At 68.4% G+C, this 56808-nt stretch carries 54 protein-coding genes and 1 pseudogene (1 of these 55 only partly in view); 32 read left to right on the forward strand and 23 right to left on the reverse strand.

Translation table 11 applies throughout. The annotated features are described in order from the left end of the window. Positions 1 to 825: pseudogene (locus ACAM49_RS02280) on the forward strand (hypothetical protein); the annotation flags it as partial. 37 nt (positions 826 to 862) lie between these two features. On the opposite strand, the gene ACAM49_RS02285 reads toward ACAM49_RS02280, so the two are convergent. After that, positions 863 to 1921: an NAD-dependent epimerase/dehydratase family protein gene (locus tag ACAM49_RS02285; RefSeq protein WP_369633770.1), complete on the reverse strand. Its 1059-nt coding sequence runs from the start codon at positions 1919 to 1921 to the stop codon at positions 863 to 865. Positions 1922 to 2100: 179 nt separating this feature from the next. On the opposite strand from ACAM49_RS02285, the gene ACAM49_RS02290 reads away from it, so the two are divergent. From ACAM49_RS02290 to ACAM49_RS02300, 3 genes are read left to right on the forward strand one after another with little or no spacing between them, the layout of a single operon-like run. Then, entirely contained in the window at positions 2101 to 2835 is a 735-nt protein-coding gene (locus ACAM49_RS02290) for an ABC transporter ATP-binding protein (RefSeq protein WP_369633771.1), read from the forward strand. 44 nt (positions 2836 to 2879) lie between these two features. After that, positions 2880 to 3629, forward strand: a complete 750-nt coding sequence (locus ACAM49_RS02295) for an ABC transporter permease (protein WP_369633851.1) — start codon at positions 2880 to 2882, stop codon at positions 3627 to 3629. Further along, positions 3626 to 4234: a TetR family transcriptional regulator gene (locus ACAM49_RS02300; protein WP_369633772.1), complete on the forward strand. Its 609-nt coding sequence runs from the start codon at positions 3626 to 3628 to the stop codon at positions 4232 to 4234. Before ACAM49_RS02295 ends, ACAM49_RS02300 begins: the two co-directional genes overlap by 4 nt. Before the next feature lie 219 nt (positions 4235 to 4453). Here the strand turns inward: ACAM49_RS02300 and ACAM49_RS02305 are convergent, their stop codons facing one another. The 3 genes from ACAM49_RS02305 to ACAM49_RS02315 are packed head-to-tail and all read right to left on the reverse strand — an operon-like array spanning position 4454 to position 7423. Then, positions 4454 to 4675 (reverse strand): Trm112 family protein, encoded by a 222-nt coding sequence (locus ACAM49_RS02305; RefSeq protein WP_369633773.1) that lies wholly within the window; start codon positions 4673 to 4675, stop codon positions 4454 to 4456. Positions 4676 to 4685: 10 nt separating this feature from the next. Continuing rightward, positions 4686 to 5189: a GtrA family protein gene (locus tag ACAM49_RS02310; protein ID WP_369633774.1), complete on the reverse strand. Its 504-nt coding sequence runs from the start codon at positions 5187 to 5189 to the stop codon at positions 4686 to 4688. Beyond that, complete coding sequence (locus tag ACAM49_RS02315; RefSeq protein ID WP_369633852.1) at positions 5186 to 7423, reverse strand: hypothetical protein; 2238 nt, start codon at positions 7421 to 7423, stop codon at positions 5186 to 5188. The genes ACAM49_RS02310 and ACAM49_RS02315 overlap by 4 nt, the downstream gene beginning before the upstream one ends. A 426-nt stretch (positions 7424 to 7849) precedes the next feature. Between ACAM49_RS02315 and ACAM49_RS02320 the strand changes: the two genes are divergently transcribed. Continuing rightward, the gene (locus ACAM49_RS02320) at positions 7850 to 8896 is read left to right on the forward strand and encodes a glycosyltransferase family 2 protein (RefSeq protein WP_369633853.1); all 1047 of its coding nucleotides are present in this window, start codon (positions 7850 to 7852) and stop codon (positions 8894 to 8896) included. Beyond that, positions 8886 to 10025: a dTDP-4-amino-4,6-dideoxygalactose transaminase gene (gene rffA / locus ACAM49_RS02325; protein ID WP_369633775.1), complete on the forward strand. Its 1140-nt coding sequence runs from the start codon at positions 8886 to 8888 to the stop codon at positions 10023 to 10025. The genes ACAM49_RS02320 and rffA overlap by 11 nt, the downstream gene beginning before the upstream one ends. 49 nt (positions 10026 to 10074) lie before the next feature. On the opposite strand, the gene ACAM49_RS02330 is transcribed toward rffA, so the two are convergent. Together ACAM49_RS02330 and ACAM49_RS02335 are read right to left on the reverse strand one after the other, a co-directional pair. Continuing rightward, positions 10075 to 10356 carry a hypothetical protein gene (locus ACAM49_RS02330; protein WP_369633776.1) on the reverse strand — a complete coding sequence of 94 codons (282 nt, stop codon included), beginning with the start codon at positions 10354 to 10356 and terminating at the stop codon, positions 10075 to 10077. 133 nt (positions 10357 to 10489) lie between these two features. Beyond that, on the reverse strand, positions 10490 to 13435 hold the full coding sequence (locus tag ACAM49_RS02335) for an AMP-binding protein (RefSeq protein ID WP_369633777.1): 2946 nt from the start codon (positions 13433 to 13435) through the stop codon (positions 10490 to 10492). A 384-nt stretch (positions 13436 to 13819) separates the two neighbouring features. On the opposite strand from ACAM49_RS02335, the gene ACAM49_RS02340 reads away from it, so the two are divergent. From ACAM49_RS02340 to idi, 4 genes are all read left to right on the forward strand, one after another. After that, the gene (locus tag ACAM49_RS02340; protein WP_369633778.1) at positions 13820 to 15226 is read left to right on the forward strand and encodes a family 2B encapsulin nanocompartment shell protein; all 1407 of its coding nucleotides are present in this window, start codon (positions 13820 to 13822) and stop codon (positions 15224 to 15226) included. A gap of 15 nt (positions 15227 to 15241) precedes the next feature. Beyond that, positions 15242 to 16795 carry a family 2 encapsulin nanocompartment cargo protein terpene cyclase gene (locus ACAM49_RS02345; protein WP_369633779.1) on the forward strand — a complete coding sequence of 518 codons (1554 nt, stop codon included), beginning with the start codon at positions 15242 to 15244 and terminating at the stop codon, positions 16793 to 16795. Between the two features lie 65 nt (positions 16796 to 16860). Continuing rightward, a complete protein-coding gene (locus ACAM49_RS02350; RefSeq protein WP_369633780.1) occupies positions 16861 to 17733 on the forward strand; it encodes a geranyl diphosphate 2-C-methyltransferase in 873 nt (290 codons plus the stop codon). After that, a complete protein-coding gene (idi, locus tag ACAM49_RS02355) occupies positions 17730 to 18293 on the forward strand; it encodes an isopentenyl-diphosphate Delta-isomerase (protein WP_369633781.1) in 564 nt (187 codons plus the stop codon). The genes ACAM49_RS02350 and idi overlap by 4 nt, the downstream gene beginning before the upstream one ends. Before the next feature lie 57 nt (positions 18294 to 18350). Here idi and ACAM49_RS02360 read toward each other — a convergent pair whose 3' ends face one another. The 7 genes from ACAM49_RS02360 to ACAM49_RS02390 all read right to left on the reverse strand — a co-directional run bounded on the left by ACAM49_RS02360 (position 18351) and on the right by ACAM49_RS02390 (position 24463). After that, the gene (locus ACAM49_RS02360; RefSeq protein WP_369633782.1) at positions 18351 to 19550 is read right to left on the reverse strand and encodes an RNA polymerase sigma factor; all 1200 of its coding nucleotides are present in this window, start codon (positions 19548 to 19550) and stop codon (positions 18351 to 18353) included. Continuing rightward, positions 19550 to 19888 (reverse strand): YciI family protein, encoded by a 339-nt coding sequence (locus ACAM49_RS02365; RefSeq protein WP_040807659.1) that lies wholly within the window; start codon positions 19886 to 19888, stop codon positions 19550 to 19552. The genes ACAM49_RS02360 and ACAM49_RS02365 overlap by 1 nt, the downstream gene beginning before the upstream one ends. Before the next feature lie 29 nt (positions 19889 to 19917). Continuing rightward, a complete protein-coding gene (locus ACAM49_RS02370) occupies positions 19918 to 20316 on the reverse strand; it encodes a VOC family protein (RefSeq protein WP_369633783.1) in 399 nt (132 codons plus the stop codon). Between the two features lie 123 nt (positions 20317 to 20439). Continuing rightward, positions 20440 to 21687 (reverse strand): globin domain-containing protein, encoded by a 1248-nt coding sequence (locus ACAM49_RS02375; protein WP_369633784.1) that lies wholly within the window; start codon positions 21685 to 21687, stop codon positions 20440 to 20442. A gap of 8 nt (positions 21688 to 21695) precedes the next feature. Further along, a complete protein-coding gene (locus ACAM49_RS02380) occupies positions 21696 to 22154 on the reverse strand; it encodes an Rrf2 family transcriptional regulator (RefSeq protein ID WP_369633785.1) in 459 nt (152 codons plus the stop codon). 167 nt (positions 22155 to 22321) lie between these two features. Beyond that, positions 22322 to 23830 (reverse strand): NCS1 family nucleobase:cation symporter-1, encoded by a 1509-nt coding sequence (locus ACAM49_RS02385; RefSeq protein ID WP_369633786.1) that lies wholly within the window; start codon positions 23828 to 23830, stop codon positions 22322 to 22324. Positions 23831 to 23944: 114 nt separating this feature from the next. Further along, complete coding sequence (locus ACAM49_RS02390) at positions 23945 to 24463, reverse strand: hypothetical protein (protein WP_369633787.1); 519 nt, start codon at positions 24461 to 24463, stop codon at positions 23945 to 23947. A gap of 102 nt (positions 24464 to 24565) precedes the next feature. On the opposite strand from ACAM49_RS02390, the gene ilvA reads away from it, so the two are divergent. Further along, complete coding sequence (gene ilvA / locus ACAM49_RS02395) at positions 24566 to 25789, forward strand: threonine ammonia-lyase (protein WP_369633788.1); 1224 nt, start codon at positions 24566 to 24568, stop codon at positions 25787 to 25789. Between the two features lie 4 nt (positions 25790 to 25793). On the opposite strand, the gene ACAM49_RS02400 is transcribed toward ilvA, so the two are convergent. Continuing rightward, complete coding sequence (locus ACAM49_RS02400; protein WP_040807647.1) at positions 25794 to 26117, reverse strand: multidrug efflux SMR transporter; 324 nt, start codon at positions 26115 to 26117, stop codon at positions 25794 to 25796. A gap of 136 nt (positions 26118 to 26253) precedes the next feature. On the opposite strand from ACAM49_RS02400, the gene ACAM49_RS02405 reads away from it, so the two are divergent. After that, positions 26254 to 26649 (forward strand): peptidase inhibitor family I36 protein, encoded by a 396-nt coding sequence (locus tag ACAM49_RS02405; RefSeq protein ID WP_369633789.1) that lies wholly within the window; start codon positions 26254 to 26256, stop codon positions 26647 to 26649. 75 nt (positions 26650 to 26724) lie between these two features. Next, on the forward strand, positions 26725 to 27498 hold the full coding sequence (locus tag ACAM49_RS02410; RefSeq protein WP_369633790.1) for an alpha/beta fold hydrolase: 774 nt from the start codon (positions 26725 to 26727) through the stop codon (positions 27496 to 27498). Positions 27499 to 27511: 13 nt separating this feature from the next. On the opposite strand, the gene ACAM49_RS02415 is transcribed toward ACAM49_RS02410, so the two are convergent. Together ACAM49_RS02415 and ACAM49_RS02420 are read right to left on the reverse strand one after the other, a co-directional pair. Next, positions 27512 to 28288 (reverse strand): HAD hydrolase family protein, encoded by a 777-nt coding sequence (locus ACAM49_RS02415; RefSeq protein WP_369633791.1) that lies wholly within the window; start codon positions 28286 to 28288, stop codon positions 27512 to 27514. Between the two features lie 52 nt (positions 28289 to 28340). Beyond that, positions 28341 to 31145 carry a LuxR C-terminal-related transcriptional regulator gene (locus ACAM49_RS02420; RefSeq protein WP_369633792.1) on the reverse strand — a complete coding sequence of 935 codons (2805 nt, stop codon included), beginning with the start codon at positions 31143 to 31145 and terminating at the stop codon, positions 28341 to 28343. A gap of 190 nt (positions 31146 to 31335) precedes the next feature. On the opposite strand from ACAM49_RS02420, the gene ACAM49_RS02425 reads away from it, so the two are divergent. The 6 genes from ACAM49_RS02425 to ACAM49_RS02450 all read left to right on the forward strand — a co-directional run bounded on the left by ACAM49_RS02425 (position 31336) and on the right by ACAM49_RS02450 (position 35791). Continuing rightward, a complete protein-coding gene (locus ACAM49_RS02425; protein WP_369633793.1) occupies positions 31336 to 31683 on the forward strand; it encodes a VOC family protein in 348 nt (115 codons plus the stop codon). A gap of 47 nt (positions 31684 to 31730) precedes the next feature. Further along, positions 31731 to 32186, forward strand: a complete 456-nt coding sequence (locus tag ACAM49_RS02430) for an iron chaperone (RefSeq protein ID WP_369633794.1) — start codon at positions 31731 to 31733, stop codon at positions 32184 to 32186. Positions 32187 to 32486: 300 nt separating this feature from the next. Then, the gene (locus tag ACAM49_RS02435; protein ID WP_369633795.1) at positions 32487 to 32936 is read left to right on the forward strand and encodes a nuclear transport factor 2 family protein; all 450 of its coding nucleotides are present in this window, start codon (positions 32487 to 32489) and stop codon (positions 32934 to 32936) included. A gap of 46 nt (positions 32937 to 32982) precedes the next feature. Beyond that, positions 32983 to 33582, forward strand: a complete 600-nt coding sequence (locus tag ACAM49_RS02440) for an RNA polymerase sigma factor (RefSeq protein WP_369633796.1) — start codon at positions 32983 to 32985, stop codon at positions 33580 to 33582. Positions 33583 to 33658: 76 nt separating this feature from the next. Further along, positions 33659 to 34108: a peroxiredoxin family protein gene (locus ACAM49_RS02445; RefSeq protein ID WP_369633797.1), complete on the forward strand. Its 450-nt coding sequence runs from the start codon at positions 33659 to 33661 to the stop codon at positions 34106 to 34108. Positions 34109 to 34534: 426 nt separating this feature from the next. After that, the gene (locus ACAM49_RS02450; RefSeq protein WP_369633798.1) at positions 34535 to 35791 is read left to right on the forward strand and encodes a hypothetical protein; all 1257 of its coding nucleotides are present in this window, start codon (positions 34535 to 34537) and stop codon (positions 35789 to 35791) included. Between the two features lie 418 nt (positions 35792 to 36209). Here the strand turns inward: ACAM49_RS02450 and argH are convergent, their stop codons facing one another. The 3 genes from argH to ACAM49_RS02465 are packed head-to-tail and all read right to left on the reverse strand — an operon-like array spanning position 36210 to position 39784. Further along, complete coding sequence (argH, locus tag ACAM49_RS02455) at positions 36210 to 37631, reverse strand: argininosuccinate lyase (RefSeq protein WP_369633799.1); 1422 nt, start codon at positions 37629 to 37631, stop codon at positions 36210 to 36212. Beyond that, a complete protein-coding gene (locus ACAM49_RS02460) occupies positions 37628 to 38539 on the reverse strand; it encodes an SAM-dependent methyltransferase (RefSeq protein WP_369633800.1) in 912 nt (303 codons plus the stop codon). The genes argH and ACAM49_RS02460 overlap by 4 nt, the downstream gene beginning before the upstream one ends. Before the next feature lie 42 nt (positions 38540 to 38581). Beyond that, positions 38582 to 39784 carry an argininosuccinate synthase gene (locus ACAM49_RS02465; protein WP_040807618.1) on the reverse strand — a complete coding sequence of 401 codons (1203 nt, stop codon included), beginning with the start codon at positions 39782 to 39784 and terminating at the stop codon, positions 38582 to 38584. A gap of 242 nt (positions 39785 to 40026) precedes the next feature. Between ACAM49_RS02465 and ACAM49_RS02470 the strand changes: the two genes are divergently transcribed. Next, positions 40027 to 40806, forward strand: a complete 780-nt coding sequence (locus tag ACAM49_RS02470) for a trans-aconitate 2-methyltransferase (protein WP_369633801.1) — start codon at positions 40027 to 40029, stop codon at positions 40804 to 40806. 23 nt (positions 40807 to 40829) lie between these two features. On the opposite strand, the gene ACAM49_RS02475 is transcribed toward ACAM49_RS02470, so the two are convergent. Beyond that, the gene (locus ACAM49_RS02475) at positions 40830 to 41582 is read right to left on the reverse strand and encodes a hypothetical protein (protein WP_369633802.1); all 753 of its coding nucleotides are present in this window, start codon (positions 41580 to 41582) and stop codon (positions 40830 to 40832) included. Between the two features lie 329 nt (positions 41583 to 41911). Here ACAM49_RS02475 and ACAM49_RS02480 point away from each other — a divergent pair, with 329 nt between their 5' ends. The 12 genes from ACAM49_RS02480 to ACAM49_RS02535 all read left to right on the forward strand — a co-directional run bounded on the left by ACAM49_RS02480 (position 41912) and on the right by ACAM49_RS02535 (position 54716). After that, positions 41912 to 42073 carry a hypothetical protein gene (locus ACAM49_RS02480; protein ID WP_369633803.1) on the forward strand — a complete coding sequence of 54 codons (162 nt, stop codon included), beginning with the start codon at positions 41912 to 41914 and terminating at the stop codon, positions 42071 to 42073. 397 nt (positions 42074 to 42470) lie between these two features. Continuing rightward, positions 42471 to 44756 (forward strand): nitrate- and nitrite sensing domain-containing protein, encoded by a 2286-nt coding sequence (locus ACAM49_RS02485; RefSeq protein WP_369633804.1) that lies wholly within the window; start codon positions 42471 to 42473, stop codon positions 44754 to 44756. A gap of 19 nt (positions 44757 to 44775) precedes the next feature. Beyond that, positions 44776 to 45204 carry a roadblock/LC7 domain-containing protein gene (locus tag ACAM49_RS02490; protein WP_369633805.1) on the forward strand — a complete coding sequence of 143 codons (429 nt, stop codon included), beginning with the start codon at positions 44776 to 44778 and terminating at the stop codon, positions 45202 to 45204. Next, positions 45201 to 45554, forward strand: coding sequence for a DUF742 domain-containing protein (locus ACAM49_RS02495; RefSeq protein WP_369633806.1), 354 nt, complete (start codon positions 45201 to 45203; stop codon positions 45552 to 45554). Before ACAM49_RS02490 ends, ACAM49_RS02495 begins: the two co-directional genes overlap by 4 nt. Beyond that, positions 45538 to 46122, forward strand: coding sequence for an ATP/GTP-binding protein (locus ACAM49_RS02500; protein ID WP_369633807.1), 585 nt, complete (start codon positions 45538 to 45540; stop codon positions 46120 to 46122). Before ACAM49_RS02495 ends, ACAM49_RS02500 begins: the two co-directional genes overlap by 17 nt. A gap of 11 nt (positions 46123 to 46133) precedes the next feature. After that, positions 46134 to 47915, forward strand: coding sequence for a gamma-glutamyltransferase family protein (locus tag ACAM49_RS02505; protein WP_369633808.1), 1782 nt, complete (start codon positions 46134 to 46136; stop codon positions 47913 to 47915). A gap of 78 nt (positions 47916 to 47993) precedes the next feature. Continuing rightward, the gene (locus tag ACAM49_RS02510; protein WP_369633809.1) at positions 47994 to 49511 is read left to right on the forward strand and encodes an ABC transporter substrate-binding protein; all 1518 of its coding nucleotides are present in this window, start codon (positions 47994 to 47996) and stop codon (positions 49509 to 49511) included. After that, positions 49465 to 49614 carry a hypothetical protein gene (locus ACAM49_RS02515; protein WP_369633810.1) on the forward strand — a complete coding sequence of 50 codons (150 nt, stop codon included), beginning with the start codon at positions 49465 to 49467 and terminating at the stop codon, positions 49612 to 49614. The genes ACAM49_RS02510 and ACAM49_RS02515 overlap by 47 nt, the downstream gene beginning before the upstream one ends. Further along, positions 49611 to 51248: an ABC transporter substrate-binding protein gene (locus ACAM49_RS02520; protein ID WP_369633811.1), complete on the forward strand. Its 1638-nt coding sequence runs from the start codon at positions 49611 to 49613 to the stop codon at positions 51246 to 51248. Before ACAM49_RS02515 ends, ACAM49_RS02520 begins: the two co-directional genes overlap by 4 nt. A gap of 6 nt (positions 51249 to 51254) precedes the next feature. Then, entirely contained in the window at positions 51255 to 52211 is a 957-nt protein-coding gene (locus ACAM49_RS02525; RefSeq protein ID WP_369633812.1) for an ABC transporter permease, read from the forward strand. Positions 52212 to 52273: 62 nt separating this feature from the next. Next, positions 52274 to 53083, forward strand: coding sequence for an ABC transporter permease (locus ACAM49_RS02530; protein ID WP_369633813.1), 810 nt, complete (start codon positions 52274 to 52276; stop codon positions 53081 to 53083). Between the two features lie 10 nt (positions 53084 to 53093). Further along, on the forward strand, positions 53094 to 54716 hold the full coding sequence (locus tag ACAM49_RS02535) for a dipeptide ABC transporter ATP-binding protein (RefSeq protein WP_369633814.1): 1623 nt from the start codon (positions 53094 to 53096) through the stop codon (positions 54714 to 54716). Here the strand turns inward: ACAM49_RS02535 and ACAM49_RS02540 are convergent. The 3 genes from ACAM49_RS02540 to argF form a co-directional block, all read right to left on the reverse strand. Continuing rightward, positions 54641 to 55327 carry a hypothetical protein gene (locus ACAM49_RS02540; RefSeq protein ID WP_369633815.1) on the reverse strand — a complete coding sequence of 229 codons (687 nt, stop codon included), beginning with the start codon at positions 55325 to 55327 and terminating at the stop codon, positions 54641 to 54643. The two genes, ACAM49_RS02535 and ACAM49_RS02540, sit on opposite strands and share 76 nt — an antisense overlap. A 90-nt stretch (positions 55328 to 55417) precedes the next feature. Further along, on the reverse strand, positions 55418 to 55915 hold the full coding sequence (locus tag ACAM49_RS02545) for an arginine repressor (protein WP_040807674.1): 498 nt from the start codon (positions 55913 to 55915) through the stop codon (positions 55418 to 55420). 26 nt (positions 55916 to 55941) lie between these two features. Continuing rightward, positions 55942 to 56808, reverse strand: the 3' portion of a protein-coding gene (argF, locus tag ACAM49_RS02550) for an ornithine carbamoyltransferase (protein WP_369633816.1). 78 nt of this gene lie beyond the right edge of the window; the window shows 867 of its 945 coding nt (coding positions 79-945); its start codon lies beyond the right edge, outside the window; the stop codon is at positions 55942 to 55944.

Consider the following 56808-nt stretch of genomic DNA (forward strand, 5'->3'; position numbering starts at 1 on the left):
CTGTGCCTGCTGGTGGGGACCAGCGCCGCGGCGGCGGTGCCGTTCGCGATCCGGGCGCTCGGGTCGGAGTATCGGGCCCGGGCCGCAACGCCTTTCCTGGCATTGATGCCCGCGGTCGTCTGGATCGCGGTGTCGGCCGACGGGTTGTTCGCGGGTGTGGGTGCGTGGGCGGTGGCGCTGCTGGCGCTGGCCACGCGGTTGGGCCGGGGCTGGATTCTCATCGCCGTCGCGTCCGGGCTGCTGTTCGGGTTCACGCTGTTCCTGAGTTACGGCCTTGTGCTGCTGGCGGTTCCGGCCGCCGCCGTCCTGCTGGCGCGCTCGTTCCGGCCCGCTCTGCCCGCGCTCGCCGGGGCGCTGGTCGTGGTGGCGGTCTTCGCCGCGGCGGGGTTCTGGTGGCTCACCGGCTATCACCTGGTGGTGGAGCGTTATTACCAGGGCATCGCCAGTACGCGGCCCTACTCGTATTGGGTGTGGGGCAATCTCGCCGCGACGGTGTGCGCGGTGGGGCTGGCGACCGCGGCGGCGAGCTGCCGGGTGGTGGTCGAGCTGGAGTTGCTGCCGTCGACTCCGGTGCGAGAGTGGTTGTCGCGCTGGCGATCCCATGTCGATCCGGCGGCACTGGTGGCGGCGGCCGGGATCGTCGCCATCGTGATCGCGGATATCAGCGGGCTCAGCAAGGCCGAAACCGAGCGCATCTGGCTGCCGTTCGACGTGTGGGTGCTGACCGCCACCGCGCTGCTCCCCCGCCACAGCGCACGGTTCTGGCTGGTCGTGCAGGCGGCGGGGGCGCTGCTGATCAATCACCTGATCCTGACGAACTGGTAGCCGTCACGGGACGAACCAGCGACCGCCACAGGCGGATTCACCGCCAGGTGGGCGCTCCCGACGCGGTGGCGGCGCGCAGCGGGGCGGTGGCGAACTCCGCCAGGCCGTTGCCGGGAGTGGTCTCGGCGATGAAACCCAGTGTGCGGCGGGCGCGTTCGGGGCTGGCCACGATGTGGCGGACGTCGCCGGAGCGGTAGTCGCCGGTGACGACGGGCTGCTTGCCGCCGCACGCCTTGGCCAGGATCGCGGCCACCTCGCCGATCGTGATGGGATTGCCCGAGGCGATGTTCAGCGGCGTGAACGCGCCCAGCGGATGTTCGAGGGCGGCCACATTGGCGGCGGCGATATCGCGGACGTGGATGAAGTCCCTGGCCTGGGTGCCGTCCTCGAAGACGCGCGGGGACTCACCCGCCTCGAGGGCGGAGCGGAAGATGGCCGCGACGCCGGAATACGGTGTGTCCCTGGGCATATCGGGCCCGTACACATTGTGGTAGCGCAGCGCGGTGACCGTGCCTCCCGTGGCCGAGGCCCACGCCAGCGCGTAATGCTCCTGCGCCACTTTGGATGCCGCGTACAGGCTGCGCGGGCGCAGCGGCGCGTCCTCGTCGACGGGCGCCCAGCTCAGCGGGCGGCCGTCGGGGCCGCGGTGGTCGAAGCGCCCGTTGTCGAGGTCGTTGCGGGTGCGCGGGGCCGGAACCGCCGGTGCGCCGGAGGAATCCACGTAGCGGCCCTCGCCGTAGACGACCATCGACGAGGCCAGCACCAGGTGTCGGCAGTGCGCCCGCTCCATGGCCGCGAGCAGGACCGCGGTGCCGAGGTCGTTGTGGCTGGCGTAGGCGGGGGCGTCCTGGGCGCTCACGCCCGCGCCGACTACGGCCGCCTGATGGCAGACCACGTCGATGCCGTGCAGCAGCTCGTCGAGCCGATCGGGATCGCGGACGTCGACGCGGGCGATGCCGGGCGGCGGGACGGCGGCGGAGCCGTGGGCGGCGGTGAGCATGAGGTCGGCGGCCACGACCTCATGCCCGGCCGCGAGTGCGGCCCGGTGGATGTGCGAGCCGATGAATCCGGCCGCGCCGGTCAGGAGTACACGCATGGCCAGATTCTGGGTCGCCCGGCGCGGAAATGCGCCCGGACCGGCCGAGCTCGCGTGCTTTGTCATGGTTTGTTCAGACCCACCGAGTCGCGACACGCGCCGGGGTCTTGCCACGGGCGGGTCCCTGACGCACAATTCATCACGTAGTGAATTCAACACTCGATGAATTGAGGGTGACCGTGACGGCACCAGCGACAACATCCGATGCCATCGCCATCGAGCACCTCGAGGTGCGGCGCGGCGGGCATCAGGTTCTGCAGGACATCACGCTGACCGTGCCCCGGGGTAGCATCACCGGACTGCTCGGTCCGTCGGGGTGCGGGAAGACGACGCTCATGCGCAGCATCGTCGGGACGCAGATCATCGAATCGGGCACGGTCAGCGTGCTCGGCGAGGCGGCCGGGTCGCGGGGGCTGCGGCGGCGCGTCGGGTATGTGACGCAGGCCCCGAGCATCTACGACGATCTGACCGTGGCCGAGAATGTGGCGTATTTCGGTGCGCTGTACGGGGCTTCGGCCGACGGGGTCGAAACCGCCTTGGCGGCGGTTGGTCTGACCAGTCATATCGATCATCGGGGCAATGAGTTGTCCGGTGGTCAGAGGACCCGGGTCTCGCTGGCGTGCGCGCTGGTCGCCGATCCGGAACTGCTGGTGCTGGACGAGCCGACCGTCGGTCTCGATCCGGTGCTGCGCGCGGATCTGTGGGAGCAGTTCCACGCGCTCGCGAAACAGGGCCGGACGCTGCTGGTTTCGAGTCACGTCATGGACGAGGCCGAGCATTGCGACAAGCTGCTGCTCATGCGCGAGGGCCGTCTCCTCGCCCAGCTCTCCCCCACCGAGCTGCGGTCCGACACCGGCGAATCCAGTCTGGAGAACGCCTTCCTCAAGCTGATCCGGATGGGAGAAGAGCTGTGACCGCGACCTTTTCGGTGAAAGACCGCCCCGCCGGTCCGCGACCGCTGCAGTGCTACACCGCCACCACCGTGCGAATCCTGCGGCAGCTGAAGGCCGATCGCCGCACGGTCGCCATGATCGTGCTGGTGCCTGCCCTGCTCATGACGCTCCTGTACTTCGTGTACAAGAACTATCCGACGATGCCGCATCAGCCGCGTCTCTTCGACCGGATCGGCATCACCATGCTCGGCATCCTGCCGTTCGTGGTCATGTTCCTCATCACCGCCATCGCCATGCAGCGGGAACGGGTTTCGGGCACGCTCGAGCGGCTGATGACCACGCCGCTGGCCAAGCTGGACCTGCTGGCCGGGTACGGGACCGCGTTCTCGATCGCCGCGATGGTGCAGGCCGGGCTGGCGTGCCTGGTGGCGTTCTGGCTGCTCGGGTTGAAGGCATCCGGCAGCCCAGGGCTGGTCGTCTTGATCGCGGTGGTGGATGCCGTCCTCGGTGTCGCCCTGGGTCTGCTCGCCAGCGCGTTCGCGCGCACCGAGTTCCAGGCCGTACAGTTCATGCCCGTGATCGTGCTGCCGCAATTCTTCCTGTGCGGCCTGCTGGTTCCGCGCGGGCAACTGCCCGGCTGGCTGGAGGCGATCAGCAATGTGCTGCCGCTCAGCTACGCCGTCGACGCCCTGCAGCAGGTCTCCGTCCATACCGGGGCCACCGGGCAGATGTGGCGGGATGTCCTGATCGTGGCCGTATTCGCCGCCGTCGCACTGGGTTTGGGCGCGGCCACCCTACGCCGGCGCACGGCGTGACAGCAGGCAATGGCCGCAGCGGGCGGCGTCCAGGCAACTCCGGCACCAAGGAGGCGATCCTGGACGCCGCCCGCACGCGCTTCGCCGCGGTCGGGTTCGACAAGGCGTCGATCCGCTCCATCGCGTCGGCGGCGGGCGTGGATCCCGCCCTGGTGCACCACTATTTCGGCACCAAACACGAATTGTTCGCCGCCGCACTGAAACTCCCCGTCGACCCCACCGACATCCTGGCCCGCTTCCGCGAGGTCCCCGTAGATCAGCTGGGCGAGACCATAATCCGCACGGTGGTCACCATCTGGGACTCCGAAATCGGCGTCCCCACCATCGCCGCCTTCCGCAGCCTCCTGGCCAGCGACGACCCCGCCCTGGCCCGAACCTTCCTCCTCGACATAGTCCTCAAAGAACTCCGCCCCCGAGTCGACTCACCCCCCGGCACCGGCGCCAAACGCGCAGCCCTCGCCGCCTCCCAACTAGGCGGCCTCCTCCTCACCCGAAAGATCCTCCGCCTCGACCCGATCGCTTCGATGTCGGTCGAAGAACTGGCCACCACCATCGGCCCCACCCTCCAGCGCTACTTCACCGGCGACCTCCCGCTCGAAGACTGACCGCAGCACGGGAAAACCCACCCCAATCGACTTCGCCGCTACCGTCCCTGCGGCGGCTGCCTCGAACCCTGGTGTAGCCGAGCCCAACCATGCGGCTGCTGCCCTCCCTGCGGGCGCGCCGAATTCTGTTGCGACAGAGACCAACCCCGCGGTGTAGGCGAGGTCCGGTCACGAGGCCCCGCGCGGAGCTGGGTGAACGGCCGCGCGGGGGAAGGCAGATCAGTCCTGGGTGAGGAAGAAGGTGTGGTCTTCGTCGGAGACGTCTACGGCCTCGTCGACGAGGAGGACGGGGATGCCGTTGTCTACGGGGTAGGCGCGGTGGAGGCGGGGGTTGTAGAGCACGGTGTCACCGGTGGCGGTGTGGGCGAGTTGCAAAGGGCCCTTGTCCTGGGGGCAGGCGAGCAGGCTCAGCAGGGTGGCGTCCAGGGTTTCCTCCGACATGTCCGACAACCTACCGGGCCGGATCGGCGGGCGGGGAATCGGTGGTGCGGCGGAAGCTGATGTGGCGGTGACCGAAGAAGCTGGCCACCGCTACCAGGCCCATGACCACGACCGCGGCGGGCTTGGCGGGGGCGTGCAGCAGGGAGACCGCGAGCTGCAGCAGGACCATGTTCAGCACCATGCCGACGGCGTTCACGCCGCAGAAGGCGATGAAATCGCGCAGCACGTGGCCGCGGACCCGGAACACCAGGGTGCGGTGCAGCACGAACGCAATCACCATGCCGACGGCGTAGGCCAGCGCCACCGACAGCGCGGCGGCGACGTCTTTGCTCACCGAGTCCCCGAGCACGGTGAGCCAGAAGATGGTCAGCACCATCCCCATGAGCGTGTTGAAGCCGCCGACCAGCGCGAACGCGATCTCCTGACGCCGCACCAGCCGCAGCAGCGGTCCTGCGGGCGCGTTCTCCGGATTCATCGGCGGGACCTCGGTCAGCGGGGTGTGCGCGTCGGTCACTTGGCCGTGCCCACCAGTTGGCGGTCCGGGTCGTCGTCGAGCTGTTCGGCCACCGGCGCGTCCTGGCCGCGGCGGCGCGAGCGGATCCAGAGCCACTGCAGCAGCCCGATGCCGATCAGTCCGGCTCCGGCAGCGCCGATTCCGATCTTCCAGCCCGGCGGCCGCCACGTCACTTCCAGTTCGGCATTGTGGGTGCCGGCCGGAATGTCCACGGCGACGAAGACTTTCGACACGGTGTGGAACGGGATGGACTTGCCGTTCAGGGTCACGCGGTAGCCGGGCCAGGCCAGGCGCGCGAACGTGATCCGGCCGCCGGTCTCCGACGACACCTTCACCTTGCTGGTGTCGTCGGTCTCGGAGATCGAGGTGGCGGTGACGTCGTGGGCGTCGCCGATGCGGCCGTTCACGGTCGAGATGGGCCCGCCGTCGCGCTCGAGCACCCAGATGTACTTCTCGTGCCCCGGGACATCGACGAAATGCCAACCCTCCGGGGCGGGTTGGTTGCCCGCGTCGGGGAACAGGGCCTTCTGCAACACGACTCGGTCGATGAGCATCAGATCGGCCAGCGTGCGCCCGGTGGTGGGTTCGGGCGCGAACAGTCGCCGGTAGGAGTCGGGGCACACGCTGGAATCCCATTCCATGCACAGCATCTGCATGAAGTAGAAGTAGCCGTTGGGCGTGTACCCGTTGACGTAGCCGTCGCGTTCCAGGTGCTTGGCGTAGTTGCCCCACACCAGCGACCCGTACGCGCCGTCCAGACTCTTGTCGGCGGGCTGCAGCAGTCCGCGGTTGGCGAGTTGAAGCGTGGTGCCGTCCTGGAACTTCGGGAATTCGGCCATGGCCTCGTTGCGGTTGGCGGGCAGATTCCACGACATCGGGGTGGGCTGCACCCACCACACCTGGAACCAGGCGATGGGCACCATGGCCGCGATCACCAGCGCGGTGGCCGCCGAGACGCCGCGGGTGCGGCCCAGCCACACCACCCCGAACCCGAGCGCGATCACCACCGCCGCGGAACCCAGATGCCAGAGGACATCGTGCGGATCCGCGGAGAAGGTCCGCACCCACAGCGCCAGCACCAGCACCAGCGCCGCGATGACCCGCTTCTTGCGGTCACGCAGCGTGCCGAAGCGACCGAGCAGCACGCACACCAGCACCAGCAGTCCCAGCGCCAGCATGGGCAGCACGCGCGCGGGCCAGCGCAGCGGGCCGACAGTGCCCGGTCCGGCGGTCCACATCAGGGCCATCAGCGCGAACAGGGCGATGGCGACGAACTGCTTCCAGTGTCGCTGCGCCGCTTTCCAATCGACGAAGGCCAGCGCCGGGATCAGGAACCAGGCGATGTAGGTCATGGGCAGCGGCTGGACGTAACCCCACCAGGAGGTGAAGGCGGGCATGGTGGTGGGCAGGCTGCCGTTCAACGATTCCGACCACGGCACTGTCAGGAACTGATCGTTGTTGATCTGCGAGTTGCCGCGCGCGGTCACCTGCGCCGACAGCATCGACGGCAGGAAGGTGAGCAGACCCGCCAAGCCCGCCGACACCGCGGCCGCGATCAGGCGCAGCAGCGGAGTGAAGGATTCACGCGGCCGCGTCCGCAGCGCACCGCCCTGGCACACCAGATACCCGACCGCGACCGCGAGCAGCATCAGCACGGCCTCGACCGCCGGGAACACGTACTGCACCGAGATCGCCAGATACAAGTAGACGAAGACCGGGATCGGCCCGCCCTGCCCGCGCAGGTAGCGCTCCGAGGATGCCCACGCGTGGATCATCCACGCCGTGCCCGCCATGGCGGTGAACCAGCTGGCCTCGTCGAAGAAGAGGAAGAATCCGGTGAACGGCATGGCCACGCCCGCGACCGCCGCCCACTGCGGGCGCGCGCCGTAGACCAGGCACACCCGGTACACGCCGAGCCCGGTGATGATCGCGAAGATCAGCTTCACGATGCTCGCGTACACCACGAGATTCGGCACCGAGGGCGCGATCAGATCGATCAGCAGCTGCGGCGGGTTGAACAGTCCCGCTTCCTCATTGGTGTAGTTGCCGGTCATCCACTGCTCGGGAATCAGCAGCGGGAAATGGCCGTCGCGGAAGGCGCGGCCGAAGAACACCCACAGGCCGGAGTACTGGGATTCGGTGTCGTCGGTGAAGAAGTGGCGGGGGTTGGCCAGGATGACGGCCAGGTAGCCGAGGGTGACGCCGAGCGCGGTGATCAGACCCCAGCGGTACACCTCGCGGCGATCCGCGCCGCGCGCTGGGCGCGGGTCGGTGCCGGTCGCCGAGCGTTCCGACACCGCCGCGCTGTCGTCCACTGCCGCCGCACTGTCGTCCCGCCCGGATTCGGTGGCCCCGACCACCTTGGAAACTGAGCTCTCCACCACGAGTTCCAGACCCTACAGGGCGTGGGTGTCGATGGCACTTACGCCGGTCCGTAGCGCGTGAGGCACATGGGGAATGATGGGCCGTATGTGGACACTTCGCACCGAATGCCGCACCGAGCAGCGTGTTAGAGTTCAGCGCGGCTCGGGCTCCGATTTGCGGTGTGGAGTTCCGGCACTCTCCGTCATCGAAAGTACATTCAGCTGATGCCGATTCCGTCCTCACGCACCTACGCGAGCGACCTGAGCGTGACGCCCGGCCCCGAGGGGTCGGCGCGGGTGCACGCGGTCTCCGTCGTGGTACCGGTGTACCGCGGCGAGGAGACCATCGCCGCGCTGGTCGGCGAGCTGGACAAGCTCGGCGAGCCGGTGACCACCCCGGCCGGCGCCACCTTCCGGGTCGACGAGATCGTGCTGGTGCACGATCACGGGCCCGACCGCTCCGATGTGGTGCTGCAGGAACTGGCCGCGACCTACCCGCAGGTGCGGGTGGTGTGGCTGAGCCGCAACTACGGCCAGGACGCCGCGACCATCGCGGGCATGGCCGAGGCCAAGGGCGACTGGACGGTCACCATGGATGAGGACGGGCAGCACGATCCGGCCTTCATCGCCGACTTCCTGGACGCCGCCCTGGCCCAGCGCGCCGATCTGGTCTACTCCAAGCCGGTCAACACCCGCCCGCACGGGTTCCTGCGCAATATCACCTCGCGCGGCGCGAAGATCGTGCTCGCGACCGTGTTCGCCTTCCCCGATTCGACCCGCTTCGAGAGCTACCGGCTGATCCGCGGCGATATCGCGCGCCAGCTGGCGCAGGTCGCCTCCAACGGCGTGTACCTGGATGTCGCGCTCACCTGGGTGGTCGGCGATGTGGCGCAGGTGCCGGTGCAGTTGCGCGCCGAGGGCCGCGAGGAGTCCGGCTACAACTACCGGCGGCTGTTCTCGCTGTTCTGGAAGATGGTGCTGTGCAGCGGAACTCGCGGGCTGCGGCTGGTGAGCATGCTCGGCGTGACGCTGGCGCTGGGCGGGCTCGGCATGGCCGGATGGGTCGTGTACCACGCGCTGACCAACAGCGGCCGCGATCCCGAGGGCTGGGCGTCGCTGATGACGGTGCTGCTGCTGTGCTCGGGCGCGGTGCTGTTCTCGCTCGGGCTGATCGCCGAATACCTCGGTGTGGCACTGCATGTGCTCGTCGGCAAGCCGCTGTACCTGACCGTGCAGACGCCGACCCCGCGGCCGCGCGAGCTCGGCCGCGACAACGACAACGTTCGAGCCGACGACACTCGATACGAACCGGCAGCGAGGGGGAACCACGCGCGTGAGCAGTGACCGCATCATCTTCAGCCGTCCCTTCCGCGCGGCGCGCGAACTGCCGAATGTGGAGGCGGTGCTGTCCTCGGACCACAGCCACGGCGACGGTCCGTTCACCGCGGCGGCCACCGCGAAGCTGCGCGACATCACCGGCGCCCCGCACGCGCTGATCACCACCTCGTGCACGCACGCGCTCGAAATGGCCGGGCTGCTACTGGAACTCGGGCCCGACGACGAGGTCATCGTGCCGAGCTTCGCGTTCACCTCCAGCGCGACGGCCATGGCGCTGCGCGGGGCGACCGTGGTGTTCGCCGATATCGACCTGGCGACCGGCAATCTGGATCCGGAGTCGGTGGCGCGGGTCATCACCCCGCGCACCAAGGCGGTCATGGTCATCCACTACGGCGGTGTGGCCGCCGATATGGAAGGCCTGCAGCGCCTGGCGGATTCGCACGGCTTCGCCATCATCGAGGACAACGCGCACGGACTCGGCGGCTACTACCGAGGCCGTCCGCTGGGCAGCATCGGCACCGTCGGCGCGCTGTCGTTCCACGACACCAAGAACGTGCACTGCGGTGAGGGCGGCGCGGTCCTGCTCACCGACGAAATCCTCATGGCGCGTGCGGAAATCATTCGCGAGAAGGGCACCGACCGGGCGCGCTTCCTGCGCGGCGCGGTGGACAAGTACTCCTGGCAGGACATCGGATCCTCGTACCTGCCAAGCGAATTGAACGCCGCCGTCCTCGACGCACAGCTCGCGGAATTCGACACCATCCAGGCCAACCGGCACCGCGTATGGAACACCTACGCCGCCGCACTCCCGGAATGGGCCGCCCGCAACGACGTTCGCCTCATGCAGGTCCCCGCCGACCGCGAGCACACCGCACACCTCTACTACCTGCGCGTCCCCACCGAACACCGCCGCGACGACCTCATCGCCCACCTGTCCAAACTGGGTATCGTGGCCCCCTTCCACTACATCCCCCTGGACTCCTCCCCCGCCGGCCTGAAACTGGGCCGCACCCCGTACCCCTGCGTCAACAGCGCCGAATTCTCCGCCACCCTGGTCCGCCTCCCCCTGTGGCCGGGCCTGACCGAGCAGCAGCTGACCCGCGTCGTCGACGGAGTCACCAGCTTCACGGTCTAGCACCGTGTGCGAAAGTCCGGTCAGCAGCCGGACTTTCGTCATACCGCACTCAGCGCTTGCGGTCGTTCGGTGAAGTTGCGAAGAAGCCCAGCAGGCCGGCGATCACCGCGGTCAAAGGCGCGGCGACGGCGGCTGGGTCGTGGCCGGTGAGGCTCAGGACCAGGATGCACGCCACCAGCAGGCCCGCGAGGGCGAGCATGCCGATGATGAAGATCTCCATGATGGTGGTGCGATCGCGGTTGTCGGTGGGCGCGAAGAGTGAGTTGATGGTCAGAGGCTCCCCTGCCTCGGTGTCTTCGCGCGGAGCATTGTTTTGATTGCCGGTAATCATGATCTCCCCCTCAGAAGCTCATTAATAGATCAATACCGGTGGCGGGTGCGTTAACCGACCCTCGAGTTCGGTCCGGGTGGGGGTACGCGAACGCGCCCTGGTCGTGAGGACCAGGGCGCGTACGTGAGACAGGTCAGGCGAAGAGCCGGGCCGCGAGGTCGGGGGTGAGGACCTCGTAGGTTTCGGTGGTGCGGTTGTACCACCAGGTGTTGTCGTCGGGTTCGGAGCGGCCCGCCGCCTGGACCGCGCGGGTGGAGGGGCGGAAGGTGGAGCTGCGGGGGATGTCGTCGACGACGTAGACGATGTCGGGGCGCTGGTCGGCGGGGAGGACCCGGACCGCTTCGGTGACGTCCTTGGGGGCCAAGGTGAAACCGTCGCGGACGCTGACGGCGGCGACCGCGAGGATGCGGTCACCGGCGGGGAGCGCGAAGGCCACTTCCATGTCGACGGCCGTGATGTCGTTCAGGGCATCGACTATCGGCTGGGTGTAGACCGGGCCGCGCGGGGTCGGGATGACCGTGTCGCGGCGGTCCATCAGCCAGTAGTCGCCGTCGGCGTCGCGGCGGAAGAGGTTCTCCGTCGGCATCCAGGCGTCACCGGGGGTGAACACACCGCGCAGGCCGCCCGCGGACAGATCGACCGTATCGGTGACGGTGCCGATCAGCAGCCCCACCTCGTTGTCGGCGCAGCGGCGCGCGAAACCCGTGTCCTCGACCTGGATTTCGTCGGTCAGCGGATCGTAGGCGATGAGCTCGACCTTGGCGGTGCCGGGAACCGGGCGGCCCTTGGAGCCGACCTTGGCGCCGGACACGTTGGCCAGCACCACATCTCCCTCGATGGAGGCGTAGAACTCGAGCACCCGGGCGGGCTCGAAACGCTCCAGGGTGCGCCGCCACAGCCCGCGCGGCATACCGGATCCGATGAACAGGCGGATCGGATGCGGGTGCCCGTTCGGGAAGGTGTCGGCGTCGAGGATGTCGCGCATCATGGTCCAGGTGTAGGTGACCACGGTGACGCCGTATCGGTGCACCTCCTCGGCGAACCGCGCCGGATCCAGCGAGCGGGCCAGCGCGATCCGGCTGCCACCGGCCACCGCGCCGCCCAGGCTCACCAGCAGCCCGGACGAATGGTGCAGCGGCGCAAGGCAGTACACGGTGTCGTGGCGGCCCAGGTCGGCCGCGGAGGCGGTGCCGAACGCCGAGAGCGCCCACCGGTGATTGGTCACGTACTTGACGTCGAACTTGTCGCCGGTACCGGTCACCAGGATGAACGCCAGCTCCCGCGCCAGACCCGGATCCGGCCGGTACCAGGCGGGCAGGCTCACCTGCGCCGGATCGATCTTCTCCAGGTCGACCACATCGCGGCCGGGCGGAATGTCGAGCCCGCGCGATTCGCCGCCGCCGAGCACCAGGATCCGCAGCCCGGTGGCCGCGGCATTGGCCAGATTCTCCGGATCGGTGATGAGCAGCCGCGTCCCGGTCAGCTCCGCGACCTTCGACAGCTCACTGCCGGGGGCGAGCAGCACCGCCACCGCACCCAGCCGCGACAGCGCCGCGACGGCGGCCAGCGCACTGGGCCGGGTCTCCATCACCACGCCGACCCGGGTGGCCGGGCGCACGCCGACCGAGATCAGCCCGCGCACCACATTGTCGATGCGCTGATTGACCGCCTGCTGGGTGTGCACGCGGTCGTCGAAGAGGAACAGCTCCCGCTGCGGGGAGCGGCGCACCTGCTCGGCGAGCAAGCGCCCCAGCGAGATTCGGGTATGCGGCTGGATCATGCCGAGCCGGGTCAGGCGCGGCAGCGCGCGGGCGGCCTCGCCGGTGAGTTCGACGGTGCCGCGCAGGGTCTGCCCGGCCACGCCCTCGATGGTCTTGCCCAGGCTGGTCCCGGCCTCGGCGAGGCTGCCGAGCGCGTGCACCGCGCGGGTCAGCCCGGTGCGCGGACCGTTGCGCACCACCTCGGTGCTCATCCGCTGCACCTGCTCGGGCAGCTCGGTGCGGCCGGACAGGTAGTTCACCCAGTCGCGCACCACGGGCCAGGTCTGGCGGGTCGCGGTGGACCCCGACACCAGCCCGAAATGCCCTGCCACGATGCTGGCTTCGTACACCTCGGCATTCGGCGCGGCGCGCACGATTCCGCGTACCGCGGCGGGCTGGCCGATATCGTCGACCTCGCCGACGAAGGCCAGGATCGGGCAGGTGATCTCCGCCAGCGAGATGAGCTGATCGCGGATCACGAAGCCGCCCAGCATCATTCGATTGTGTTTGACGAACTGCTGGAGCAGATCGGTCAGCGCGGGCCCCGGGTAGCCCAGCCACCCGTCGGCCTCGAGGAAGCGGCGCTGCCGTTCCTTGGGCAGCAGCGCCTCCCGGTTGTGCAGCTGGCGCAGGAAGTCGATGCGCGCCCGCGCCGTCTTGACCGGGTCCAGCGCTTGAAAGCCCAGCCGCACCATGGAATCGGTGATCGGCAGCCGGTTCAGCACATGGTCGGTGAGGAAGTCGGCGGCGTCGGACACCAGCCCGTGCGGTAGCCCGAAGGGCATGCCCGCCACCGCGTCCACCGGGCTACCGAAGGTCACGATGGACTCGACGCCCTTGCCCGCACGGTAGGCCGCGGTCTGGTAGGCGAACATGCCGCCCTGCGAGTACCCCATGAGATGCACACCGCGACCGGTGATTTCGGTGACGGTGTCGATGGCGCTCGACACGGCCAGCACATGGTCGGCCAGATCCCGTTCCCAGCCGCCCTCTTCGGTGGCGGGCGAGCCGAAATCAACCACCCAGCAATCGATTCCGCCCTGGTGCAGAATGCCGACCGCCCCATCGGCGGCATTCACGTCCCAGATCTCGGCGGTCACCATGATCGGCGGAATCAGCACCACGACCGGACGGTCGACGACGGTGTCGTCGGGGAAGTAGTGCCGCAGGCGGTACATCCGCTTCCGCTCCACCACTTCGTACGGCGACGATTCGATCTCGTGAACCAGGCCCCCGAACCGGATCACCTCGAGCCCGTTCTGCGCGGTCGCGACGAGTCGCTCGATCGGACCGACAACGGACCTCGTATTGAATTTCACGGCTTCACTCCCAGACTTTTCCTGGCCTTGACCAGCGTCACCCGCCCCGACGCGTCCCGATGAGCTTGCCATAGCACCACCCTACTGCGCTGGCGCTGTGACCAGAGCCATCCGGGCCCGGGGATCCGACCGGCCGAGCCACCCGACCCAAAACAAACCGGCCGTTCGGGGTTTACGGCTTACAGCAACATTCCAGGCATCATGTTTTGGCTTTTTCGATACACCGCGCCGACCGGAGCTCTACCATCGGTAGTCGCTGGAACGCACTGTCGCGCTTGTCAATTCACTCACTTGACTAATTCCCGCAGATCCGTCGGATCTGCCATTTCGCCGTGGACTCCCCCGCTCGTATCCGCGGTGTCCCTTCGAGGTGAGGACCGCAGCATGACCATTGAAATGCCACTTCAAACCGAAAACGGCCAGCGCAAGTCCCTCAGTACCGCCGCCGCCCACCAACTGGCGCACACCACCAAATCCGAACCGCAGATGCAGGGCATCAGCTCCCGCTGGCTGACCCGTTCGCTGCCGTGGAGCCAGGTGAAGGGCGGTGTCTACCGCGTCAACCGCCGTCTGACCCACACCGTCGGCAACGGCGAGGTGGAATACATCATCAACGGCCCCAGCGCCCGGGTCATCCCGCTCGAACTGCAGGAGCTGCCGCAGCTGCGCGGCTTCGAGGACGAGGAGATCCTGGCCACCGTGGCCGGCCGCTTCGAGCAGCGGGATCTGCCGCCCGGCACCGTGGTCGCCGAATTCGGCAACCCGATGGACCAGGTGCTGCTCATCGTGCACGGCAAGCTCTCCAAGATCGGCACCGGTGAGTTCGGCGAGACCACCAAGCTCGGCATGCTCGGCGGCGGCGACTTCTTCGGCGACGAGACGCTCACCGATCCCGACGCCATCTGGCCGGTCACCATCAAGACCGTCACGCCCACCACCATGCTGGTGCTCTCCCGCTCGAGCCTGCTGCAACTCGAGGAGCAGATCCCCGCGCTGCACGAGCATCTGTCCTCGGTCGCGCAGGCGCCCGCGCTGCCGCAGAACAAGTACGGCGAGGCCGAGATCGTCATCTCCTCCGGCCATTCCGGTGAGCCCGTCCTCGACGGCACCTTCGTCGACTACGACTCCCAGCCCCGCGAATACGAGCTCAGCCTGGCGCAGAGCGTGCTGCGGGTGCACACCCGCGTCGCCGACCTGTTCAACGATCCGATGGATCAGATCGAACAGCAGCTGCGCCTGACCATCGAGGCCCTCTACGAGCGCCGCGAATACGACCTGGTCAACAACCCCGACTTCGGCCTGCTGCACAACTGTGATCTCAAGCAGCGCATCTACAGTGAGGCCGGCGCGCCCACCCCCGACGATATGGACGATCTGCTGTCCATGCGGCGCAGCACCAAGCTGTTCCTGGCCCACCCCAAGGCGATTGCCGCGTTCGGACGCGAATGCACCAAGCGCGGAATCTATCCCGACCCGGTCGAGGTGGACGGCCACCGGGTGCCCGCCTGGCGCGGGGTGCCGATCTTCCCGTGCGGCAAGATCCCGGTCAGCGACACCCAGACCACGTCGATCCTGGCCATGCGCACCGGCGAGAAGGAGCAGGGCGTGATCGGCCTGCACCAGACCGGAATTCCGGACGAGTACGAGCCCAGCCTGAACGTGCGATTCAAGGGCATCGACGACCAGTCGATCATCTCCTACCTGGTGAGCTGCTACTACTCCGCCGCCGTCCTGGTCCCCGACGCGCTCGGCATTCTCGACAATGTGCTGGTCGCCCGTCAGTCCGACTGAGCGGGGTGGCCAGTCATGTCGGTGCTCTCCCGCGCCGCGGCCCCGCCTGCCACCTCCGAGGTGGCGGCGGCCGTCGCCGCCCTGTTGACCAATCTCGACACCACCGCACCCGCGGATCTGCTGGCTGACCCCTCGGCCGTGTCGGCGGCGGCCGAAGCCGTTGCCGCACTGACCGATTCCCAACTGCCCGATTCTCCCCGCAGGCTACTCGGCCCCTCCGGCCTCGGGGCCCCGAGTCTCCGTGTGAACCTACCCACCCCCAAGGTGATCACGGAGCTCGCGGGACAGGCATCGCGTCCGCCGTCGCCTGCCGGCGGCGCGGTGCCGACACCACCGCTGCCGACATCGCCTGTCCGCCAGCCGCTCCGGGCCATCCCCCGCTCCCTGGGCTCGGGCCGAATCCCGGCCCCGGAGGCTGCGGCCCCCGCACCGCCGAGCAGTGCCCCTGCCCGGCGAATCGCGAGCGGTCCCACGGGGATCGGGACGCTCTCCGCACACCGCCGGGTGAGTTCGCCCGAACCCCCGCAGATTTCACCGGGACCGAGCGGCATCGGCGCCTCCGCGGAGCAGCGGAGTCGAGGCTCCGCCATTCCGGCGCTCTACTGTCCGCCGCCGGTGCGGGACGATCCCGCGCTGGCGGAGGCGGTGAACGTCGGAATTCTGGCCTGGGCCGAGGAGATCGGGCTGTATGAGGGGCGGCTCGACGAGCTCCGCAAGGCCGACTTCGGGCGGTTGATCATGCTGGCGCATCCGGATTGCGATGACGCGGACCGGCTGCTGGCGGCGGCCAAGTGCGCGGTGTCGGAGTGGTCGGTGGACGACTACTACTGCGAAGAGGACGCCAGCGATATCGCACCGGACGGCAGCCACTCCAGCGCGGAGGCCGAACTGGGTCCCCGGCTCGAATTGGCCGCCGCCGCAATGGATCCCGTCCACCTGCCACTGCAATACCAGGTGGAGGTGGAGAAGGCCATGGAGAACGATCCGATCCTGCGGGCGTTCCGGACCTCCTTCGAGCACCTGTCCCGGTACGCCACCCCGGCCCAGGTGGCGCGGCTGCGGACCGAGATCGCGGGCTGGTTCATCGCATTGGGCGCGGAGGCGGGCTGGCGGCTGGCGGGTCGCATGCCGCCGGTGTGGGAGTACCTGCTCAACCGGCAGCCGCACAGCTTTCTGCCCTGCATGGCGCCGATCGACGCGATCGGCGGCTACGAACTCCCGGCCGCCGAATACACCGATCCGCGGGTGCGGCGGGTGGTCACCACCGCCGCGCTGGCCGCCCAGATGGTCAACGACCTCTACTCCATGGCGCGCGAAGATCTCTCCGGCGGAAGGGAATTCAACCTCCCGACCGTGCTCGCCGCCGAGGAGAACTGCTCGCGCCGCGAGGCCGTGCAGCGCACCGCCGAGGTCCACGACGAACTGGTGCACCGCTTCGAGGCCGAAGCGGGCATCCTGGCCGCCACCGGATCACCGGAACTGGTGCGCTTCCTGACCGGTCTCTGGTCCTGGATGGGCGGCAACCGCGCCTGGCACGCCGACAGCCGCCGCTACAAAGACAACCCCTGAACCACAACATTTTCCGTGCGCAGTGCTTCCAGCGTCATATCACCCATTCGAGAGGATGACCTGTCATGACCGCGCTCCACCCGCAACCCGACGCCGTGCTGAAAACCGAGTATCAGAAATCGGTCGCGTCGTATTGGAACAACAACCCCAATGACGACCGGGTCAACACCAAGCTCGGCGAGGTCGACGGGCTCTACCACCACCACTACGGCATCGGCGAGCCCGATCTGTCCGTCCTTGAAGGGCCCGAAGCGACCCGCCAGGAGCGGATCGTCAAGGAACTGCACCGCCTCGAGACCGCCCAGGCCGACGCGCTGCTCGACCAGCTCGGCGACGTCCGTCCCGGCGATCAGCTGATGGACGGCGGATCCGGCCGGGGCGGCACCAGTTTCATGGCCAATCAGCGCTTCGGCTGCCAGGTGGACGGCGTCACCATCTCCGAGTACCAGGTGGGCTTCGCCAATGAGCAGGCCCGCGAGCGCGGCGTCTCGGACAAGGTGCGCTTCCACTTCAAGAACATGCTCGACACCGGTTTCGAATCCGGCTCCAAGCGCGGCATCTGGACCAATGAAACCACCATGTACGTCGACCTTTTCGAGCTGTTCGCCGAGTTCTCCCGGCTGCTCGAGCCCGGCGGGCGCTACGTCTGCATCACCGGCTGCTCCAATGACGTGTTCGGTGCGCGGTCGGCGTCGGTGAGCTGGATCGACGCCCACTACGGCTGCAATATCCACCCGCGCAGCGAGTACTTCAAGGCGCTCGCGGCCAACAACCTGGTCCCCATCGCGGTCACCGACCTGACCCCGGCGACCATCCCGTACTGGGAGCTGCGCACCCATTCCGAGCTCGCGACCGGTGTCGAGAAACCGTTCCTGACCTCGTACAAGGAGGGCAGCTTCCAGTACCTGATGATCACCGCCGATAAGGTAGGAAGGTGACCGGCACCCTCGATACCTCCGACATCGACCGTGAGACCCTGCTCGTCGAGCTCGTGGACGAGCAGGGCCGCGCGCAGGGATCGCTGTCGGTGGCGGCGGCGCACACCGCACCCGGACGGCTGCATCGAGCGTTCTCGGTGCTGCTGTTCGACGCCGACGGACAGGTGCTGCTGCAGCAGCGCGCCGGGGTGAAAACCCGCTTCCCGCTGCTGTGGACCAACACCTGCTGCGGCCATCCGGCACCCGGCCAGACCGTGATCGAGGCGGCCACCAAGCGGCTGCACGAGGAGCTCGGCCTCATCGCCGATCTCACCGAGGTCGGCACCTTCACCTACCAGGCCACCGACCCCAACACCGGCCGCGTCGAATTCGAATTCGACCACGTCCTCATCGGTCGGCTGGAAGACGCCGCACCGCAACCGAATCCGGCCGAGGTGGACGACATCGCCTGGGTCGACCCGGACACCCTCGCCACCGAGGTGGCGGCCGATCCTGCCCGCTACACCCCGTGGCTCGCAGGCGTTTTGGCGACCATCCGGGACGCCGGGTCCGAAAAGTAGTTCCCGCCTCGATGCCCGCCGCCGGACCGGCTCGCGGGTGTCAGGTCGGCTCGAGTGTCAGGTCGGTTCGGACCACTCGAGTCGTTCGGTGAGCAGATCCTGTTGCGCGGGATTGGCCGTCAGGGCCAATGCCCGGCGATCCGCCGTATGCGCCTCGAGGTTGCGGCCCAGGGCGCGAAGCAGTTCCGCGCGCGTGGCGTGGAACAGGTGGTGGCCGTCGAGTTCCGGGCCCAGCGCCTCGAGCTCGCGCAGCGCCGTCTCCGGACCGAGCACATAGCGCACGGCCGTCGCACGGTGCAGTCGCACCACCGGGCTCGGCGCGGTGTGCAGGAGCATGTCGTAGAGGACGAGGATCTGCGTCCAGTCGGTGTCTTCCCAAGTCGGAGCGGCGGCGTGGCAGGCGACCAAGGCGGCCTGCAATTGGTACGGACCCGGACGGCGGTGCGCGGCAGCGCGTTCCAGCAGCCGGTCGGCCTCCGCGATGGCGTCGTGGTCCCATCGGGAACGGTCTTGGTGTTGCAGCAGAATGATTCCGCCGCCCGGGCTGAAACGTGCTGCGGCACGGGCCTGATGCAGCCGGATCAATGCGAGCAGCCCGAGCACTTCCGGCTCCTTGGGCATCAGCCAGGCCAGCGTCTCGGCGAGATATTCGGCGTCGTCGGCCAGGTCCCGCGCCTGCGGCCGATCTCCGCCACTGGTGAGGTAACCCTCGTTGAAGAGCAGGTAGATGACGGCCAGCACCTGAGCGAGTCGCTCCGGCAGTTCTTGGTCCGTGGGAATGCGATACGGAATCCGCGCCTGGGTGATCTTGCGTTTGGCGCGGGTGACCCGCTGGCCGATCGTCGCTTCGGGCACGAGGAACGCCGCGGCGATCTGGGCCGTGGTGAGACCGCAGACCGTGCGCAGCGTCAAGGCCACCTGAGCCTGCCGGGGCAGCGCGGGATGACAGCACGTGAAGATGAGCCGCAGGCGATCATCCGGCTCCGGCTGAACCGGCCAATCGAGCTGGGAGAGCTTGTCCCGGTACACATTCTGACGGCGCAGCACATCCAGCCCGCGACGGCGGGCGACCGTCAGCAGCCAGGCGTCGGGATGCTCGGGAATCCCGTCGACCGGCCAGCGCTGCAGCGCGGTCTCGATCGCGTCCTGCATGACGTCCTCGGCGGCGGCGAAGTCGCCGAGGACGCGGATCAGGCACGCGGTGAGCCGGCCCGCATGATCGCGGACCGTACGGGCCAGCTCGGCGTGAACATCCATCACATGATCGGCCGGATCTCGACCAGCGGGCAACCCGGCCACGAGCGGGCCAGCGCCATGGCCTCGTCGAGATCGGCGACATCGACCTCGGCGTATCCGGACACAACCTCCTTGCCCTCGATGAACGGTCCATCGGTGACGACCGCATCGCCGCCGGACAGCCGCATGGTGGTCGCGGTGCTCGGATCGGCCAGCTTCTGATGGTGAGTGACCTGCGCCGCGTTCCGGGCGAACCACTCGTAGACCGCCGCGTAGGCAGCCTGCCGATCGTCGTCGTTCTTCGCCGCGAGCTCCTGGATGAACTCCTCGGTCTCGATGAACATCAGGACGTATTTCATGGGTGCCTCCTCGGTGTCGTACGACCGGATCAGTGGGCGGGCAGCGGGCAGTAGAGGTCGATGCCGTTCCCGTCCGGGTCCAGCACGGTCGCGTAGCGCATTGCCCAGGGTGCGTCGAAGGGCTCCTTCACCCCCGTGTACCCGGCCTCGACCAGTTCGCCGTAGAGCGCATCGACGGCATCGGGACTCGGCGCCTCGAAGGCCAGGAAGTTGCGGGCCCCGCCGCTCGGCTCGGTCCAGCCGGGTGTGATGGTGGCTCGGAACGGCTGGGTGTCGAGCATGAGGTGCAGCCCGCCCGGCAGGTCCGCGCCCGCGTGGCCCGGGAAGGCCGAATCAACCTTGAATTCGACTCCGAGCCGCCGGTAGAAGGCCATCGAAGCCTCCAGATCAGCCACCACGATGTCGATCGTATTCAGCACCAGTTCCATGACGTTCCCTTCTCGGTTGCGCGTCGGGCGATTGCCCGCGCTTCAATTCCGAGACGAACGGCGAACGCCCCGATCCGACACTTCCCGAAAAAATCTCGAGTGGGGCGGATCACGGCTTCGGCGCTACGCCGGGGCCGGAGCCTGCTCGGCGTTCAGCAGCCAATCGTTGGGTGCGAAGAGTTCGAAGTGGACCCGGTCCGAGGGAATGCCCGCGGACATGAGCTGGGCCCGAACGTACTGGAGGAAGCCGGTGCCACCGCAGAGGTAGTAGTCGGCATCCTCGGGGAGGTCGGTGCGGGTCAGGTCGAGCAGGCCGTGGCCGTCGGCGCGGTACCAGGCGCGGTAGTAGACGTCGTTCAGGCGCGTGGCCAGGTCGGCGACGGTTTCGCGCAGCGGGTGCGCGGTGGTGGAGCGGTCGGCGTGCAGAATGACCGTTCGGCGCGAAGGGGTTTCGGCGGCCAGGTACTCGAGGATGCCGACCATCGGGGTGACGCCGATGCCCGCCGAGATGAGGACGAGCGGGGTGGTGGCCTCGGTGTCGATGGTGAGATCGCCGAAGGGCAGGGTGATTTCGAGGGAAGCACCCGGCTGGACATGGTCGTGCAGCCAGCCGGAGACCTCACCCGCGGGAGTGTTCTCCTCCGCGAGCACCCGGCGCACCGTGAAGGCCAGGCGGCCGTCGCCACCGCGGTTGACCAGGCTGTACTGGCGCAGCTGGCGGGCACCGTCGGGCAGTCGCGCGCCGACGGAGATGTACTGTCCCGGAAGGAATCCGGGCAGCGGGCGCGCCGGGTCGGCGGATTCGACCACGAAGGTCGCGACGCCCGAGGAATCGTCGATGCGCTGCACCACCCGGGTTTCGCGGAAGACGTCGCCCGGTTCGACCCCGACCGAATCGTAGAGTTCGCGCTCGAAATCGATGAGAGTCGTTGCCATCAGCCAGTACACGCGGTCCCAGGCGGTGGCGATCTCCGGGGTGACCACGTCCGCACCCAGCACCTCGACGATCGCGGCGAACAGATGCTCGTGCACGATGCGGTATTCGGGCTCGGTCACGCCCAGGGACACATGCTTGTGCCCGATGCGGGACAACAGTTCTCGCGGATGCGGCAGGGCGGGATCCACCAGATGGGTGGCGAAGGTGGCGATGGAGGCGGCCAGGGCCTTCTGCTGCGCGCCCTGCTGCTGATTGCCGCGATTGAAGCGGTCGCGCAACAACTCCGGGTGGGCGGTGAACATCTTCGAATAGAACAGCGGGGTGATCTGATCGATGTGCGCACCCACCACGGGCAGGGTCGCGCGAATCACCTCGGCGTGCTCGGGCTCCAGCTCGGGAATGCGGTTGAGCGTGGAATCCGGCGCGAGCCTCATGAGGTCTCCTAGATGTCGACGAGTGCGGCTGCCGGGAAGACCGGCAGATGCAGCAGATCCACGGTGCGCTGGTCCACCAGATCGGCGAGGACGTACCGATCGAGTTCGGCGTAGAAGGCTTTCTGCGCGGTGGCGAGCACGCCCCGCAAACGGCAGGCATTCGCCAGTGGGCACGGATTGTCGCCGACGCAATCGATGACTTCGTGATCGCATTCGAGCTGGCGGACAATGGCGCCGACGGTGGTGGTCCGGCCGAGTTCGGTCAGGAAGACCCCACCGGTGCGGCCGCGCTGGGACTCGACGTAGCCGAGTTCGGCGAGCCGGGAGACGGCCTTGGCAACGTAGTTCTCGGAAGCGTTTACCTGTCGCGCAATAAGTTTGACGGTGACTCGTTCCTCGGCGCCGCTGCTGACCGTCAGGCGCATGAGCGACCGCAGGCCGAGATCGGTGAACCGGGAGAGCTGCATGCCATCAACGGTACTTTTTCCGATTCCGAAAAGCATATTTTGAGCGTGTGCTCTTTAATACTTCATTCCGAGGGGAATATGTAGTCCGAAACACAATGGGAGAAGGACATTTATCACTGGACAGCAAATCCCTGGCAGCGGCCGGCACCGCTACCAGGGATTTCCGCTCAGGCGGTGACGATTTCCGCCGGAGCGGAGGTAGCCATGAGCTTCGTCCGGGTGGCCAGACCGTAGTAGATGGCCAGCGCCAGACCGCATCCGATGAACCAGCTGTACTGGGCCGCGGTGTGCATGCCGTACACGTTCTTGGCCAGCACCGGGAACACCGCCGCGATGGCGCCGATCACGGTAGCGATCACCGCGACCGGGTTGAATCCCTTGGTGTACCAATACTTTCCGGTCGCGGCCATGGTGAACAGCTCGTCCACCACAATCTCGCGCTTGCGCACCAGGTAGTAGTCGGCGATCAGCACCCCGAACAGCGGGCCGATGAACGCGCCCAGCACCTCGAGGGTGTAGTGGATGACGTCCGGGTTGTTGTACAGGTTCCACGGCGTGATCAGCACCGACCCGACCGCCGCGATCATGCCGCCCATCCGCCAGCTGATCTTCTGCGGGCTCACGTGCGAGAAGTCGAAGGCCGGCGAGATGAAGTTGGCGACGATATTGATGCCGACGGTCGCGATGGTGAAGGTCAGCGCGCCCAGCACGATGGCGAAGGTGGAGTCGATGCGCGAGACCGTCTCGACCGGATCGGTGATGAGCTCACCGTAGACCGGGATGGTCAGCGACGCGGTGATCACCACCAGCAGCGAGAACGCCAGGAAGTTGACCGGCAGGCCCAGCAGGTTGCCGCGCTTCACCGCGGCCATCGACTTGCTGTAGCGGGAGAAGTCGCCGAAGTTCAGCATCGGCCCGCAGAAGTAGGACACCACCAGCGCGATCGCGCCCAGCACCACCGGCAGCGCGTCCCAGCCGTGGTACTTGACCGAGCCCAGTTGCAGATCGATCGAACCCCAGCCGGCCTTGTAGATCAGGTACCCGCACAGGAAGAACATGACGACGTACACGGCGGGACCGCAGAAGTCGATGAACTTGCGGATCGACTCCATGCCCTGCCAGAACACCGCCGCCTGCACCACCCACAGCACCAGGTACGCGCACCAGCCCAGCAGCGACAGCCCGAGGAACCCGTAATCCCCCGACACCGCGTACGGCGCGAGGCTCGGGAACAGCTTGACCGCCACCACGATCAGCGCCGCCGAAGCCAGATAGGTCTGGATGCCGTACCAGGCCACCGCGATCAGGCCGCGAATGATGGCCGGGATGTTCGCGCCCTTCACGCCGAAGGCGCTGCGGCACATGACCGGATACGGTACGCCCGCCCGCTGGCTGGGCGCGGCCACCAGATTGCACAGGAAATATACGATCGTGATGCCGATGAGCAGGGCCGCCAGCACCTGCCATCCGGCCAGGCCGAGCGCGAAAAGGCTGCCCGCGGTGACGTATCCGCCGACGCTGTGCACATCCGACATCCAGAAGGCGAAGATGTGGTAGCTGCCCCAGGTCTGCTTCTTCAGCGGGGCGAGATCGTCATTGGTGAGCCGGGGGTCGTAGTCTGGTGTCGCCGCTGGTGATTCCGCCGCGGCCGCGGCGGGGGTGACGATATCGGTCATGGGGTGAATCCGATCCGGGAGCCGAAGATGGTGGGCTCAAGGTAGGAACGGGCCGTTCCCCACGCATTGCTTTTCGGTTTCCGGGTTATTGCGTGACCCGTATATCTTTCCGGCTCACATCATGGTGGCGCTGAGGCGGCCGAGGCCCGTGGGTACACCGGGTCCGAGACAGCCCATCACCATCTCGGGGGTCATCATCTCGTAGGTGGCGCTGACCCGAACCCAGTTGCCGAGGCCGAAACCGCTCACCACCTGCATGGGACCGACCGTGGGCTGGACCATGCCGACCGGCCAGGGACCCCAGAGCGTACTCGTGTCGCCGTTGTTCCAGGTGATCCAGACGGTGAGCGGGCCGTCGGCCGGATGCATGCAGTCCGACCAGGCGATGTGCTCGCCGGTGAAGGTGGCCGAGGTGATCCCGGGATAGCCGGTGCAGCCCCAGAGCCGGCCCACCGAGGTGAAGGTGAGCTGGGTCGGGGTCATGGTGATCGCGCCGTTGACGGCGGTCCAGCGGAAGTCGCCGCCGGTGCAGGTGCCGATGGAGTCGGCGTGTGCGGGCGGGGCGGCGAGCGGGGCCAGGGCGGAGACCGCGGAAGCGGTCAGTGTGGCCAGCGCTTTCACGATCGTGGGCACGGCGAGAACATAAACCCGGCGTGGGTCGCCGCCCGGGATTGCCGGTCGCACGCCGTGTCTGAAAGCCGCCGACGAGCGACACCGGAGCCAATCCCTGGCAACATGACCGCCATGGAGCTCATGGCGCGGATCGAAGCGGCGGCGACCCTGCTGGCACCGGTCATCCGGCGGACCCCCGTGGTCGCCTCGCGGGTGCTGTCGGAACGCATCGGCCACGAGGTCCATCTCAAATGCGAGAACCTGCAGCGGACCGGTTCGTTCAAGCCGCGCGGGGCCTACAACCGGATCGCGAATCTGACCGAGGCCGAGCGCTCGCGCGGCGTGGTGGCGGCCAGCGCGGGCAATCACGCGCAGGGTGTCGCGTGGTCGGCGAGCTCGCTGGGTATCGAGTCCACGGTGTTCATGCCGGTCGGCGCGTCGCTGCCGAAACTGATGGCCACCAAGGCCTATGGCGCGACCGTGCATCAGGTCGGCGACACCATCGACCAATCCCTCACCGCCGCACGGGCGTTCGCGGAGCAGACCGGCGCGACGCTGGTGCACCCGTTCGATCACATCGACATCGTGTCCGGGCAGGCGACCTGCGGGCTCGAAATCCTCGACCAGCTACCGGATGTCGGCACCGTGCTGGTGCCGACGGGTGGCGGCGGACTGCTCGCGGGCGTGGCGGCGGTCCTGCAACGGCTGAAGCCGGAGGTCCGCGTGATCGGCGTGCAGGCCGCCGAGGCCGCCGCCTGGCCCGCCTCCCTGGCCGCGGGAAAGCCGGTGGCGCTGGAGCAGATGGCCACCATGGCCGACGGTATCGCGGTCGGCTTGCCCGGCGAGGTCCCCTTCGAGCACATTCTGGACTCCGCGCCCACCATCGTGACCGTCGACGAGGACGCCCTGTCCAAGGCGCTGCTGCTGTGTATGGAACGCGCCAAGCTCATCGTCGAGCCCGCCGGTGCGGCCGCCGTGGCCGCCCTGATGGCCTGCGCCCCGGCCGAACTCGCGGTCCAAGGCCCGGTCTGCGCCATCCTCTCCGGCGGCAATATCGACCCGCTACTGCTGACCCGGGTCATCGGCCACGGCCTCAGCGCCGCGGGCCGCTACCTGGCCGCCCGCGTCACCATCTCCGACCGTCCCGGCAGCCTGTCCCGGCTGCTCGCCGAGCTGGGCCGTACCGGCGCCAGCGTCCTCGACGTCGTCCACTCCCGCACCGGCGCCTGGCTGGCCATCGACGAGGTCGAGGTTCTGCTCACCCTCGAAACCCGCGGCCCGGCACACCGCGACGAGGTCCTCGACGCCCTCGAAACCGCGGGATACGTTGTCCGAGTAGCGGACTGACCTGTCAGTGCGCCCCGCCCAGTTCCAGGGCGAGCACCCCCGCGATCACCAGCACGATCCCCCCGATCTGCACCGGCGTGATGTGCTCGTCCAGGAACAGCGCCCCGATGGTCGCCACCGCCACCACCCCGACCGCCGACCAGATTCCATAAGCCACCCCGATGGCCATCCCCCGTTTCAACGCCTGCGACAGGAAATAGAACGCCGCCCCGTACCCGATCACCACGATGATCGAGGGCACGAGTTTGCTGAACCCCTCCGAGATCTTCAGCGACACCGTCGCCGTCACCTCGCACGCGATGGCCAGTCCCAGCAGCAACAACGTCATTGCCGAAGGATAGCTACCAGGTGGCCGCGGCTCGCGCCGGCCGCGTGATTAGTCGACCGTTGGTCGATCGTTGGTGAGGCGGCTCAGGTTGACGACAGCCGGAAGGCTGATTTCGATCGAGATGAAGGGGAGATTCATGAAGAACGTCAACCGCGCCAAGCACATTCGGGGTGTCCTCGCCGCGGCCGTGCTGACCGCAGGCACCGTCACCGGTGGTGCGATCATCTCCGCCGCACCCGCCTCCGCGCAGGGCTACGACTGCCCCGGCGGCCTCTTCTGCGCCTGGGACGGTGTGGACGGCACCGGCAGCATGTTCGTCCAGGAGGACAACAGCTGCGTACTGCACGACATCGGCAATGGCGGCGTCGGCGACCGGATGGTCTCCTACTGGAACCGCACCGGCAAGAACGTCGACGTCCTCAACTGGAACGGGAAGAACTGGGAGCTGCTGGCCCACGTCCCCGACTCCGTCCGCGGCACCCTGCCCGCCTACGCCCGGCACAAGGCCGACGCGATCAAGGTCTGCGCCTGACCCCGCGCCGGACCGGGTGTGTGACATGGCTCGTAAAGCCGCGTCACACACCCTTTTTCGGTGCAGACTGAGGGCATGGCTGCTCTCGCGGTGCGGCGGTGGGGAGATGGGCCCGAGGTCGTGCTGGTGCACGGCGGGGCGGGTCCGAAAACGACCTGGGCCGGGCTGGATTCACTGGCCGAACGATGGACACTGACAGCGGTGTATCGACGTGGATATCCGCCGAGCCCGCCGGTGTCGAATGGCGGGCAGGACTTTCTGATCGATGCCGATGATCTCGCCGCGGTGTTCGACGAGTACCGCCCGCATGTGGTCGCGCATTCCTACGGCTGCCTGGGCACACTGCTGGCCGCCGGGCAGGATCCGAGTCTGGTCCGGTCATTGACCCTGATCGAGCCTCCGCTCTACTTCCTCGCCCCCGGCGATCCGAATGTGGCCCGGCTGAAACAGGTCGGCGACGCCGTCCTCACCGACGGCCTCGCGGCCGATCCCGCCGTGCTGCGGGAGTTCCTGACCCTCTCCGGCTCCCCCGCCGTCGACGCGGACCCGCTCCCCGACCCGGTCCAGGCCGCGGTTCGCCGAGCCCATGGCGGCCGCCTGCCCGGCGCGGCCCGCCCCGACCTGAAAGCCCTGCGCACAGCGGGCATTCCGGCCTTGGTCGCCTCGGGTGGCCACCTCCCGGCCCTGGACAGCATCTGCGACGCCCTCGCCGAGACCCTCGCGGCCGACCGTGTCACCGCCCCGGGCGCGGGCCATTTCGTTGCGGCCGCACCGGGTTTCGCCGCCCGTCTGAACGACTTCCTCTCCGGCGCGGCGGCCGTCGGGCCGCTTCCCTGTTCCGGGAGCTGATGATTCGCGCCGGTCAGCCGACCGGATCCGCGATCACGGCTGGGAGACGGTCGATTTCGGCTGCTACCGCCTCGGGATCGGCGAGCACCGTCAGATGCGCGACATGGTCCAGGCTGGGATGCGCGCCGACGCGGATCGCCCGTGCGGCGTTGCGCAGCAGGTCGATGTCGTTGAGGTCATTGCCGAAGGCGATGTAGCGGGTATGGCCGATCGCCCGCAGGGCTTCCCATTTGGTTGTCGCCGCGGGCGAGATATCGATGATGCTCTCCTCCAGGTGGTGATTCACCACCAGCCCGAGCTCCCGGCCGGCCGCCGCGAGCGCGGGCATGTCCTCGGCCGTGAGCACCAGGAACTTGACGACCTCGGGGAGGTCCGCGACCTCGACCTGGCGAGCCAACAGCCCCTGGTCGATCCTGGCTCGCAGAGGATGGTCGGGGCTGCCGGTGTAGGCATAATCCCAAGGCCCGTCGACCAGATAGGTCGCACCCCACCGCCCGCACGCGGCGAGCAGACTGCCGAGGCTAGTCGGATCGATGAAGGCCCTCGCCCGCACGTCGCCGCCGACCGAGACCAGGCTGCCATTGCCCCCGATCAGGGTCGCGGTCCCGAAATCGCCGTCGAGCACCGGCAGCATGTCCCGAACCGGACGCGCGGACGCGAACACCAGTCGATAGCCGGCATCGACACGCCGCTGAATCGCCGAACGTATGCGCTGATCGATGGTGCGGCCATCGAAGCAGATCGTGCCGTCGAGATCGAAGACCAGGGAGCGCGCGCCGGGATTACTCATCTCAGCATCGTATTGACACAGGTCGACGATCACGAAAACCGACGGGTCGGGACTACAGGTGCGAGGACCCGGTCATCGGGGCCAGGCCCAGGGTGGTGAGGGCGGTTGCGGCCTCGGTGGCTTCGGTACCGCCCGCCAGGATCTTGGTGCGGGCGGATTGGTAGCCGCAGCCCGCGGCCTCGAATGTGGTTGCGGTGGAGAGCAGGCGAGGGCGGTCCTTGGTGACGAGGGCTTCGGCACGGTCGATGATGGCTGTTGCCAGGGGGTTTCCGGTGGTGGCGGTGCGTGCCTCGGCGAGGTCTGTTGCGGCGTCCAAGGTTCCGGTCATGGCGGCGGCTTCGGTATGCAGGGCGATGTACCAGGGGTACCAGGCGCCGGTGACCTTGGCGCGTGCCTCGGCCGGGGGCAGGGCGGTGCGTTCCAGGGCGTCGAGGGGCTGGCCGTGGTGCAGCATCAGCAGGGCGTCGAAGACGGCCTGGTAGCCCTCGGCGTCGGAGGCGGGGGTGCCGAGTTGCTGGAGGACGCCGGTCCATTCGCGTTCGGCGTCGAAATCGTCGCGCAGGCCGTGGATCATGCGCACGCCCGCCGCGGCCGCACCCAAGGCGGAACGGGCCGGGCAGTCCTCGCGATGCCAGGACTCCAGGAAGCGGGCGCCGTGGGTGAGGACGTCATCGACATTGCCCGCCAAGGCATCCGCCACCAGCAGGCGGCTGGTCGCGGTGTGGCCGACCTCGGCGAGCATCGGGTGCTCGGCGAGCTGGCGGGCCCAGCGGCGCGCGCCGGGGAGATCGCCCGCGCCCAGGCCGAATTCGGTGGCCTGGCCGAGGGCGTCGATGAGTTCGTGGGTTCCGGCCGGAGTGTCGGGGGCGGTGGAGAGCAGCCGGATCCGGCGACGGGCGGTGGCCGCCGCGGCGACCGGATCGCCCGCGCGGCTCTGGGCGGCGGCGAGGACGTCCAGGGCGGCGGATTCGGCGATCGGGTCGCGGGTGGCGTGCGCGAGTTCGACCGCGTGCTCGGCGAGTGAAACCGATTCCGCCAGCGGGATATCGGACGGGTCGTGCGGTGCGCCGAACGGGTCGCCGAGGACGGCCGCCACCGCCAGGGCGACGGCCGCCTTCGCCGCGTCCGAGCGCGCGCCGTCGGCCAGCTGCCGTGCCTCGTCGATGAGGGCAAGCACCTCCGCGCGGGCCGGGAGCTGCTCGAATTTCCCCCAGAAGCGGTGGGCCGAGGCGGCGGCGGTGGCCAGGTCGACGGCCGCGCCCGCGGAATCCCCCGCGCCCCTGGCGAAGTCGGCCGCGCCGCGGTACAGCCCGTACATATCGTCGGCATTGCCCTGGCAGCCCGCGGCCGCCGCGGCGTGGCGCAGCAGTTCGGCGGAGGTGGCCGGATCATCGGCGAGGTAGGCGGATTGGGTAAAGCGCCATTGGGATTCGCCGGTGAAGTGGCGGTTGAACAGCAGATGCGCGAACTGCCTTCCCAGGCGGTGGGCATTGGCCCGCTGCTCGGGCAGTTCGGCCGCCCAGCCCAGTGCGGCGCGGAAATCGTCTGCGGCGGCATCGAATCGGGCCCGCCATTCGCCACGCAGCGTGGAAAGGCTGTCCGCCTCGGTCAGGCAGGAGCGCAGGTGTCCGGCGCGGGCGTCGGTCAGTTCGCCCGCGGCTTCGAGCTGCTCGAGACCGTACTGCCGGATGGTCTCCAGCGCCCGGAACTGGGTCCCGGCCGGGGTGTCGGTCACCACCAGCAGGCTCTGCTCGGCCAGCCGCGCCAATCCGGCCGCGACCGTGCCCTTGTCGACGCCGGCCACCTCGGCCGCCGCGTCGACGGGGAACGAGGTCATGAACACCGACACTCGCCGCAGCAGTACCTGGTCCTCGGGTGCGAGCAGGGCGTGGCTCCAGTCCAGGGCCGCGCGCACCGAGCGGTGCCGGTCGTCGGAGCGCGCGCCGCCCTCCAGCATGCGCAGCTGATCGTCCAAACCGGCTGCGAGACCGTCCAATCCGAGGGTGGTCCAGCGTGCGGCCGCCAGCTCGATGGCCAGCGCCACGCCGTCGAGGCGCTCGCAGAAGGTGGCGACCTGATCGCGCATGGCGTGGTTGGGCGGCCAGCCGCCCGCCGCCGCGCGATCCATGAACAGCTCGACCGCGTCCGAACCGCCTTCTCCGGCAAGGGACATCGGCGGCACGGCGTAGGCGCGCTCGAACGGCACCATGAGCCGCGCGCGGCTGGTCGCCAGCACGCTCACGCCCGGACACGATTCGAGCAGCTGCTCCACGAACGGCGCGACGCCGTCCCGCACGTGTTCGCAATTGTCCAGCACCAGAAGCGCGTTCCGGTCGGCGAGGGTGGACAGCACGGCGCGGTCGAAGGCCCGGCCCGGCTGTTCGCCGATGCCGAGCGCCATGGCAACGGTGCCCGCGACCACGCAGACGTCCGGGCTGGCGAGCGGCACCAGATCCACGAACCACACACCGTCGGCGAAGTCGGCGGCGACATCGGCCGCCACCGCGAGCGCGAGCCGGGTCTTGCCCACCCCGCCCGGTCCGACCGCGGTCACCTGCCGCTGCGTCTTGATCAATTCGGTCAGCTCGGCGCGTTCCCGCGCGCGACCGATGAACGAGGTCAGCGGCTTCGGCAGCGTCGGCGCGGGTTTCGGGCTCGCGGCAGCGGCGGCGGCCGCGTGCTGGGCCAGCGCCCGGCGGTCGGGCACCTCCAGCTTCCGCAGCAGCGAGGACACGTGGCTCTCCACCGTGCGCACCGAGATGAACAGTTGCGCCCCGATCTCGGCATTGCTGAGGTGCCGGCCGACCAGCTCCAGCACTTCCGCTTCCCGGGTGGAGATCTCCAACGTCACAGCCATGTGTTCAAGTCTGCCCCAAGCGGCACCCGCGCACGGTACGGACGGATACCGAGGTTCGACTCCGTAGTGGAATCCGTGGTCGCCACGGATGTGGCCGGGGGTCCCCCGGCGCGATGCTTGATGCACACCGGGTTCACCGGAACCAACCGGATCACCAGCCGATTCGGACCCCCGACTTCGAGGAGAAACCATGACGACAATGGGCATCAAGACGGTCCTGCACCCGGTCTCCGATCTGGCCGCCGCGAAATCCGTCTACTCGGCACTGCTGGGCATCGCACCCCAGACCGACTCCCCGTACTACGTCGGTTTCGAGTCCGAGGGCCAGCACATCGGCCTGGTGCCCGACGGCGGACCGCAGTCCATGACCACCCCCGTCTCCTACTGGCACGTCGCCGACATCGAGGCCAAGCTAGCCGCCCTCACCACCGCCGGCGCCACCGTCACCCAGCCCGCCCACGAGGTCGGCGGCGGCCGCCTGGTCGCCACCGTCGCCGACACCGACGGCAATGTCCTGGGCCTCATCCAGGACCGCTGACCCTCCCGATTTCCCCCTATTACCCAACTCCCGCAAAGGAACCCATCATGGCCACCCAGACCTCCAAGCAGAACTCCGTCGGATTCAGCGCCGAAGAGCGCGCCGCCATGAAGAATCACGCCGCCGAACTGAAGGCCGCCGCCCGCCGCGCCAAGTCCGCCAACGCCGCGGCCGAGGCCGAGGCCGAGGTGCTCGCCAAGATCGCCGAAATGACCGGCACCGACCGCGAAATCGCCGAACGCCTGCACGCCCTGATCAAGTCCGTGGCTCCCGAGCTGACCTGCAAGACCTGGTACGGCATGCCCTCCTACATGCGCGACGGCAAGATCCTCTGCTTCTTCCAGGCCGCCGGCAAGTTCAAGACCCGCTACGCCACCTTCGGCTTCAACGACATCGCCAACCTCGACGACGGCGACGCCTGGCCCACCCACTTCGCCCTCCAGGCCATGACCCCGAAGGTCGAAGCCAAGATCACCGAAACCCTCCGCAAGGCCCTGAGCTGACCCTCCATCGAATCCGGTTGCCCGCCACCATGACCCGGTGGCGGGCAATCGGCTTTCCGGCGGGTCAGGCCGGTTCGGGCAGGAATTGGAAGACGCTGTTGAGCCCGGCGCCTCCGAACAGCAGTTTGATGATGATCACGCCCATGACTTCTATTCGGCGAGCCATACGCGGCCTATTCCTCCCCTGCGACCCACCAGCGAGGTGAGTGGCGCAGGTCACCTCGAATCGTGTCATGTCTCGGTGATCCGCGGTGTCTCGAGGACATGACACCGAAACCACTCTCGGCTGAGGAGCTGAACATGACCATCGACAACGACTTTCGGCCACACACCGAATCCGGGCCGCGCCGGACGATCGACAAGGTGGTCGAGGCGCTGCGCGCCAGGGATCTGGAAGCCCTACGGCAGCTGTACACCACCGACGTGGTGTCCTTCGACGTCGAGCCGCCGCTGGTGCATGCCGGGATCGCGGCGAAACTCGAGAACTGGGCGAAGGTGTTCCAGTTCTTCGCGACCGTGGACTACGAGATTCGCGATCTGACGTTCACCGTGGACGGGAACGTGGCATTCGGGCACGCCTTCGCTCGCCTGCACGGCACCCTGCACAATGGGGAAGCGGCGCAGGGCATGTGGGTCCGGGTCACCTACGGCATGCGCAGGACCGGCGACACCTGGCTGATCGCGCACGACCAGGTCTCGGTGCCGTTCGACATCACCACAGGTAAAGGGGTGGTCGACCTGGAGCCCTGACGGCCGGGTACAGCGGCTGAATCCTTTTCCGCCCGAGGACGCTCTTATGGTGGTGAATGTACGAATCGAAGCGCAGCACCTCGGCGACTCCTCGGGCGGGACGGTAGTGGAATCCGGTTGGGCCGGTCGGCATCTGGTCGAGGCGGCGCAGAATGGCGATCGGGAGGCTCTGGCCGCGGTCGTGTACGGCGCGCATCCGCATGTCCGGCGGTTCGCGCAGCACCTGTGCGCCTCCGCCACCGACGCCGAAGACGCCACGCAGGAAGCGCTGATCATCCTGTACCGCAGGATCGGAACCCTGCGCGCCACCACCGCGCTGGCGTCCTGGATGTTCCGCATAGTTCGCAACGAATGCCTGCGGCGTGCGCGACGCCTGCTCGACCAGGCTCCGCGCACCGATTTCACGGAGGTCGAGGTCGTCCATTCCGCCGAGGATGAAGTGCTGCGCCGCCTCGACGCCGACCAGCTCGCGCAGGCGATCACGGCCCTTCCCGAGGTGCAGCGCCGCGTGCTCGTCATGCGCGACGTCCTCGGCTACCCCGGCCGCGCGACCGCCGACTCCCTCGGCTTGAGCACCGCCGCAATGAAATCCCAGCTCCACCGCGCCCGCACCGCCATCCGGCAAAGCCTCGACCTGCGCCCGTAATCACCGACGCACCAGCGCAATCCCGCGCACCCCGCCCCTGATCGGCAACCCACCCCATTCGAAGGGACGCTCCACCATGCTCACCTCCGCCCGCCCGGCCCCAGACCTGAACCTCGTCGACACCTCCGGCCGCCCCTGGCGCCTGTCCGACAACCGCGCCGCACGCGCCACCCTCCTCTACTTCATGCGCTCGACCTCATGCCCGATCTGCAACCGCCACGTCCGCGACCTCGTAGCGCAGCACACCGACTTCGACGCCGCGAACATCCAGGTCGTCGTGGTGGTACCCGAAGATCCCGACACCGCCTCGACATGGAAGGCCAAGCGCGCCATCCCCTTCCCGGTCCTCACCGGCAGCGCCCACGAATCAGTCGGCCTGACCCGCAAGTTCTTCGGCTCGATGCAACAGTCCGGCACCATCCTGGTCGACTCCACCGGCACCATCCGCCACGCCCACAGCGCGACAATCCCCATCAACAGCTACGACAAGAAGGGCATCACCGCCGCCATCAACGCGCTTCCGTGACAACCGGTCATGAAGGTGAGGCGGCGGGCGATCCCTTGTCCGCGCCCGCAATTCGAGCTACGGTGGCGCGGTGATCTTCACTAATGGAAAGGGCGCCGCGCGCCCCTGCCGGTGAACCCCGGCCAGTGGACGGCTTCCGAAACCGATGGCCGGACCACTTTCTTCGCTCACGCCCTCAGCCTCACCGCACTGCACGGTCCCGGACCCTGGCCCGGCGGAGGCAATCCACTTCCGGATGAACCATCCACCCAGCACGAACTGAGTTCGACCGCGCTCGACGGCATCCGGACCCATCACGGCGGTGGGGCCGACGAATCACCGCCCGTCGATACGCTGATCAACGCGATCACCGAAGTCCTCGCATCCCCGGACCCGGCGGCCACAGCCGCACTCCACGATCGGCTGGCCGAGCATCGAGCCCTGGATGTGGCCGACGACCTGGTCCGGGGGCTGCGCGGCATACCCGCCGTGGACCTGCGCGCGCTGGCACTCGCACTCATCGAGCACGGCACCCGCCGCAACGCGGTGGCCCTCGGAATCGTCATGCTGGGCATCGCCGGTGACGCCCGCGATGAGGAATTACTGCTGCTCCTGGGCACCTTGGAAGACCTGACCCTGTATGCCGTTGTCGCACTGGCCAATACCCAATCGGACCGCGATCAGGCGATCCATCGACTCGCCCAGCGCGTCAATGGCTGGGGCCGTATCCACGCGGTCGAGCGGCTGCGCGGCACAAATGATCCCGAGATCAAGGCGTGGTTGCTGCGCGGCGGATTCCGCAACAGCATCCTCGATCAGTACCTCGCCCATATCGCCGCGACCACGGGCGATCTCCATGCCGCACTGCTCGCACCGGAGGTCGATACCGAACTTCTGCATGGTGCCGCGGGAATCTTCGATGCGCTCACGGACTTGCACGGACCAACCTGGGACATACGGAACTACGAGGATGCTCTCCCCTGTCTGACTCGATTCGGCGAACTGATCGGTGCCGTGCCCCCGAATCTCACCTATATCTCTACCGCTCAGGGCATACATGACGTACTGAAAGATCCTCCGTCCGATACGAATTGGCCGGAGACAGAACTCTCGCGTGTTCTCGGGCAGTTCTCCGCCCTGCTGGCCCGGCCGGATTGGTCGCAGCATGTCCGGGCCATGCTCGACCATCCACCCGCCATATCCGATTTCCGCCGCGCGCTCGCGTGCTCGGACGCCGTTGGTATCAACGCGTTACCGCACGCCCTGACCCGCCTGCGGCAACCACCACACGATAGCTACACCTGGCACTGGGCAATCACTCACAGCCCGGAATCCCTGCACGGCGCCCTCGTGCGACTGGCAGGCGAAATACTGCCACTGGACGAGATGATGTCGGGGCCTGATCCCGAGAGGATCATCGGGAGCTCCGACGAGGAGAGCGTTCTCGACTACGTTCTGTCCTATCTCGGCGAATCCGACGTGCCGGAGGCCGACCTCCTGCCGCTGATACGGACCGCGCTGTGCACCAGTGGCCTCCGACTGCGCGGATTCGCTTTGCGGACGCTGGACAACCGGTACGGCCCGGATCTCCCCGCCGTCGCGCGTTCCTGGGTGCATGCGGCCGCCGCCGTCGAACCAGACGACGACCTTCGCGCCCGGTTTACCGACCTGCTGAAACGGACCGAGGCGACCGGCGAGAAATAAATGGGATGCGGCGCGTGCCGGGCGCTGGTTACAGTGCTCGGCATGTGGCTGTTCCTGTTCTCCTGAGCGCACTTCGCTGTTGATGCCCGGCGGTCCTTGTGGACCGTGCTGTGGCTTTCCCGATTTCGACCGGCTTCCGATCCGGTTAGTCGGTCACGCATACCTGTAGGAGGACTGATGCCTGAGCGCTTTTCGCTGCCTGAAATTCCCTCGGAATCCCCGGCTGATCGGCCTTTGTCTCGCCGCGAGCGGCGGGGTAAGGGGAAGCAGAAGCAGCAGACGATTGCGGATGGGAAGGTGCACGATGCCGGTCGTGCCGCTGTTCCGGCCGCGAAGCATATGAATTACCGTCGCGGATGACGAACGGCCCGTTGGGTTTCCGGGAGTGGGAACCCAACGGGCCGTTTGTCGTGGCGGGTCAGCTCAGCCAGGAGCGGTGGGTGGCGGCGGTGCCGCGGACCTCTTCGAGTTGCTTGGCTACCTGGGTGCCGGCGGTGCCGCCGCGGGCGTTGCGGGAGGCGATGGAGCCCTGGACGGTGAGGACTTCGCGGACACCGGGGGTGAGGGCCGGGTCGACGGCGGCGAATTCCTCGTCGGTGAGTTCGTCCAGACCCACGCCGCGGGCCTCGGCGGCACGGACGCAACCGCCCGCGGCCTCGTGGGCTACGCGGAACGGAACACCCTGGCGGACAAGCCATTCGGCGATGTCGGTGGCGAGGGTGAAGCCCGCCGGGGCGAGTTCGGCCATGCGGTCGGTGTGGAAGGTCAGGGTGGAGACCAGGCCGGCGATGGCGGGGAGGAGCAACTCCAGCTGGGCCACCGAGTCGAAGACCGGTTCCTTGTCTTCCTGCAGGTCACGGTTGTAGGCGAGGGGCTGGGCCTTCAGGGTGGCGAGCAGGCCGGTGAGGTTGCCGATGAGGCGGCCCGCCTTGCCTCGGGTGAGCTCGGAGACGTCGGGGTTCTTCTTCTGCGGCATGATCGAGGAGCCGGTGGACCAGGCATCGGCGAGGGTGATGTAGCCGAATTCCGGTGTGCTCCAGATGATCACCTCTTCGGCCATGCGGCTCAGATCGACGGCGATCATGGACAGCACGAAGGCGGCCTCGGCGGCGAAGTCGCGAGAAGAGGTGGCGTCGATGGAGTTCGCTGCCGAGGAATCGAAGTTCAGTTCCGCGGCAATGGCTTCCGGATCCAGGCCCAACGAGGAGCCCGCCAAGGCGCCGGAACCGTAGGGCGACACCGCGGCCCGCTTGTCGAAGTCGCGGATCCGGTCGATGTCGCGCAGCAGCGGATGCGCGTGCGCCAGCAGGTGGTGGGCCAGCAGCACCGGCTGCGCGGCCTGCAGGTGGGTCTTGCCGGGCATGACCGCGTCCGGATGCGCGGCGGCCTGCTCGGTGATCGCGTCGACCACATCCAGCACGCCGGAGGCGATGTGCCGCATGGCATCCCGCAGCCACATCCGGAACAGCGTGGCCACCTGATCGTTGCGGGAGCGGCCCGCGCGCAGCCGCCCGCCCAGCTCGGCGCCGACCCGGTCGATCAGCCCGCGCTCGAGCGCGCCGTGCACGTCCTCGTCGGATTCCAGGGGCCCGAAGGCGCCCGAGGCCACGTCGGCGGCAAGGGAATCCAGCCCGGCGAGCATGCCCGCCAGATCGGACTCCGAGAGCAGCCCGGCCTTGTGCAGCACGCGCGCATGGGCCTTGGAGGCGCGGACGTCGTACGGCGCCAGCGCCCAGTCGAAGTGGGTCGACTTGCTCAGCGCCGCCATGGCCGCGGCCGGGCCGGACGCGAAGCGTCCACCCCACAGCGCGCCTTCGTTCGTGCTGCCGCCCTGGGTCATTGCGTCTCGTCTCCTCGCGGTTTCGTCGCGGTCATCAGAATGTGTGCGCCCATCCCGGCCTTGGCCGCCTCGGGGACGGTCCGGCCGCGGTCTTCGAGCAGGGCGACCGGGTCGCCCTCGGTCACCAGCCAGCGGTGCATGGCGAACCAGGTGCGGGGGTCCTCGCGGTCCTCCCACGGGTAGAACAGATTCTCCAGGTCGAGGTGGATTCCCGCGTCCGCCATGACCTTCCGGCGCCGTTCGCGGAACTCGTCCGCCATGTCGCCGGTCGTGCCCAGGTTCAGCGCCAGCCGACTGCCGGGTGCGCTGAGCTCCAGCACCTGCTCCAGCAGCTTGTCCTGGGCGTGGCCGGGCAGGTACCGCAGTAGCCCTTCCGCCAGCCAGGCGGTCGGTTGATCGGGCTCGAATCCCTTGTCCAGCAGGGCCGTCGGCCAGTCCTGCCGCAGATCGATCGCCACCTCGCGACGGTCGGCGGCGGGTCGATCATCGGCCAGTGCCCGCGCCTTGAAGGCCAGCACCTTCGGCTGGTCGAGCTCGAAGATCCTGGTGCCCGAAGGCCATTCGAGCCGGTAGGCGCGAGCGTCGAGCCCGGCGGCCAGAATCACGATCTGCCGGATCCCGGCCCGCACCGCGGCGGCGAAGTACTCGTCGAAGTACAGCGTCCGGGCGATGAGCACGCTGCCCATCGACCAGGCGCCCAGATCACCACCGGCGCCCTGGCCGCTCAGCGTCCCGGCCATGAGGCTGTTCCAGCCCTCGGAGTCGACCGCACCCACCAGCTTGGCCGCGTACGGATCCCGGAAAAGGGCGTCCTCACGGCCGGTTTCGTAGGCCCGGATGGCCGCCACACCGATGGCCGTCGCGCCCACGCTCTCCGTGATGTCCCAACTGTCGTCATCGGTTCGCATGGGCGCGTCTCCTCAGGCCGGTAGGTCCCCGGTCGCAGGCTACTACTTGCTGTTCAGGTCCCGACGCGCCGCGACCTTGGACGACAGGCCGTGGATCTGCACGAAGCCCTTGGCCAGCGACTGGTCGAAGGTGTCGCCCTCGTCGTAGGTGGCCAGGTTGAAGTCGTACAGCGACTCGTCCGAGCGCCGCCCGTTGACGACCACGCTGCCGCCGTGCAGCACCATGCGGATCTCACCGGAGACATGCTGCTGGGTGTCCTGCACGAAGGCGTCCAGCGCGCGCTTGAGCGGCGAGTACCACAGGCCGTCGTACACCAGCTCGCCCCAGCGCTGCTCGACCTGCCGCTTGTAGCGGCCCAGCTCGCGCTCGATGGTGACCGCTTCCATCTCCTGGTGCGCGGCGATCAGCGCGATGGCGCCCGGCGCCTCGTAGATCTCGCGCGACTTGATGCCCACGAGCCGGTCCTCGACCATGTCGAGGCGGCCCACACCCTGACGGCCGGCCCGCTTGTTCAGCTCGGTGATGGCCTCGAGCATGGTGACCGGGCGGCCGTCGATGGCGACCGGCACACCCTTGTCGAAGGTGACGATGAGCTCGTCGGGCGCCTCGAAGTTGACGGTCGGGTCGACGGTGTAGTCGTAGACGTCCTTGGTCGGCGCGTTCCACAGGTCCTCGAGGAACCCGGTCTCGACCGCGCGGCCCCACAGGTTCTGGTCGATGGAGAACGGCGACTTCTTGGACACGTTGATCGGCAGGTTGTTCTCACCCGCGAACTCGATGGCCTTCTCACGGGTCCAGGCGTAGTCGCGGACCGGCGCGATGACCTTCAGGTCGGGCGCGAGCGCGCCGATGCCGACCTCGAAGCGGACCTGGTCGTTGCCCTTGCCGGTGCAGCCGTGCGAAACGGTGTCGGCGCCGTGGTATTCGGCGGCCTCGACCAGATGCTTGACGATCAGCGGCCGGGAGATGGCCGAGACCAGCGGGTAGCGGCCCATGTAGAGGGCGTTGGCCTGCACGGTCGGCAGGCAGTACTCGTTGGCGAACTCGTCGCGGGCGTCCACGACGATGGACTCGACGGCGCCGCAGTCCAGCGCGCGCTGGCGCACGTCGTTCATGTCCTCGCCACCCTGGCCGAGGTCGATGGCGACGGCGACGACTTCCGCGCCGGTCTCCTTCGCGATCCAGCTGATGGCGACAGAGGTGTCCAGCCCGCCGGAGTAGGCGAGTACGACGCGCTTCGTCATAGTCCGTGTGCTCCTCGATTGTGCGTATAGGTCCCGGGCCGGTGCGCGCGAGTCGCGTGCCGTGTCCGGCTCTGCGTGGCGCTCCGTCGTCCTGCAAATGATTATGCATGACGATGCAATCCCATTCATAACCGGGTCCCACACCGAACCGAACCGACCGCCCCCATCCTTGCACCGCACCCGCCGGAGGAATACAGTACGGACGTACGGTTTGGGAAATTCGACGATGATCGGAGCGGCCCATGTGGGATCCGGCCAAGTACCTCGCCTTCGACGACCTGCGCGCGCGACCGTTCTTCGACCTGGTGAACCGGGTCGGCGCGACCGCGCCCCGCCGCGTGGCCGATCTGGGCTGCGGGCCCGGAAACCTGACCGCCACCCTGGCCCAGCGCTGGCCCGACGCGGCCCTCGAGGCGTTCGACTCCTCCCCCGAAATGGTCTCCGCCGCAAAGGAACACGGCATCGACGCCACCGTCGCCGACGTCCGCGACTGGCTGCCCTCCCCCGATACGGATGTGGTCGTCACCAACGCGGTCCTGCAATGGGTCCCGGATCACCTTGCGCTGCTTCCGGGTTGGATCGAGGCCCTGCCCGACGGCGCGTGGTTCGCCCTTCAGGTCCCCGGAAACTTCGATGCCCCCTCACATCTGACGATCCGAGAGCTGGCCAACTCCGAAAAGTGGTACAGCAAGCTGGGATCCGCCGGAATCCTCGAGCGCGAGGCCGTGCCCGACCCGGCCGGGTACGCCGCCGTCCTCGCCACCGCGGGCTGCGCGGTCGACGCCTGGGAGACCACCTACCTCCAGCCCCTCACCGGCCCCGATCCGGTCCTGGAGTGGGTGACGGGCACGGCACTGCGCCCGGTCCGGGACGCCCTCGACGACGCCGACTGGCAGTTCTTCCGCGCCGACCTCGCGCCGCTGCTGCGCGCCGCCTATCCGCAACAGCCCGACGGCACCACCTGGCTACCGTTCCGCCGGGTATTCGCGGTGGCGCACAAGCACTCCCGCCGGGCGGCCTGACGATCGAGCGGAGTGGCGGCCGCCTAGCTGGCGTCGGAGGTCGTGTCGTGGATCCAGTCGATCACCGTGAGCTGTCCCAGCGGCTGGGGCACCCCATTGATCATCGTGATCGTCACGAACGCCGAGCCCGGTGCGCCGTTGCTCCGATTCTGATTGATCATCGTGATGACGCCGTGGCCGTTGGCCGACACCAGCGCGGCGGTGACGACACCGGTGTGGCCGGGGTGGCCGGGCTGCCCGAAGCTCAGCACGTCACCGGGCACGGGCATGCCGCCCCGGCCCGGATATACGCGAATCAGCGGAGTATCGGAGATGTCGAAGCCGAATAGCTGCTGAATCATCGGATCGAAATACGCGTCGACCAAGGCATCGCCGTTCACCGAGACGGCGGGCAGGTGATATCGCTGGTTCAGATATCGCTCGCTGAGCTCCACGCATTCCCATTCCAGCGCCCCGCCCCACCCGGCCTCCGGGTCGATCCCGGAAACCACGTCATTATTCGGGCCGCACGCGATGAGGTCGCCCCAGCGCCCGATTTCCACGCTGCCGGGATCGTTTCCCGGATCGCAGATTCCACCCCGCCACCACGACGGCAAACCGAAGGTCGGGGGCGGCATGCCACCGCCGACCGACACACCCGCCGACGCCGCACCCGCCGAGAGCGTTTCGATGGTCGTGGACATTTCCGGCGTCACGATGTCGGCGACGGCGTCGCCCGGGCCGTGGCTGCCGGAAAGTGCCAGCAACGCGCACAATACGATTCCCGCGATTCGCATTGGTGTGCCGATCCTCCATTCTTCCGATACTCACCGCCCCCGCCTTCGCGCATCCGTCCGAACGCCAAACAAATCGGGAGGCTATCAGGCGTTCCACACGGAAAGCGGATACCGACAAATGGCGCGCCGATTTGTGAAATAAGTATTTTCTTCCACCGGGAGGGCGTCTCCCGCGATGGCGAGACGGCATCGCCCGACGGCACCGCCCGGCGGCCGGTCGGCCGGATTCCGATTGTGGCACACCAATGTTCCAGATTCGTTCGCCGATCACGTTGCGCCCGACTGTGTCACGCTGAATCCATCACCCGTGCACACCGGAGGATTCAGCCATGCTCTCGACACTCGCCCAGAACGTAGGCACCATCGGCCGCGACATCCTCTCCATCGGATCGGCCGCTCTACAGTTGGCACAGGACCTCATCTCCGCAGGCGGCACCGGCCAGGGCGGCGGCGGTACCACCTACCCGCCGGGTCAGTACCCGCTCAACTGACCGACAGCAACTCTCCCGCGAATCGGCGGCGGCATCTTCGTGATGCCGTCGCCGATTTGCATTTCGAGACAAGCGATCCGGCGGTCAGTCAATAGTTAAGTTCACGCGTTGAACTTAAGTCCCGCTCGAGTTGACTGCCGCGAGGCCGTGTGGGAGCTTTCAGAACGGCTCCCGTGGGTTCGAATTGCGAGCCTCGCGGACTTTCAGAGGAGAAGCAGGAGTGCGCTCACGCCTATGGCGGGAAATGCCAAGGGACAGACCGGAGTCGGGGGACGTGTCACCCATCGACGCAAAGCCGGTACCGGGGGTTGCATTCACCGGGATATTGCGCGCCAGGACAATTCGCGGGCAGCTTTCCCGAATCCTGGCGTTCGCTTTGATTTTGGTTCTCGTTCCCTTGGCAGCGACCCTGCAGCGGGCGTATAAGGACTACCGCGAATCCGAGGACACCCGCCAGGCGGTATCGCTCGCCCTGAGCGTCCAGGATCTGACCGACCAGATCCAGCGCGAACTCGGGCTCAGCAACGGCCTGCTCGGCGGCGACGGCGCCCTGCAGCAGCCGCTGCAAGCCCAGCGACACACCGTCGACACCACGCTCGACGCGGTCAAGGCCGCGGCGAGCGGTGACGCGCCGGGCGCGGATCAGGTGCGGGCGGCGCTGGCGCAGCTGAATCTGCTGGGCAACACCAGAACCCAGGTCGACACCCGACGCGTGAGCCGCCCGGTCGTGCTGAAGTTCTACGGCGACGCGGTGAGCGCGCTGAACGGGCTGACCCTGGGCCTGGACCGCGCCGCCGACGCCGAACTCCAGCGCGGCCTGCAGGCCTTCTACGCCCTGGGCTCGGTCAAGGAGCAGTTCGACAAGGAGCGCGGCTTCCTCAACGGCGTCTTCGTGGCCGGGCACTTCTCCGGCGGCGAGTACGGCCAATTCCTGGAGATCCGATCGGCCAAACAGGCCGCGCTGCAATCCTTCTCACGCTTCGCCGGGACCGACCGGCGCGGCGATTTGGACGAGGCCATGCGCGGCGACGACGCCACCCGGGCCGGGCAGGACGAGAGCATCGCGCTGGCGTCCGGCGACGGGCCGCTGGCCCGCCCGGTGGACCCGGCGACCTGGTGGACCCGGATGACCGGTGTCATCGACGCACAGCGCACCGTGCAGAAGGCGGTGGGCGGCGACATCCGTTCCCGCGCCGACGCATTGCGCGACGCGGCGCAGACGCAGCTGATCGTCTTCCTGGTCGGCGCGGCCATCGCCATCGCGGCCATGATCGCCCTGGTGCTCGCCTCGGTGCGCAACCTGGTGCGCCCGCTGGCCACCCTGGCCGGGGAGGCCGACGAGGTGGCGTCGCGGCGGCTGCCCGGAGTCATCGACGAGTGGTCGCACGCCGTCGACACCGCGCCGGAGCCGCCCGCCGCCGTGCGCCCGCCAACGGGCGCGAGCGCCGAGATCGCCGCCGTCGCCGACGCTCTGGATCGCGTGCAGACCACCGCGTTCGAGCTCGCGTCGCAGCAGGCGCTGGTGCGCCGCAATACTGTCGAGTCGATGGGCAGCCTGGCGCGGCGCAATCAGAAGCTGGTGCACCGCCAGCTCGCCCTGATCAGCCACTTCGAACGCGAGGAGCTCGACCCGCAGGGCCTGGCGAACCTGTTCGAACTCGATCACCTGGCCACCCGCATGCGCCGCAATGCCGAGAGCCTGCTGGTGCTGGTCGGCGAGAACAGCCCGCGCCGGGTGCCGCAGCCGATCTCGCTGGTGAACGTGATCCGCGCGGGCATGTCGGAGGTCGACGACTACCGCCGCGTGGTGTTGCGCCGCATCGAGGATGTGTTCATCGTGGGCTCGGCGGCCAGCGAGCTGTCGCACATGCTGGCCGAGCTGCTGGAGAACGGCCTGGCCTTCTCGCCGCCCGATCTGGATGTCGAGGTCTACGGCCGCCGGGCCGCGCAGGGATATCTGCTGGCGGTGGTCGATCACGGCGTCGGGATGACGGCCGAGCAGCTGGCGCAGTCCAATGCCAAGCTGCGCGGCGAACAGGACTTCATCGTCGCTCCGACCCGCTACCTGGGCCACTACGTGGTGGGCCGCCTCGCCCAGCGGCTCGGCATCGAGATCGAGCTGAACACCTCGCCGGTCAGCGGCATCGTCGCGCGCCTTACCCTGCCGCCGGAATTGCTTGCGAGCGAGCAGGATCTGCCGATCGAGACGGTGCAGGAGTCCGCGGCCGCCACCACGGTGGAACCGACCTGGGGCTCGGATCCGGCACCGATCGCCGCACCCGCCCCGGAACCCGTCGCGCCGCCGGAGCCCCGGTGGGCCGAACGCGCCGCCCTGCCGCCGAGCCCCGAGCCCGACACGGCACCGGTGCACCGCCCGCCCAGGCCCGCCGCCGCACCGGATCCGGACCGGCTCACCACCCGCAACGGATTGGTCAAGCGCAACAAGGCCGCTCGCGCCGCGGCCGCTGACGCGCGGCAGCGCCCGACGCCCGCGGCCACCCCGCCGCCCGCGCCGGAGCCGGTGGCCGACCGCACTCCGGAGCAGACCCGCTCCATGCTCGCCGCCTTCCGGGCCGGGCACGAGCGGGCCGCGGAGATCTACACGACCTCCTCCCGCCTGCAGCCGGTGCTCGACGAGATAGCCTCCCGCACAGCAGATTCCACCTCACAATCCCGTCCGTGACGACCCGAGAGGAGATCCGGTGACCGCCCAGCTGCCGAGCGCCGATCCCCATACCTTCAGCTGGCTGCTGGCGAACTTCGTTCGCAATACCCCGGGGGTGCGCGATACCGTCGCGGTCTCCTCCGACGGGCTGCTCATCGCCATGTCCGATGGTTTGGAACGGGTCGCGGCAGATCGCCTGGCCGCCATGGTGTCCGGGCTCACCAGCCTGGCGACCAGCGCCTCGCGGAGCTATTCCTTCGAGGGCCTGAAGCTGATCATGATCGAGATGAAGCGCGGCTTCCTGCTGGTCTCGTCCATGGGCAACGGCAGCTGCCTCGGCGTCATCGCGGACGGCAACTGCGATGTCGGCCTGCTCGGCTACGAGATCTCCATTCTGGCCGAGCGCGCCGGTTCCCTGCTGGATCCGGCCCTCATCTCCGAGCTACGAGAGACACTGCGGCGATGAGAGATTCAGACCCCGACCTCACCCAGGGCGCGCACGATTTCGTGCGGCCCTTCGTGGTCACCGGCGGCCGCACCACCCCGGTGATCGACGGCCTGCGCATCGAGACCCTGGTGCACGCGGCCCCGCACGCGTACTCCGCGCCCGTCCAGCTCGAACAGCGCGAGGTGGTGCGGTTGTGCCAACAGCCCACCTCCATCGCGGAAATCGCTGCCGCACTGCATGTTCCGGTCGGCGTGGCCAAGGTGATCGTGAGCGATCTGGCCGCCGGCGGCTACCTGACGGTGCGCGAGGCGCCCGAGCTGTCCACCGCCGCCATCGAGAGGATTCGCGACCTTGTCCGCGCACTCTGACACCCACATCGCCCCGCGCACACCGTCGTCGGTGAAGATCGTGATCAGCGGCGGCTTCGGCGTCGGCAAGACCACCTTCATCGGAGCCATCTCCGAGATCGAGCCGCTGGCCACCGAGGCCGCCATGACCGAGGCCGCGATCAATGTCGACGATCCCGGCCATCGCGCGGACAAGACCCAGACCACGGTGGCGCTGGACTTCGGCCGCATCACCCTGGACCGCTCGCTGATCCTGTACCTGTTCGGCACCCCCGGCCAGGAGCGGTTCGTCTTCCTGTGGGACGACCTGGTGGACGGTGCGCTGGGCGCGGTGATCGTGGTCGACACCAGCCGGATCGACGACTGTTATCCCGTGCTCGACTACTTCGAGGAGACCGGCACGCCGTTCGTGGTGGTGGTCAACCGCTTCGACGGCGAACCGCGCTTCGATCTCGAGGAGGTGCGCGAGGCCCTCGAACTCGAGGGCGACATCCCGGTGCTGGAATGCGATGCGCGCGACCGGGAATCGGTCAAGAACGTCTTGGTGGCCCTGCTGGAGCAGGTCCTGTATCAGCGGCTCACGGTGTAGAGGAGGCTCGATTGTTCACCACCCGCCCCACCCTGCAGGGCACCTTCGGCATGGCGTCCTCCACCCACTGGCTGGCCTCGGCCACCGCGATGGCGGTGCTCGAGGACGACGGCAATGCCTTCGACGCCGCGGTCGCCGCGGCCTTCGTGCTGCACGTCGCGGAGCCGCACCTCAATGGGCCCGCCGGTGAGGTGCCGATCATCATCGCGCCCAGCGGAAGTGCTCCGAAGGTGCTGTGCGGTCAGGGCCCGGCCCCGGCCGGGGCGACCATCGATCACTACCGGGTGCTGGGCCTGGAGTTGGTGCCCGGCACCGGTCCGCTGGCCGCCGCGGTGCCCGGCGCGTTCGACGCCTGGATGCTGCTGCTGCGCGATCACGGCACCAAGCGGCTCTCGCAGGTGCTGTCGTACGCGATCGGCTATGCCGAGCACGGGGTCCCGGCGGTCGAGCGGATCGGCCAGACCATCGCCGAGGTTCAGGAGCTCTTCGAAACCGAGTGGACGGACTCCGCGGCGGTCTACCTGACCGATGGCAAACCGCCCGCACCCGGTGCACTGCTCCGCAATCCGGCGCTGGCGCAGACCTGGCGGCGGGTGCTCGCCGAGGCCGAGGCTGCCGGTGCGGATCGGGATACGCAGATCGAGGCGGCCCGGCGGGTGTGGCGCAGCGGCTTCATCGCCGAGGCGCTGGCCGCCGCGGCGGCGCGGCCCACCATGGACACCTCCGGCGAACGGCACACCGGCACCCTCGAACTCGCCGATTTCGCGAATTTCGAAGCGACGTACGAGGATCCGGCCACCCACGACTGGAACGGCTGGACCGTCGCCAAGGCCGGGCTGTGGAGCCAGGGCCCGGCCTTCCTCCAGCAGCTCGCGCTGTTGTCCGAGCTGCCCGCCTACGGCACGCCCGAGTACTACCACGTGCTCATCGAGGGCTCGAAACTCGCGCTGGCCGATCGGGAGGCGTGGTACGGCGACAGCACACCGATCACCCTCGAACAGCTGCTCTCCCCGGAATACAACGCCGCTCGGCGCACGCTGATCGGCGACAAATCCTCCGAGGAGTTGCGCCCCGGCAGCCCCGGCGAGCTGACGCCCCGGCTCAGCGCCTACGCGCGCTCGAATGCCATTGGCGCGACCTCGATTTCACTCGGCGCGGGCGAGCCGACGGTGGCCTCCAACGGCAACACCCGCGGCGACACCTGCCACCTCGACGTGGTGGACCGCTGGGGCAATATGATCGCCGCCACCCCCAGCGGCGGCTGGCTGCAATCCAATCCCGTGGTGCCGGAACTGGGTTTCCCGCTCGGCACCCGCCTGCAGATGTCCTGGCTGGAGCCGGATCTGCCGAATTCCCTTGTCCCCGGCCGCCGTCCGCGCACCACGCTGAGTCCCTCGCTGGCCTTGCGCGACGGCGAGGCGGTCATGGCGTTCGGCACTCCCGGCGGCGATCAGCAGGATCAGTGGAGCCTGCACTTCTTCCTGGCGGTCACGCTGGGCGAGCGGGTGCGCGGCAGCCTCGATCTGCAGGGGGCCATCGACGCGCCGAACTGGCATCAGGAGAGCTTCCCGGGCTCGTTCTACCCACGGACGATGAGTCCCGGTGTGACCGTGGTGGAATCGCGGATCGGCGCGGAGGTGATCTCCGACCTGGAACAGCGAGGTCATCGGATCACTGTCGGCGGCCCGTGGTCGGAGGGCCGGATGTGCGCGGTGTCCCGCGATCCGGAGACCGGCGTGCTGGCCGCGGGAGCCAATCCCCGGGGTATGCAGGGTTACGCCGCGGGGCGATGAAAAGTACAGCGTATGAACGGAATTCCGCGCCGATCCATCGCCGCGAAATTCATGGGATGTCGAAGTAGGTTGTTGCACATGCACTTCTCCAGAGTCCTGGGGCTCGGCGTCATCGCCGTCACGCTCGCGTCCTGCGCGGCGCAGACATCGGACCACACCGGAACGCACGCCGATGATTTCGGCACGCCGGTGGGCACCCAGTCGGTCAAGGCGGGCGGTGATCTGGTGATGGGCCTGTCGGCCGAACCCGACCGCCTGGACCCGACCACCTCCAGCTCGCTGTACACGCGCTACGTGATGAACTCGATCTGCGAAAAGCTCTACGACAACGACAGTTCCGGCAAGCTGGTCCCGCAGCTGGCCACCGCGTTGCCGACGGTGTCGCAGGACGGGCTGACCGTCACCATCCCGCTGCGCACCGGCGTCAAGTTCGCCGACGGCACGCCCTTCGACGCGGCCGCGGTGCAGACCAGCCTGCAGCGTCACCTCACGTTGAAGACCTCGCAGCGCACCAGCGAGATGGGCCCGATCGCAAGCATCGACGTACAGAGCCCGACAGAGGTGGTCGTCCACTACAAGCAGCCGTTCGCGCCCCTGACCGCCGCGCTGGCCGACCGGGCCGGAATGATCATGTCCCCGGCCGAATTGACCAAGGCCGGTGACAATTTCGGCGATCACCCGGTGTGCGTCGGCCCGTTCAAGTTCGCCGAGCGGGTGCCGCAGACCTCCATCAAGGTGGAGCGCGATCCGCTGTACTACGACGCGGCGCAGGTGCACCTGGACACCATCACCTACCGCATCATGACCGACGCCAATATCCGCGCGACCAATCTGCGCTCCGGCGATATCCAGGTCGCGGACACGATCAGCCCGCAGGATGTCGACGCGCTGACCAAGGAATCGAATCTGCGTGTGCTCCAGGCGCGCGGCCTCAACTTCCGCGGCCTCTACCTGAACATCGGGAATGTCGACGGCGCGGGTAAGCCCGCCAAGCCGATCGACACCCCGCTGGCCAAGGATGCCCGGGTCCGCGAGGCGCTCTCGCTGAGCATCGACCGCAATGCCCTGGCCGCCACCGTGTTCAACAGCTGGTACGAGCCCGCGTGCACGCCCATCGTGCCGCAGAGCACCTACGCCACCCCGGCCGGAATCGCGTGCCCCGCATACGATCCCGAGAAGTCCAAGAAGCTGCTCGCCGAGGCGGGCGTGCAGACCCCGTACAAGGTGAAGTTGCAGGTGCAGAACTCCCCCGACCAGCTGCGCTATGTGCAGGCGCTGCAGGCCGGTGTCGCGGCGGGCGGATTCGAGCTCGAGATCGTGCCGACCGAGTATTCGACGCTGCTGGACGTGCAGAAGCGCGGCACCTACGAGGCTCTGTTCCTGGGCTGGTCCGGCCGAATCGACCCGGACGCCAATATCTCCCGGTTCCTGACCACCGGATCCAGCGGCAACTACACCGGATACAGCTCGCAGGCGCTCGACGATCTGCTCGGGCAGGCGGCCCGGACCACCGACACCGGCCCGCCGCGCGGACCTGTACGGGCAGGCGGTGACGCTCATCCAGAAGGACAACCCGTACCTCTACACCTACCGTGAGCGGCTGCTGACCGCGCACACCACGAAGGTCACCGGCATCGAGCAGTATCCGGACGGCGTGGTGCGGGTCGCCAAGGCCGCGTTCCTCACGGGCCAGGGATGAGCCACCGCCTTCCGGTGCGCAGGCTGCTCGCGGTGGGTTTCGCCGCCCTCGTCCTCGCCTCCTGCTCCCAGACCGAGTCGCCCGTGGTCGTCGCCTCGCACGCCGACGATTACGGGACGCCGGTCGGAGATCAGTCGGTGCGTCAGGGCGGCGATCTGACGATGGGCCTGTCCAACGATCCGGACCGCCTGGATCCGACGACCTCCAGCTCGCTCTACACCCGCTATGTCATGAGCACGATCTGCGAAAAGCTCTACGACAACGACGCTTCCGGCAACCTGGTCCCGCAGCTGGCCACCGAGCTGCCGCGCTTCTCCGATGACGGGCTCACGGTCACCATCCCGGTCCGCACCGGGGTCACCTTCGCCGACGGCACCCCGTTCAACGCGGCGGCGGTGCAGACCAGCTTGAAACGCCATCTCTCCCTGGAGGGTTCGCAGCGCACCGCCGAACTGGGCCCGATCGCCGAGGTCGAGACCGAGGGTCAGACGCAGGTGGTGCTGCGCTACAAGCAGCCGTTCGCGCCCATCACAGCGGCGCTGGCCGACCGCGCCGGCATGATCATGTCCCCGGCCGCGCTGAAGGAGGAGGACAAGAACTTCGGCGACAATCCGGTGTGCGTGGGCCCGTTCAAGTTCGCGCAGCGCACACCGCAGACCTCCATCGTGGTCGAGCGCGACCCGCTCTACTACGACGCGCAGAAGGTGCACTTCGACACCATCACCTACCGGATCATGACCGACCCGAAGGCGCGGGCGGCGGCCATCCGTTCGGGGGCCATCCAGGTCGCGGACACCATGTCACCGCAGGACGCCGATGCTTTGAGCACGGATTCCCATCTGCACCTGCTGGTTTCGGGATCGTTCGGCTTCCAGGGCTTCTACCTGAACATCGGCAATGTGGACGGCGCGGGCAAACCGGCGAAGCAGATCGATACCCCGCTGGCCAAGGACCCCCGTATCCGCCAGGCGCTTTCGCTGAGCATCGATCGGCAGGCGTTGGCGGACAAGGTGTTCAAGGGCTGGTATCAACCGGCCTGCACCGGTATCGCGCCGCTCACCTCGTTCGCGACCGAGGCCGCAACCCGCTGCCCGGTCTTCGATCCGGAGCGTGCGCGCCGCCTGCTCGCCGACGCGGGAGTGCAGACGCCCTACCCGATCACCATGCAGGTCATGAATGTCGCCGACCAGCTCGAATACGCGCAGGCGCTGCAAACCGCCGTCGCCGCGGGCGGATTCGACCTGCGCATCGTGCCGACCGAGTACGCGGCCATGCTGGACGCGCAGAAGCGCGGCACCTACGAGGCGCTGCTGCTGGGCTGGTCCGGGCGACTGGATCCGGACGGCAATATCGCCCGCTTCCTCACCACCGGTTCCAGCGGCAACTACACCGGCTACAGCTCACCGGCGCTGGACGATGTGCTGGGCTGGGCCGCGCACACCACCAGCCCGGCGCGCCGCGGCGCGCTGTACGAGCAGGCGGTCGCGGCCATCGCACGCGACAACCCGTACATCTACACCTATCGGCTGCGCAATCTGACCGTGCAGTCGACGCGGGTGACCGGGATCGAGGTGTACGCCGACGGCGCGGTGCGGCTCGGCAAGGCGGCGTTCGTGGCGGAACGGAACGGCTGAGAACCCATGGCGCGGTTTGTCTTTCACCGGGTATGGCAATCGGCCGTCACCCTGCTGCTGGTGTCGCTGGTGGTGTTCGCCGGGGTGCGGGCGCTGCCCGGCGATCCCGCCACCACCATGGCCGGAGATCAGGCGGATCCGGCCACCGTCGCCGCGGTGCGGGCCGAGCTCGGCTTGGATCGCGCCCTGCCGATCCAGTACCTGGATTTCGCGAAGAACGCGGTGACCGGCGACTTCGGGCGGTCGATCCGCACCGGAACCCCGGTGCGCCACATGATCCGGGTGACGCTGCCGGTCACCGTGCAGCTGGCGGTGTACGCCATGCTGATCGCGGTGCTGGTCGGGGTGCTCGGCGGCGTGATCGCGGCGGTGTATCGCGGGCGCTGGCCGGAGTGGCTGGTGAACGGGGTCTCGCTGGTCGGGTTGTCGGTGCCGACGTTCTGGCTGGGCATTCTCGCGGTGCTCTATCTGTCGGTGGGGCTGGGCTGGTTTCCGGCCTCGGGTTACGTGTCGCCGTTCGACCATCCGCTGCGCGGGCTCTACTACCTGACGCTGCCCGCGCTGATCCTGGGCGTCACGCACGCCGCGGTGGTGCAGCGGCAGACGCGCTCGTCCATGGTGGAGACGCTGACCGCCGATTTCGTCCGCACCGCCCGCGCCAAAGGTCTCGCGCCGCGCGCGGTGATCGTGCGATACGGGTTGCGCAACAGCCTGATCGTGGTGACCACGGTCATCGGGCTGCAACTCGGACTGCTCGTCGCGGGCACGGTCGTGACCGAGCGCATCTTCGGCCTGCCCGGCATCGGGAAGCTGACCTTGGATTCGGTGTTCTCCCGGGACTATCCGGTGATTCAAGCCGTCGTCCTGGTGATCGCCGCGTCCTACATCGTGATCAATCTGCTGGTCGACCTGCTGTACACGGTGATCGACCCGCGGGTGCGAGTGTCCGGGAGTGCACAGTGACGGTGTCGAAGAGCCCGGAGGTTCCGGTAGCGGTCGCGGCACGGGGTCGCGTGGTGAGCTGATTGCGCGGCAACCCTTTGGGATTGGTGGGCGCGACACTGCTGCTCATCGTGATCGTGATCGGCGTGTTCGCCCCGCTGCTGGCCCCCTACTCCCCCGCCGAGGTGCATTTCCCGACCCCGTTCCAGAAGCCCTTCACGGTCGGATTCGTCTTGGGCACAGACGATCTGGGCCGCGACGTGCTCTCACGGGTGCTGTACGGTACCCGCGCCTCGCTCGAGGTGGGCGGGCTGGCGATGCTGTGCGCGGTGCTCATCGGCGTGCCGCTGGGCCTGCTCGCCGGGTTCTGGCGAGGGCTGGACGCGGTGCTGTCCCGCATCGCGGACGCCGTGCTGGCGTTCCCGTTCGTCATGCTCGCGGTCGGGCTGACCGCCATCTACGGTGCGGGCCTCACCCAGGCCGCCATCGCGCTCGGTGTCGCGCAGGTCCCGGTCATGATGCGGGTGGTCCGCGCGGAAACGTTGCGGCTCAAGGAAACCGACTTCGTACTCGCCGCCCGCGCCATGCACGTCCCGTCCTGGCGGATCCTGGCCGAGCACATCCTGCCCAATTCCCTGGCCCCGATCATCGTGCAGGCCACCGTGATCATGCCTACCGCCGTCCTGGGCGAGGCGATCCTGTCGTTCCTCGGCCTCGGCATCCACCCGCCGAACCCCAGCCTGGGCATCATGCTCTCCGACGCCCAGCAGTACCTGTCGCGCACGCCGTGGCCCGGCATCTTTCCGGGCGTGATGCTGCTGCTGATCTGCCTGGGATTCAACCTCTTCGGCGACGCGCTGCGTGACGCGCTGGACCCGAAGACCGACCGCTGAGGGGGCCGCGATGAGCGAATCACTGTTGGAGATCAGCGATCTGCGGGTGGAGTTCGGTGAGGCGACGGCCGTCGACGGGGTCGACCTGACCATCGCACCCGGCGAGCGGGTCGCCCTGGTGGGTGCCTCCGGATCCGGCAAATCCTCACTCGCACACGCGATCATCGGCCTGCTACCCGGTGCCGGCCGGGTTCGCGACGGCAGCATCCGCTGGCGCGGAACAGACCTCACTCGCGCGGACGAGAAGCATCTGCGCGGCATCCGCGGCAAGGACATCGGCCTGGTGCCGCAGGACCCCATGTCGAACCTGAACCCGGTGGCCCGGGTGGGGCGTCAGGTCGCGGAAACCCTGGAGGCGCACGGCCTTTACTCGGGCCGCGCCGCCACCGACCGAGCCATCGAACTGCTCGGCGAAGCGGGCCTGCCCGACCCCGCGCGCCAGGCCCGACAGTATCCGCACGAACTCTCCGGCGGCATGCGCCAGCGCGCGCTCATCGCCATCGGATTGTCGTGCCGCCCCGGCCTGCTCATCGCCGACGAGCCCACCTCCGCCCTCGACGTCACCGTGCAACGCCGAATCCTCGACCATCTCGACGAACTCACCAGGGAACTGGGAACCGCCCTGCTGCTGGTCACCCACGACCTGGCCCTGGCCGCCGAACGAGCCGACCGCGTCCTGGTGATGTCCGACGGCCGGATCGTCGAATCCGGCCCTGCCCGCGACGTTCTCACCAATCCCCGCGAGGACTACACCCGCCGCCTGGTCGCAGCCGCCCCCGCCGAGTCGGCCCCGCTGGTTTCCGAGGATGCCGAGCCCGACCCCGAAGAGCCTCCCGTCCTGGTGGTTTCGAACCTCACCAAGACCTTCCGAGCCCGCGGCCGCCGCCAACCGGCACCCGCCGTCGACGACGTCTCCTTCAGCATCGCCCGCGGCCGCACCACCGCCATCGTCGGCGAATCCGGTTCGGGCAAGACCACCACCGCCCGCACGATCCTGGGCCTGCTCCCCGCCACCTCCGGCACCGTCCACCTGGACGGCGAGGAGGTCGTCACCCTGCGCGGTGCGCGTCTCCGCGCCGCCCGCCGAGCCATGCAACCGGTCTTCCAGAACCCCTACTCGTCCCTGGATCCCATGTGGACCGTGGAGCGCCTGATCGCGGAACCCTTGCGCGCCTTCGCCACCGGCGATCGCGCCACCCGCCGCGCCCGCGTCACCGAACTCCTCGACCAGGTGGCCCTCCCCGCAGACCTGGCCCACCGCTACCCCCACGAACTCTCCGGCGGCCAACGCCAGCGCGTCGCCATCGCCCGCGCCCTGGCCATCCACCCCCGCCTGATGATCTGCGATGAGCCGGTCTCGGCCCTGGACGTCCTGATCCAGAACCAGATCCTCACCCTGCTGGCCGATCTCCAGTCCCGCCTGAACCTCAGCTACCTCTTCATCACCCACGACCTGGCGGTGGTCCGAGCCCTCGCGCACGACGTAGTGGTCATGCGCGACGGCCGAATAGTCGAACAGGGACCGGCCAGCCGAATTCTCACCGCCCCGTCCGCTCCCTACACCCGAGACCTGCTGGCCTCCATCCCCGGAGCCGCGGCCAGGTCAGCGGTGGCAGCCGAGGCGAGGTCGTAGAACCGGCCGACGCAGTAGCCCGCGTCATCGGCGAGCCGCACGAACGGCGGCGGGCTCACCGGCAGGCGCAGCCCGGCGCTGTCGAGGTCACGTGGGTACGGCCGACGCAACCGCGCGGTGCGTCCGCCGGGTTCTGTGGGCGGGGTCGGGGGCTGCGGCGGATAGTCCGGCACCCGAATCGGTTCCGGCACCGGCACATCGCTCCAGGTGAGCACCGTCTGACGCTCGGCGCGGAACAAGACTCCGCCCGCGACCCAGTGCGAAGCCAGGATCCGCCCCGACAATGCGACGGTCAACTGGGTGAACCGCCCGCCGTAAGCCTCCGGTGCGTTCTCAGAAACCGCATGAAACCCGCAGCTGCACAACGGATCCGGCACCGCGTGGCTCCCACCGCGCCGGCACTCCGCCACCGCGTCGACCGGATACGGCTCCCCGCCGGTGGCCGGGATGAACAGTTCCTCCCCCGCAACCCGCCGAGCCACCTTGTGCGCCAGCACCACCCACATCCCGTCGGCGGTCCGGGTGAGATTCTCCTGGACCACCTCCGGCACTTCGGGGCGCTCCCGCGTCCCGGCTTCGAAGGTTGCGATCAGTCCATAGCCTTCGCACATGTGCGTTCCTCGCTCGGAGAATTACTATCCTCCGAGCGTACGCGCCCGTCCGCCCCCCGCTACCGCAATTATCCTGCGGCACAGCCCGATTCAGGCCAGCTGTTCGATCTTGGCGGCCAACTCCGCGCCGGTCATGGGCTCGCGGGCGATGACCGCGATGGTGTCGTCCCCGGCGATCGTCCCCACGATCTCCGGCAGCGCCGCGCGGTCGAGGGCACTGGCCAGGAAGTGCGCGGCCCCGGGAGGAGTTCGCAGCACTGCGATATTGCCGCTGGCATCGGTGGACACCAGCAGGTCGCCGAGCAGCTTGGAGAGGCGTTCGGTGCCGCCGGTGACGCCGCGGACGGGGCTGCCGTCCTCGGGCACCACGTAGACGCCCGCGCCGCCGTCGGCCGCGCGCAACTTCACCGCACCGAGTTCGTCGAGGTCACGCGACAGGGTGGCCTGGGTCGTCTCGATGCCCTCGGCCGAAAGCAGTACGGCCAGTTCGGACTGACTCCGCACCTCGTGCTGCGACAGGATCGCGACGATCCGCGCCTGCCGCCCGGCGCGGGTGCGCGCGATGGCCGCACCCGCCTTCCCGGACACGGTGGCGGGTGAGCGACGTTCGCCGCTCACTTCTCACCTCGCTCGAAACGCTCGAGCAGCCACACGAGTAGCGCCTTCTGCGCGTGCAGCCGGTTCTCGGCCTCGTCCCAGACCGCGCTGTGCGGTCCGTCGAGCACCTCGTCGGTGATCTCCTCGCCGCGGTGCGCCGGAAGGCAGTGCAGCACGGTCACATCGGCGGCGGCGCGGGCCAGCAGCGCGGCGTTCACCTGGAACGGGCGGAACGGGGCGACGCGGTCGCGACCGTCGTTCTCCTGGCCCATGGAGGTCCAGGTGTCGGTGACCAGCGCGTCCGCGCCCTCGGCGGCGGCCTGCGGATCATTGGTGACGGTGATGGTGGCGCCGGTCTCGGCGGCCCGCTTCTGCGCGGCGTCGAGGATCCAGCCCAGCGGCTCGAAACCCTCCGGCGCGGCGATGGTGACGTTCATGCCCGCGGTCACGCCGCCGAGCAGCAGCGAGTGCGCCATATTGTTCGCGCCGTCACCGAGGAAGGTGAGATTGCGACCGGACAGGTCCGCGCCCTTGCGCTCCTTCAGCGTTTGCAGATCCGCCAGCACCTGGCACGGGTGGAACTCGTTGGACAGCGCGTTGACCACGGGAACTGTTGCGGCCCCGGCCATCTCGTCCAGGCGAGCCTGCTCGAAGGTGCGCCACACGATGGCGTCCACGTACCGTGACAGCACCCGTCCGGTATCGGCGAGGGTCTCCTCGCGGCCCAGCTGGGTGTCGCGCCCGTCCACCACGACGGCGTGCCCGCCGAGCTGGGCGATGCCCATCTCGAAGGAGAACCGGGTGCGGGTGGAGTTCTTCTCGAACATGACCGCGACACCGCGCGGCCCCGCGAGCGGCTTGCGCGACTGCGGCGCGGCCTTGAG

Origin of the sequence: Nocardia sp. JMUB6875 (assembly GCF_041154655.1) — a bacterium.
GTDB lineage: Bacteria > Actinomycetota > Actinomycetes > Mycobacteriales > Mycobacteriaceae > Nocardia.

Coding starts and splice junctions, on each gene's coding strand:
- ACAM49_RS02495 (WP_369633806.1), top strand. CDS start 45,201: ATGAGAGATTCAGACCCCGACCTCACCCAGGGCGCGCACGATTTCGTG.
- ACAM49_RS02470 (WP_369633801.1), top strand. CDS start 40,027: ATGTGGGATCCGGCCAAGTACCTCGCCTTCGACGACCTGCGCGCGCGA.
- ACAM49_RS02380 (WP_369633785.1), bottom strand. CDS start 22,154: ATGCAGCTCTCCCGGTTCACCGATCTCGGCCTGCGGTCGCTCATGCGC.
- ACAM49_RS02420 (WP_369633792.1), bottom strand. CDS start 31,145: ATGGCTGTGACGTTGGAGATCTCCACCCGGGAAGCGGAAGTGCTGGAG.
- ACAM49_RS02425 (WP_369633793.1), top strand. CDS start 31,336: ATGACGACAATGGGCATCAAGACGGTCCTGCACCCGGTCTCCGATCTG.
- ACAM49_RS02525 (WP_369633812.1), top strand. CDS start 51,255: ATGGCGCGGTTTGTCTTTCACCGGGTATGGCAATCGGCCGTCACCCTG.
- ACAM49_RS02415 (WP_369633791.1), bottom strand. CDS start 28,288: ATGAGTAATCCCGGCGCGCGCTCCCTGGTCTTCGATCTCGACGGCACG.
- ACAM49_RS02540 (WP_369633815.1), bottom strand. CDS start 55,327: ATGTGCGAAGGCTATGGACTGATCGCAACCTTCGAAGCCGGGACGCGG.
- ACAM49_RS02350 (WP_369633780.1), top strand. CDS start 16,861: ATGACCGCGCTCCACCCGCAACCCGACGCCGTGCTGAAAACCGAGTAT.
- ACAM49_RS02340 (WP_369633778.1), top strand. CDS start 13,820: ATGACCATTGAAATGCCACTTCAAACCGAAAACGGCCAGCGCAAGTCC.
- ACAM49_RS02520 (WP_369633811.1), top strand. CDS start 49,611: ATGAGCCACCGCCTTCCGGTGCGCAGGCTGCTCGCGGTGGGTTTCGCC.
- ACAM49_RS02370 (WP_369633783.1), bottom strand. CDS start 20,316: ATGGAACTGGTGCTGAATACGATCGACATCGTGGTGGCTGATCTGGAG.
- ACAM49_RS02465 (WP_040807618.1), bottom strand. CDS start 39,784: ATGACGAAGCGCGTCGTACTCGCCTACTCCGGCGGGCTGGACACCTCT.
- ACAM49_RS02480 (WP_369633803.1), top strand. CDS start 41,912: ATGCTCTCGACACTCGCCCAGAACGTAGGCACCATCGGCCGCGACATC.
- ilvA (WP_369633788.1), top strand. CDS start 24,566: ATGACCGCCATGGAGCTCATGGCGCGGATCGAAGCGGCGGCGACCCTG.
- ACAM49_RS02445 (WP_369633797.1), top strand. CDS start 33,659: ATGCTCACCTCCGCCCGCCCGGCCCCAGACCTGAACCTCGTCGACACC.
- argH (WP_369633799.1), bottom strand. CDS start 37,631: ATGACCCAGGGCGGCAGCACGAACGAAGGCGCGCTGTGGGGTGGACGC.
- ACAM49_RS02410 (WP_369633790.1), top strand. CDS start 26,725: ATGGCTGCTCTCGCGGTGCGGCGGTGGGGAGATGGGCCCGAGGTCGTG.
- ACAM49_RS02510 (WP_369633809.1), top strand. CDS start 47,994: ATGCACTTCTCCAGAGTCCTGGGGCTCGGCGTCATCGCCGTCACGCTC.
- ACAM49_RS02430 (WP_369633794.1), top strand. CDS start 31,731: ATGGCCACCCAGACCTCCAAGCAGAACTCCGTCGGATTCAGCGCCGAA.
- ACAM49_RS02405 (WP_369633789.1), top strand. CDS start 26,254: ATGAAGAACGTCAACCGCGCCAAGCACATTCGGGGTGTCCTCGCCGCG.
- ACAM49_RS02535 (WP_369633814.1), top strand. CDS start 53,094: ATGAGCGAATCACTGTTGGAGATCAGCGATCTGCGGGTGGAGTTCGGT.
- ACAM49_RS02385 (WP_369633786.1), bottom strand. CDS start 23,830: ATGACCGATATCGTCACCCCCGCCGCGGCCGCGGCGGAATCACCAGCG.
- ACAM49_RS02440 (WP_369633796.1), top strand. CDS start 32,983: ATGGTGGTGAATGTACGAATCGAAGCGCAGCACCTCGGCGACTCCTCG.
- ACAM49_RS02345 (WP_369633779.1), top strand. CDS start 15,242: ATGTCGGTGCTCTCCCGCGCCGCGGCCCCGCCTGCCACCTCCGAGGTG.
- ACAM49_RS02435 (WP_369633795.1), top strand. CDS start 32,487: ATGACCATCGACAACGACTTTCGGCCACACACCGAATCCGGGCCGCGC.
- ACAM49_RS02285 (WP_369633770.1), bottom strand. CDS start 1,921: ATGCGTGTACTCCTGACCGGCGCGGCCGGATTCATCGGCTCGCACATC.
- ACAM49_RS02400 (WP_040807647.1), bottom strand. CDS start 26,117: ATGACGTTGTTGCTGCTGGGACTGGCCATCGCGTGCGAGGTGACGGCG.
- ACAM49_RS02330 (WP_369633776.1), bottom strand. CDS start 10,356: ATGATTACCGGCAATCAAAACAATGCTCCGCGCGAAGACACCGAGGCA.
- ACAM49_RS02460 (WP_369633800.1), bottom strand. CDS start 38,539: ATGCGAACCGATGACGACAGTTGGGACATCACGGAGAGCGTGGGCGCG.
- ACAM49_RS02475 (WP_369633802.1), bottom strand. CDS start 41,582: ATGCGAATCGCGGGAATCGTATTGTGCGCGTTGCTGGCACTTTCCGGC.
- ACAM49_RS02305 (WP_369633773.1), bottom strand. CDS start 4,675: ATGTCGGAGGAAACCCTGGACGCCACCCTGCTGAGCCTGCTCGCCTGC.
- ACAM49_RS02375 (WP_369633784.1), bottom strand. CDS start 21,687: ATGAGGCTCGCGCCGGATTCCACGCTCAACCGCATTCCCGAGCTGGAG.
- ACAM49_RS02365 (WP_040807659.1), bottom strand. CDS start 19,888: ATGAAATACGTCCTGATGTTCATCGAGACCGAGGAGTTCATCCAGGAG.
- ACAM49_RS02360 (WP_369633782.1), bottom strand. CDS start 19,550: ATGGATGTTCACGCCGAGCTGGCCCGTACGGTCCGCGATCATGCGGGC.